General features: G+C 68.1%; 45 protein-coding genes, 3 tRNA genes and 1 pseudogene. 18 read left to right on the top strand and 31 right to left on the bottom strand.

Features of this window, described 5'->3' with window-relative positions; all coding sequences use genetic code 11:
- Positions 1–2 precede the first annotated feature (2 nt).
- A complete protein-coding gene (locus tag IAE41_RS05390) occupies positions 3–593 on the bottom strand; it encodes a class I SAM-dependent methyltransferase (protein ID WP_108760035.1) in 591 nt (196 codons plus the stop codon).
- Positions 594–968: 375 nt separating this feature from the next.
- On the opposite strand from IAE41_RS05390, the gene IAE41_RS05385 reads away from it, so the two are divergent.
- Complete coding sequence (locus tag IAE41_RS05385) at positions 969–1,424, top strand: CopD family protein (protein ID WP_079221242.1); 456 nt, start codon at positions 969–971, stop codon at positions 1,422–1,424.
- Between the two features lie 159 nt (positions 1,425–1,583).
- On the opposite strand, the gene IAE41_RS05380 is transcribed toward IAE41_RS05385, so the two are convergent.
- The 23 genes and pseudogenes from IAE41_RS05380 to IAE41_RS05270 form a co-directional block, all read right to left on the bottom strand.
- Positions 1,584–2,543 carry an acetyl-CoA carboxylase carboxyltransferase subunit alpha gene (locus tag IAE41_RS05380; RefSeq protein WP_200732353.1) on the bottom strand — a complete coding sequence of 320 codons (960 nt, stop codon included), beginning with the start codon at positions 2,541–2,543 and terminating at the stop codon, positions 1,584–1,586.
- Between the two features lie 131 nt (positions 2,544–2,674).
- Positions 2,675–6,274, bottom strand: a complete 3,600-nt coding sequence (gene dnaE, locus IAE41_RS05375) for a DNA polymerase III subunit alpha (protein ID WP_200732352.1) — start codon at positions 6,272–6,274, stop codon at positions 2,675–2,677.
- Between the two features lie 238 nt (positions 6,275–6,512).
- Positions 6,513–7,175 carry a ribonuclease HII gene (locus tag IAE41_RS05370; protein ID WP_200732351.1) on the bottom strand — a complete coding sequence of 221 codons (663 nt, stop codon included), beginning with the start codon at positions 7,173–7,175 and terminating at the stop codon, positions 6,513–6,515.
- Positions 7,172–8,335: pseudogene (lpxB, locus tag IAE41_RS05365) on the bottom strand (lipid-A-disaccharide synthase); the annotation flags it as partial. The pseudogene lpxB and the gene IAE41_RS05370, both read right to left, overlap by 4 nt.
- A gap of 92 nt (positions 8,336–8,427) precedes the next feature.
- Positions 8,428–9,219: an acyl-ACP--UDP-N-acetylglucosamine O-acyltransferase gene (lpxA, locus tag IAE41_RS05360; RefSeq protein WP_200732349.1), complete on the bottom strand. Its 792-nt coding sequence runs from the start codon at positions 9,217–9,219 to the stop codon at positions 8,428–8,430.
- Positions 9,220–9,238: 19 nt separating this feature from the next.
- Positions 9,239–9,694, bottom strand: a complete 456-nt coding sequence (gene fabZ, locus IAE41_RS05355) for a 3-hydroxyacyl-ACP dehydratase FabZ (RefSeq protein WP_200732348.1) — start codon at positions 9,692–9,694, stop codon at positions 9,239–9,241.
- Positions 9,691–10,713: a UDP-3-O-(3-hydroxymyristoyl)glucosamine N-acyltransferase gene (lpxD, locus tag IAE41_RS05350; protein WP_079221249.1), complete on the bottom strand. Its 1,023-nt coding sequence runs from the start codon at positions 10,711–10,713 to the stop codon at positions 9,691–9,693. The genes fabZ and lpxD overlap by 4 nt, the downstream gene beginning before the upstream one ends.
- Before the next feature lie 380 nt (positions 10,714–11,093).
- Positions 11,094–13,511, bottom strand: coding sequence for an outer membrane protein assembly factor BamA (bamA, locus tag IAE41_RS05345; RefSeq protein WP_200732347.1), 2,418 nt, complete (start codon positions 13,509–13,511; stop codon positions 11,094–11,096).
- 74 nt (positions 13,512–13,585) lie between these two features.
- A complete protein-coding gene (gene rseP, locus IAE41_RS05340) occupies positions 13,586–14,944 on the bottom strand; it encodes an RIP metalloprotease RseP (RefSeq protein WP_200732346.1) in 1,359 nt (452 codons plus the stop codon).
- A 55-nt stretch (positions 14,945–14,999) separates the two neighbouring features.
- Positions 15,000–16,190: a 1-deoxy-D-xylulose-5-phosphate reductoisomerase gene (locus IAE41_RS05335; protein WP_079221252.1), complete on the bottom strand. Its 1,191-nt coding sequence runs from the start codon at positions 16,188–16,190 to the stop codon at positions 15,000–15,002.
- Positions 16,191–16,192: 2 nt separating this feature from the next.
- Positions 16,193–17,029, bottom strand: coding sequence for a phosphatidate cytidylyltransferase (locus IAE41_RS05330; protein WP_079221253.1), 837 nt, complete (start codon positions 17,027–17,029; stop codon positions 16,193–16,195).
- Positions 17,026–17,793, bottom strand: coding sequence for a polyprenyl diphosphate synthase (uppS, locus tag IAE41_RS05325; RefSeq protein ID WP_079221254.1), 768 nt, complete (start codon positions 17,791–17,793; stop codon positions 17,026–17,028). Before uppS ends, IAE41_RS05330 begins: the two co-directional genes overlap by 4 nt.
- Before the next feature lie 5 nt (positions 17,794–17,798).
- Positions 17,799–18,353, bottom strand: coding sequence for a ribosome recycling factor (frr, locus tag IAE41_RS05320; protein ID WP_053449214.1), 555 nt, complete (start codon positions 18,351–18,353; stop codon positions 17,799–17,801).
- A 97-nt stretch (positions 18,354–18,450) separates the two neighbouring features.
- Positions 18,451–19,179, bottom strand: coding sequence for a UMP kinase (gene pyrH / locus IAE41_RS05315; RefSeq protein ID WP_079221256.1), 729 nt, complete (start codon positions 19,177–19,179; stop codon positions 18,451–18,453).
- A 119-nt stretch (positions 19,180–19,298) separates the two neighbouring features.
- Positions 19,299–20,837: a GGDEF domain-containing protein gene (locus IAE41_RS05310; RefSeq protein WP_079221257.1), complete on the bottom strand. Its 1,539-nt coding sequence runs from the start codon at positions 20,835–20,837 to the stop codon at positions 19,299–19,301.
- Positions 20,838–21,134: 297 nt separating this feature from the next.
- A complete protein-coding gene (tsf, locus tag IAE41_RS05305) occupies positions 21,135–22,010 on the bottom strand; it encodes a translation elongation factor Ts (RefSeq protein ID WP_200732345.1) in 876 nt (291 codons plus the stop codon).
- 126 nt (positions 22,011–22,136) lie between these two features.
- Positions 22,137–22,943 (bottom strand): 30S ribosomal protein S2, encoded by an 807-nt coding sequence (gene rpsB / locus IAE41_RS05300; protein WP_079221259.1) that lies wholly within the window; start codon positions 22,941–22,943, stop codon positions 22,137–22,139.
- Positions 22,944–23,162: 219 nt separating this feature from the next.
- Positions 23,163–23,879: a fimbria/pilus periplasmic chaperone gene (locus IAE41_RS05295; protein WP_234458317.1), complete on the bottom strand. Its 717-nt coding sequence runs from the start codon at positions 23,877–23,879 to the stop codon at positions 23,163–23,165.
- Entirely contained in the window at positions 23,879–24,154 is a 276-nt protein-coding gene (locus IAE41_RS05290) for a hypothetical protein (RefSeq protein WP_200732344.1), read from the bottom strand. The genes IAE41_RS05295 and IAE41_RS05290 overlap by 1 nt, the downstream gene beginning before the upstream one ends.
- 67 nt (positions 24,155–24,221) lie before the next feature.
- On the bottom strand, positions 24,222–25,241 hold the full coding sequence (locus IAE41_RS05285; protein WP_325166980.1) for a spore coat U domain-containing protein: 1,020 nt from the start codon (positions 25,239–25,241) through the stop codon (positions 24,222–24,224).
- On the bottom strand, positions 25,238–27,583 hold the full coding sequence (locus tag IAE41_RS05280; RefSeq protein ID WP_200732343.1) for a fimbria/pilus outer membrane usher protein: 2,346 nt from the start codon (positions 27,581–27,583) through the stop codon (positions 25,238–25,240). Before IAE41_RS05280 ends, IAE41_RS05285 begins: the two co-directional genes overlap by 4 nt.
- A 28-nt stretch (positions 27,584–27,611) precedes the next feature.
- Positions 27,612–28,346, bottom strand: coding sequence for a molecular chaperone (locus tag IAE41_RS05275; protein WP_200732342.1), 735 nt, complete (start codon positions 28,344–28,346; stop codon positions 27,612–27,614).
- A gap of 10 nt (positions 28,347–28,356) precedes the next feature.
- Positions 28,357–28,884: a spore coat U domain-containing protein gene (locus IAE41_RS05270; protein WP_108746297.1), complete on the bottom strand. Its 528-nt coding sequence runs from the start codon at positions 28,882–28,884 to the stop codon at positions 28,357–28,359.
- Positions 28,885–29,123: 239 nt separating this feature from the next.
- Between IAE41_RS05270 and map the strand changes: the two genes are divergently transcribed.
- From map to IAE41_RS05230, 8 genes are all read left to right on the top strand, one after another.
- The gene (map, locus tag IAE41_RS05265) at positions 29,124–29,900 is read left to right on the top strand and encodes a type I methionyl aminopeptidase (RefSeq protein WP_108747792.1); all 777 of its coding nucleotides are present in this window, start codon (positions 29,124–29,126) and stop codon (positions 29,898–29,900) included.
- A 2-nt stretch (positions 29,901–29,902) separates the two neighbouring features.
- Entirely contained in the window at positions 29,903–32,530 is a 2,628-nt protein-coding gene (locus IAE41_RS05260) for a [protein-PII] uridylyltransferase (protein ID WP_200732341.1), read from the top strand.
- Positions 32,530–33,579, top strand: a complete 1,050-nt coding sequence (gene dapD, locus IAE41_RS05255) for a 2,3,4,5-tetrahydropyridine-2,6-dicarboxylate N-succinyltransferase (RefSeq protein ID WP_200732340.1) — start codon at positions 32,530–32,532, stop codon at positions 33,577–33,579. The genes IAE41_RS05260 and dapD overlap by 1 nt, the downstream gene beginning before the upstream one ends.
- A gap of 2 nt (positions 33,580–33,581) precedes the next feature.
- Complete coding sequence (locus IAE41_RS05250; protein ID WP_200732339.1) at positions 33,582–34,448, top strand: hypothetical protein; 867 nt, start codon at positions 33,582–33,584, stop codon at positions 34,446–34,448.
- Between the two features lie 31 nt (positions 34,449–34,479).
- Positions 34,480–34,851 (top strand): arsenate reductase, encoded by a 372-nt coding sequence (locus IAE41_RS05245; protein WP_174214102.1) that lies wholly within the window; start codon positions 34,480–34,482, stop codon positions 34,849–34,851.
- Positions 34,848–35,975, top strand: a complete 1,128-nt coding sequence (dapE, locus tag IAE41_RS05240) for a succinyl-diaminopimelate desuccinylase (RefSeq protein ID WP_200732338.1) — start codon at positions 34,848–34,850, stop codon at positions 35,973–35,975. The genes IAE41_RS05245 and dapE overlap by 4 nt, the downstream gene beginning before the upstream one ends.
- A gap of 375 nt (positions 35,976–36,350) precedes the next feature.
- Entirely contained in the window at positions 36,351–38,042 is a 1,692-nt protein-coding gene (asnB, locus tag IAE41_RS05235; protein ID WP_200732337.1) for an asparagine synthase B, read from the top strand.
- 70 nt (positions 38,043–38,112) lie between these two features.
- Positions 38,113–39,501, top strand: a complete 1,389-nt coding sequence (locus IAE41_RS05230) for a cation:proton antiporter (protein WP_200732336.1) — start codon at positions 38,113–38,115, stop codon at positions 39,499–39,501.
- Positions 39,502–39,630: 129 nt separating this feature from the next.
- Here IAE41_RS05230 and IAE41_RS05225 read toward each other — a convergent pair whose 3' ends face one another.
- On the bottom strand, positions 39,631–41,961 hold the full coding sequence (locus IAE41_RS05225) for a penicillin acylase family protein (protein ID WP_200732335.1): 2,331 nt from the start codon (positions 41,959–41,961) through the stop codon (positions 39,631–39,633).
- A 123-nt stretch (positions 41,962–42,084) separates the two neighbouring features.
- Between IAE41_RS05225 and bfr the strand changes: the two genes are divergently transcribed.
- Positions 42,085–42,573, top strand: coding sequence for a bacterioferritin (bfr, locus tag IAE41_RS05220; protein ID WP_004151115.1), 489 nt, complete (start codon positions 42,085–42,087; stop codon positions 42,571–42,573).
- Between the two features lie 265 nt (positions 42,574–42,838).
- Here bfr and parC read toward each other — a convergent pair whose 3' ends face one another.
- Entirely contained in the window at positions 42,839–45,082 is a 2,244-nt protein-coding gene (parC, locus tag IAE41_RS05215; protein WP_200732334.1) for a DNA topoisomerase IV subunit A, read from the bottom strand.
- A gap of 59 nt (positions 45,083–45,141) precedes the next feature.
- A complete protein-coding gene (locus tag IAE41_RS05210; protein ID WP_164073423.1) occupies positions 45,142–45,969 on the bottom strand; it encodes a helix-turn-helix transcriptional regulator in 828 nt (275 codons plus the stop codon).
- 225 nt (positions 45,970–46,194) lie between these two features.
- Between IAE41_RS05210 and IAE41_RS05205 the strand changes: the two genes are divergently transcribed.
- The 4 genes from IAE41_RS05205 to emrB are packed head-to-tail and all read left to right on the top strand — an operon-like array spanning position 46,195 to position 50,912.
- A complete protein-coding gene (locus IAE41_RS05205; protein WP_108746304.1) occupies positions 46,195–46,638 on the top strand; it encodes a MarR family transcriptional regulator in 444 nt (147 codons plus the stop codon).
- A complete protein-coding gene (emrC, locus tag IAE41_RS05200; protein ID WP_200732333.1) occupies positions 46,635–48,128 on the top strand; it encodes a multidrug efflux transporter outer membrane subunit EmrC in 1,494 nt (497 codons plus the stop codon). The genes IAE41_RS05205 and emrC overlap by 4 nt, the downstream gene beginning before the upstream one ends.
- Before the next feature lie 11 nt (positions 48,129–48,139).
- Positions 48,140–49,318, top strand: coding sequence for a multidrug efflux MFS transporter periplasmic adaptor subunit EmrA (emrA, locus tag IAE41_RS05195; RefSeq protein ID WP_079221272.1), 1,179 nt, complete (start codon positions 48,140–48,142; stop codon positions 49,316–49,318).
- A gap of 7 nt (positions 49,319–49,325) precedes the next feature.
- Complete coding sequence (emrB, locus tag IAE41_RS05190) at positions 49,326–50,912, top strand: multidrug efflux MFS transporter permease subunit EmrB (RefSeq protein WP_079221273.1); 1,587 nt, start codon at positions 49,326–49,328, stop codon at positions 50,910–50,912.
- A 150-nt stretch (positions 50,913–51,062) separates the two neighbouring features.
- Here emrB and IAE41_RS05185 read toward each other — a convergent pair.
- Both IAE41_RS05185 and IAE41_RS05180 read right to left on the bottom strand, forming a co-directional pair.
- A tRNA-Leu gene (locus IAE41_RS05185) sits at positions 51,063–51,149 on the bottom strand.
- Between the two features lie 50 nt (positions 51,150–51,199).
- Entirely contained in the window at positions 51,200–52,099 is a 900-nt protein-coding gene (locus tag IAE41_RS05180) for a LysR family transcriptional regulator (protein ID WP_200732332.1), read from the bottom strand.
- A gap of 96 nt (positions 52,100–52,195) precedes the next feature.
- Between IAE41_RS05180 and IAE41_RS05175 the strand changes: the two genes are divergently transcribed.
- Positions 52,196–52,942, top strand: coding sequence for a sulfite exporter TauE/SafE family protein (locus tag IAE41_RS05175; protein ID WP_079225166.1), 747 nt, complete (start codon positions 52,196–52,198; stop codon positions 52,940–52,942).
- A 137-nt stretch (positions 52,943–53,079) separates the two neighbouring features.
- Here IAE41_RS05175 and IAE41_RS05170 read toward each other — a convergent pair.
- Positions 53,080–53,166, bottom strand: a tRNA-Leu gene (locus IAE41_RS05170).
- A gap of 215 nt (positions 53,167–53,381) precedes the next feature.
- Positions 53,382–53,466: transfer RNA gene (locus tag IAE41_RS05165), tRNA-Leu, on the bottom strand.
- A gap of 128 nt (positions 53,467–53,594) precedes the next feature.
- Between IAE41_RS05165 and rnr the strand changes: the two genes are divergently transcribed.
- The 3 genes from rnr (at position 53,595) to rlmB (ending at position 57,616) form a co-directional block, all read left to right on the top strand.
- The gene (gene rnr, locus IAE41_RS05160) at positions 53,595–56,060 is read left to right on the top strand and encodes a ribonuclease R (RefSeq protein WP_200732331.1); all 2,466 of its coding nucleotides are present in this window, start codon (positions 53,595–53,597) and stop codon (positions 56,058–56,060) included.
- A 234-nt stretch (positions 56,061–56,294) separates the two neighbouring features.
- Positions 56,295–56,777, top strand: a complete 483-nt coding sequence (locus IAE41_RS05155) for a GFA family protein (protein WP_200732330.1) — start codon at positions 56,295–56,297, stop codon at positions 56,775–56,777.
- Between the two features lie 95 nt (positions 56,778–56,872).
- On the top strand, positions 56,873–57,616 hold the full coding sequence (gene rlmB, locus IAE41_RS05150; protein WP_079221277.1) for a 23S rRNA (guanosine(2251)-2'-O)-methyltransferase RlmB: 744 nt from the start codon (positions 56,873–56,875) through the stop codon (positions 57,614–57,616).
- The last annotated feature ends 55 nt before the right edge of the window (positions 57,617–57,671 follow it).

Genomic DNA, 57,671 nt, shown 5'->3' with positions numbered 1-57,671 from the left:
ATTCACATCTTTTCCAGCGCGGCGGCCTCGCTGGCCAGACCCGGGCCCAGCCACAGGTGTGAACCAACGGCCTGCAGGCCCTGGCGGGCCAGCTCGCGGCGGTACCAGCGCGCCGGCCGGGCCTGGAAGCCCTCATGGTCGCCGTCGAACGCATCCTCGGCCGCGAAGGTCTCCAGGAAGGCCACCCCGGCGGTCAGCTCGCCCACGCCGGCCAGGCCAGCGCGCAGTTCGCGGTCGGGCACGTAGTGCATCACGTCCGAGCACACCAGCAGGTCGACCGGGGCACAGGGCCGCAGCCAGGCGAAATCGCCGAAGCTGGCCATGTGCAGGTTGCGGGTGCGGCCGTAACGGCGTACAGCGTACTCGCTGCTGTCGAAGCCGAGGTATTGGACCTTCGGACGCAGCTTCAGCAGCGGCGCGCGCCAGGCGCCTTCGCCGCAGCCGATGTCGAGCACGCTGCGCACCGGCCGCTCCAGGTAGTACTCGGCGGTGGCCACGGCCAGGGCGACCTTGCGCGCCAGGCGGGCGCTGCCGCCGATATCGGCCCGGCGGTACCAGCGTTGGAAGTAGGCGGCGTCGTAGGTCTTGTCCATGGGGCAGGGCACGTAGAGGGTGAAAACGGCGCCTATCGTACGGCGTCGCGGCCGTGGTGCGGCAATTGGCCGCGGCATCCACCCAGGGGGTGGCTCTACTGCGACCGGCGGGCGAACCGGCAGTAGAGCCACGCCATGCGTGGCTGCAATGGTGCGGTAGGCAGCCATCCATGGGATGGCTCTACTGTGGTGCGGCAATTGGCCGCGGCATCCACCCATGGGGTGGCTCTACTGCGACCGGCGGGCAAACCGGCAGTAGAGCCACGCCATGCGTGGCTGCGATGGTGAGTGCGTCGATTGGCCGCGGCATCCACCCATGGGGTGGCTCTACTGCGACAATGGGCGCCCATCACCGCCAGCCGCCGGAGCGAGCGCATGCAGAGCTATTACTGGGTCAAGACCTTCCACATCGTGTTCGTGGTGGCCTGGATGGCAACGGTGTTCTACCTGCCGCGCATCCTGGTGAACCTCGCCGAGACCGCGGGCCAGCCGGCGGTGGGCGAGCGCCTGCAGCTGATGGGTCTGCGCCTGTACCGTTTCGGCCATTCGATGTTCGGGCTGGCCTTCGTGCTGGGCCTGGTGCTGTGGCTGGGCTACAAGGTCATCCCGGATTTCCCGACCATGGTCGCGCCCGGTGGCGCCGGCTGGCTGCACGCCAAGCTGGGCCTGGTGGTGCTGCTGCTGGTGTATTTCATCTGGACCGGGCGCCTGCTGAAGGGCGTGGCCAAGGGCCGCACGCTGCCGTCCTCGCGCGCGCTGCGCTGGATCAACGAGATTCCGTTGCTGGCCTTCATTCCGATTGTCTGGCTGGTGCTGGCCAAGCCGTTCTGAGGCGTGGATGTCCTCAACGCGCAAACGAAGAGAGCCGGGCATCTGCCCGGCTCTTTCGTATCTGCAATCGCCTGCATGTTGCCGGCCAGCGGCCGGCACTACCGGGTTTGGCCACCGGCCGGCATTACCAGGTTTGGCCAGCGGCCGGCACTACCGGGCTTATGCGGCTTCGTAGGTGCCGTAGCTGCGCAGGCGCGCGTAGCGGCGCTCCAGCAGCTGCTCGGTGGACAGGCCGTCCAGCGCTTCCAGCTCGTTCAGCAGCACGGCCTTCAGGCGCTTGGCCATCTGGGTCGGGTTGCGGTGGGCGCCGCCGGTCGGCTCACGCACCACCTTGTCGACCAGGCCCAGGCTCTTCAGGCGCGGCGCGGTCAGGCCCAGCTGCTCGGCAGCGTCCTTGGCCTTGCCGGCATCCTTCCACAGGATCGAGGCGCAGCCTTCCGGGGTGATGGTCGAGTACACCGCGTATTCCAGCATCACGGTGCGGTCGCCCACGCCCAGCGCCAGCGCGCCGCCGGAGCCGCCTTCGCCGATCACCGTGCAGATCACCGGCACCTTCAGCTCGGCCATCTCCATCAGGTTGCGGGCGATGGCTTCGGACTGGCCGCGCGATTCGGCGTCGATGCCCGGCCAGGCGCCGGCGGTGTCGATCAGGGTCAGCACCGGCAGGCCAAAGCGTTCGGCCATCTTCATCAGGCGCAGGGCCTTGCGATAGCCCTCCGGCTTGGGCATGCCGAAGTTGCGCTTGATCTTTTCCTTGGTGTCGCGGCCCTTCTGGTGGCCGATCACCATCACCGAACGGCCGTTGATGCGGGCCAGGCCACCCATGATGGCCTTGTCGTCGGCGAAGGCGCGGTCACCGGCCAGCTCCTGGAATTCATCGAAGATGATGCGCAGGTAATCGGCGGTGTACGGGCGCGACGGATGGCGGGCCAGCTGCAGCACCTGCCAGGAGGTCAGGTTGCGGAAGATCTGCGCGGTGCGCAGGCGCAGCTTGTCCTGCAGGGCGTGAACCTCGGCCTCGACATTGACCGCCGGTCCGGCACTGGCGTTGCGCAGTTCCTGGATCTTGGCTTCCAGGTCGGCGATGGGTTGCTCGAAGTCGAGGTAGTTCGGATTCATCGGAAGCCGTCGTGTAAAGAAGAGGGGAATTCTAGCCGAATGCGCAGCAATGGCCCGTACGCCTTCGTCTGGAAGGCGACGGTACCCCAGCCGGGCAGGGGGCGCCAGTCAGCCCGGGGCGTGGGCCAGCCTCAGTTGGCCCACGGCGGGCTGTAGCGCACTTTCAGCGTGCGCACGGCCGGGTCGGCGCGCAGCGCCTCCATCAGCTTGGAATCGATGCGCACCGCGCTCTGCCCGGAGACATCGAGCATGCCGGCCACGCCGCCCTGCGGGCCCTTCAGCAGCAGGTCCAGGCGCAGCGGCGTGCGCCCGGGGCGGTGGCGGTCGAGCACGGCATTGACGCGTTCCCAGACCGGCCGCTGCTGGCGCAGGTCCAGGCGCAGCGACAGGCGCGTGGCGTAGTTGGCGCAGACCTCGTCGAAATCCCAGCACTGGCGGATGCGCAGCGCATAGCCGCCGTTGAACTCGTCCTCGCGCAGGCCGCCCTTGACCACCAGGATGCGGTCCTTGGTCATCAGGTGGCCGAACTCGGCCATGGCATCGGAGAACGCGCTGCACTCGACGCGGCCGCGACCGTCCTCGAGCTGGATGAAGATCTGGCTTTCGCCCTTGCGGCGCACGCCGACCACCTGGCCGGCCAGCACGGTCGGCACTTCCGGGCGCCAGCGCTTTTCACCGCCGTTGCCACCGCCGCCACCACTGTTGCTGGAACTCCAGATCTTCTCGACCGAGCCCAGGTCGTTGCCGACCAGGTCGCGCACATCGTCGCGCCATGGGTCGAACGGATGCCCGCTGAGGTAGAAGCCCAGCGTGTCGCGCTCGCCGTTCAGGCGCTGCAGCAGCGGCCATTCCTCGGCTTCGACCAGGTCCAGCTGGATGGTCACCGTGCTCGGGTCGGGGCCGCCGAACAGCGAGTTCTGGCCCGAGGCACGCTCGCGCGCCATCTGCTCGGTGGCCTTGATCACTTCCGGCAGCTGCAGCATCAGCGAGGCACGGTTATGGCCCAGCTCGTCCAGCGCACCGCAGTTGATCATCGCTTCCAGCGTGCGCCGGTTGAGCTTGGCCGAACCGACGCGGGTGCAGAAGTCGAGCAGGTCCTTGTAGTCGCCGCCCTTCAGGCGCTCGTCCACCACCGCTTCGCAGGCACCCTGGCCGACGCCCTTGATCGCGCCCAGGCCGTACTGGATGGTGTCCGGCGTGGCCGCTTCGAACATGAAGGCGGACTGGTTCACCTTCGGCGGCAGCACGGTCAGGCCGAGGTTGCGCACCTCGTCCAGGAAGCCGACCACCTTGTCGGTGTTGTCCATGTCCGAAGACAGCGTGGCTGCCATGAACTCGGCCGGGTAATGGCGCTTGAGCCAGGCGGTCTGGTAGCTGACCAGCGCGTAGGCGGCAGCGTGCGACTTGTTGAAGCCGTAGCCGGCGAACTTCTCCATCAGGTCGAAGATCGCGTCGGCCTTGGCCTCGTCGACGCCGTCCTTGGCCGCACCTTCGCGGAAGATTTCGCGGTGCTTGGCCATTTCGGCCGGCACCTTCTTGCCCATCGCACGGCGCAGCAGGTCGGCGCCGCCCAGCGAGTAGCCGCCGACGATCTGCGCCATCTGCATCACCTGCTCCTGGTACACCATGATGCCGTAGGTGTCCTTCAGGATCGCTTCGGTGCGCGGGTCGGGATAGATGATTTCTTCCTGGCCGTGCTTACGCGCGTTGAACGAGGGAATCAGGTCCATCGGGCCGGGTCGGTACAGCGACACCAGCGCGATGAGGTCTTCGAAGCGGTCGGGGCGTGCGTCCTTCAGCAGGCGGCGCATGCCCGAGGATTCGAACTGGAACACCGCACCGGTGTTGCCGTTGGCGAAGATGTCCTTGTAGGTGGGCGCATCGTCCAGCGGGATCGCAGCGATATCCACCGGCGGGATGCCGGCGCGCTCGTGGCGCTTGTTGATCGCCTTCACCGCCCAGTCGATGATCGTCAGCGTGCGCAGGCCGAGGAAGTCGAACTTCACCAGGCCGACTTCTTCCACGTCGTTCTTGTCGAACTGGGTGACCGGGTTCTTGCCCAGGCCGTTCTCGTCGTGTTCAGCGTACAGCGGGCAGAACTCGCTCAGCGGCTCGGGCCCGATCACCACGCCACCGGCGTGCTTGCCGGCGTTGCGGGTCAGGTCTTCCAGCTGCAGCGCCAGGTCGATCAGGTCGCGGACATCGTCCTCGGTCTCGTAGCGCTGGATCAGTTCGGCCGAGGCCATTTCCGAGCTGGGGCCTTCCTTGCCCTTGCCCAGCGCATCCTTCAGGTGGATGCCCAGGATGTTCGGGATCAGCTTGGAGACGCCGTCGACCAGGCCGTACGGGAAGCCCAGCACGCGGCCGGAGTCGCGCACCACGGCCTTGGCCGCCATGGTGCCGTAGGTGATGATCTGGCTGACGCGCTCGCGCCCGTACTTGCGCGCGACGTAGTCGATCACTTCATCGCGGCGGTCCATGCAGAAGTCGATGTCGAAGTCGGGCATCGACACGCGTTCCGGGTTCAGGAATCGCTCGAACAGCAGGTTGTACGGCAGCGGGTCCAGATCGGTGATCTTCAGCGCCCACGCCACCAGCGAACCGGCGCCCGAACCACGGCCGGGGCCGATCGGGATGCCCTGGTTCTTGCCCCACTGGATGAAGTCGGCAACGATCAGGAAGTAGCCCGGGAAGCCCATCTTGATGATGGTGTTGAGCTCGAACTCCAGGCGTTCGAAGTACTCCTCGCGGGTCTTGCCCGGCGCCAGCGGATTCTTCTCCAGGCGCTCTTCCAGGCCGTCGCGCGACATCTTCTGGATCCAGGTGTCCAGGGTCTCGTCGTCGGGTACGGGGTAGTTGGGCAGGAAGTAGGTGCCCAGCCGCATCTCGATGTTGCAGCGCTCGGCCAGCGCCAGCGTGTTGTCGATGGCATCGGGGATGTCGGCGAACAGCGCGCACATCTCCTCGGCTGACTTCAGGTACTGCTGGTCGCTGTACTCGCGCGGGCGCTTGGGGTCGTCCAGCACGCGGCCGGTGGAAATGCACACGCGCGCTTCGTGTGCGCTGAAATCGGTCGGCGCCAGGAAGCGCACGTCGTTGCTGGCCACCACCGGCAGGCCGCGCTGGCCGGCGGCCATCAGCGCGAAGCGGTTGAAGGTTTCCTCGCCTTCGCGGCCGGTGCGGGTCAGTTCCAGGTGCAGGCCGTCGCCGAACGCGCGCTGCCAGTCGGCCAGCTGCTGCTCGGCGAGATCGTGCTTGCCGTCCAGCGCCAGGCGGCCGGCCAGGCTGTCACGGCCGGCCAGCGCGAACAGGTTGGCATTGCCGGCCTTCAGCCAGTCCGGGTGGATCGCCACGCCGCCTTCGGGCCGGTGGCCTTCCATCCAGGCGCGGGTCAGCAGCCGCGACAGGCTCAGGTAGCCCTCGCGGTCGCGGCAGAGCAGGGTCATCCGCCACGGGTCCTGGCCTTCCTCGGCGATCATCACGTCGGCGCCGGCGATGGGCTTGATGCCCACGCCTTCGGCGGCCTTGTAGAACTTCACCAGGGCGAACAGGTTGTTGAGGTCGGTTACCGCCAGCGCGGGCAGGCCGAGTTCGACCGAGCGCGACAGCAGGTTGGCCTGCTTGGCCTTCTTCGGGTCGGCCTGGTCCGGCTTGGCCGGCACGCGGATGGTCGAGTCCGCCAGCGAGAACTCGGTGTGGACGTGGAGATGTACGAAGCGGGAGTTGGACATGCCGGACCAGGTTGGAGCGCGCGGGCCCCGGGTGCTGACGGGGAAATCGTCACCGGGGTCGGGAAGCGCTGGAGTGCCCGGTCAGGGTAACGAGGGCAGGGGGTGGCGACAAGCTCTTGACATGCCCGGGAACACAGCCGGGTTCAGCCGTGGCGGAGGCCGCTTCCTGTAGAGCCGAGCCCATGCTCGGCTGCTGCGGACAGCCGAGCATGGGCTCGGCTCTACAACGCCTGCAGGCTCAGGCGATCGCCGCCACAACCTGCGGCGCTTCCAGGCATTCACGCACCGGCGCGAAGCTGCGGCGGTGCTCGTCGCAGGGGCCGTGGCTGCGCAGCGCGGCCAGGTGGGCGGGGGTGCCATAGCCCTTGTGCTGGTCGAAGCCGTACTGCGGGTGCCGCACGTGCAGTTCCTGCATGTAGCGGTCGCGCGAGACCTTGGCCAGGATCGAGGCCGCCATGATCGCGCGGTCGATGCCATCACCGCCCACCAGCGCCTGTGCCGGCAGCACCAGGCCCTTGGGCACGACGTTGCCATCGATGCGGGCGAAGCCGGCCACGTGGGCCACGGCGGCCACCACGTCGCGCATGCCCTGCAGGGTGGCCTGGTAGATGTTCAGGCGGTCGATGGCGTTCACGTCCACCAGCACCACCTTCCAGGCCAGGGCCCGTTCGATGATGCGGTCGTGCAGCTGCTCGCGGCGCGCGGCGGTCAGCTGCTTGGAATCGTCCAGGCCGTTGATGCGCGGCCGTGACGGGTCGAACACCACCGCGGCCACGGCCACCGGGCCGGCCAGCGGGCCACGGCCGGCTTCGTCCACGCCGGCCACCAGGCGTTCGGGCTCGACCACGGCCGCGCCGTCGAACAGGGCCAGGCTGGCCGCAGCGGCCGCGCGACGGCTCATGCGGTTTCCTGCTTGCTGACCAGCAGCTCGCCCACCGCATCGGCGGCGCGCGCCGAGGCATTGCGGCGCAGGCGCTCGTGCAGGCGCTCGTAGGTGCCCTGCAGGTCGGCGCTGCGCTGCGGGTGGTCGAACCACTGCTGGATGGCCGCGGCCAGCTTGTCCGGCGTGCAGTCGTGCTGCATCAGTTCCGGGGCAAGATCCTGCGCAGCGAGGATGTTGGGCAGGGCGAAGCGGTCGACCTTGATCAGCCCCAGCGCCTTCACCAGGCGGTAGGTCAGTTCGTTGACCCGGTAGCCGACCACCATCGGCCGCTTCACCAGCATGGCTTCCAGCGTGGCCGTGCCGGAGGCCAGCACCACCACGTCGGCGGCGATCATCGCCGTGCGGGCCTGGCCATCGAGAACATGCGAGTACGCCACCGGCAGCGCCGAGCGTGACAGCTGTTCCTCGATCAGGCGGCGGCAGGCGGCGTTGGCCGCCGGCACCACCACGTGCAGGCCGGGGATGCGTTCGGAGACCTGCCAGGCGGCCTCGAAGAACGGTTCGCCCAGTCGTGAGATCTCGCCCAGGCGGCTGCCCGGCAGCACCGCCAGCACCTTGGCTGAGGCGGGCACGCCAAGCGCGGCACGGGCCGCATCGCGGTCACCGTGCAGCGGAATGTCATCGGCCATCGGGTGGCCGACAAACCGCGCATCGATGCCGTGCCTGGCATAGATGGGCGGTTCCATCGGGAACAGGCACAGCACCAGGTCGGCACTGCTGCCGATCTTCTCTGCGCGCTTCTCGCGCCAGGCCCAGACCGAGGGGCTGACGTAGTGCACGGTGGGGATGCCGCGCTGCTTCAGCCAGCGCTCGATGCCCAGGTTGAAATCCGGCGCATCGATGCCGATGAAGACATCCGGCTGCCACGCCAGCGCCCGCTCGCGGAACGCCGAGCGCAGCTTGAGCAGGCGCGGCAGGTGGCGCAGGACTTCGGTCAGGCCCATCACCGCCAGCTCGCTGGCATCGTGCCAGGTCTGGCAGCCCGCATTGCGCATGGCGTCGCCGCCGATGCCGGCGAACTCGGCATGCGGGAAGCGCGCCTTCAGCTCACGCACCAGGCCTGCACCGAGCAGGTCGCCGGAGGCTTCGCCCGCCACCAGCGCGATCCGCAACGGGCGCTCGCTGAGCACCCGCTGCGCAGGCACGCTGCCGGCCATCGAGGCCAGCGGGATGACGGCGGCGCCGGCCGGCGCCTGGCCGGTCGTGGCGCTCATCGCAGCAGGTGCCTCTCGGTGTGCTCGATGAAGTCCAGCATGGAGCGGACGTCATCGCTGGCCTGTGCCTGCTCGGCCAGCTGCTGCTTGGCTTCGGCCAGCGGCAGGCCTGCCACGTACAGGGTGCGGTAGGCGCGCTTGATGGCGGTGATGCGTTCGGCATCGAAGCCACGGCGCTTGAGGCCTTCGCTGTTGATGCCGCGCGGGCGGCCCAGCGAATCGGTGCCGACCATGGTGAACGGCGGCACATCGCCGTTGGTCAGCGCGCCCATGCCGAGGAAGGCGTGGGCACCGATGCGGCAGAACTGGTGGGCACCGGCGAAGCCGCTGATGATCACGTAGTCGCCGACGGTGACATGCCCGGCCAGGGTGGTGTTGTTGGAGAACACGCAGAAATTGCCGACGTGGCAGTCATGCGCCACGTGCGTGTAGGCCAGCATCCAGTTGTCGTTGCCGATGGTGGTGATGCCGCCGCCGCCGCCGGTACCGCGGTTGAGGGTGACGAATTCGCGGAACACGTTGCGGTCGCCAATCACCAGTTCGGTGCGTTCACCGGCGAACTTCTTGTCCTGCGGCTCGCCACCGACCGCGACGTGGCCGATGAAACGGTTGTCGCGGCCGATCCGGGTCGGGCCATGGATGCTGCAATGCGGACCGACCTCGGTGCCGGCGCCGATTTCGACGTCGGGCCCGATGATCGTGAACGCGCCCACGCGGACGTCGTCGGCCAGTCGTGCCGACGGATCGATCACGGCGGTGGGATGGATCAGGGGAGCGCTATCGGTCATCTCGGTCCTCCGTACAGGGTCAGTCGCGGGTGCCGGCGCACAGCACCTCGGCGCAGGCGACGACTTCGCCGTCGACCTTGGCCACGCAGTCATACACGGCCATGTTACGGATCACGCGCTTGATCTCCACGTGCATTTCCAGCACGTCGCCCGGCACCACCTGCTTGGTGAAGCGGGCCTTGTCGACCTTGACCATGTAGAACAGCTTGGACTGCGAATCGCGGCCCAGGGTGAGCTGGGTCAGCACGCCGCCGGCCTGGGCCATGGCTTCGATGATCAGCACGCCCGGCATGATCGGCTGGTTGGGGAAGTGGCCCTGGAAGAACGGCTCGTTGATGCTGACGTTCTTGGTGGCGACGATCTTGCGGGCCTCGTAGTCGATCGACAGAACCTTGTCGACCAGCAGGAACGGGTAGCGGTGCGGCAGCAGCGACTGGATCTGCGCCATGTCCGGCAGGGTCTGGGGCTGGCTCATTCTTTCTCCTTGCTCACAGACAGGATGCGACGGGCCAGTGCATCGAGCTGCTTGAAGCGCGCGGCGTTCTTGCGCCACGTGCGGTTGTCGGTCAGGGGCGTCCCGGACGAGTACTCGCCCGGTTCGGTGATGGAGTTGCGGACCACCGATTTGCCGGTGATCACGACCTTGTCGCAGATTTCCAGATGGCCGACGACGCCGACGGCGCCGCCGAGCAGGCAGTAACGGCCGATCTTGGCGCTGCCGGCGATGCCGGTGCAGCCGGCGATGGCCGAATGGGCGCCGATCTGCACGTTGTGCGCGATCTGCACCAGGTTGTCGAGGCGGACGTCTTCGGCCAGCACGGTGTCTTCCAGCGCACCGCGGTCGACGCAGGTATTGGCGCCGATCTCGCAGTCATCGCCGATGCGGACGCCGCCCAGCTGCGGCACCTTGATCCACTTGCCGGCATCCATTGCCAGGCCGAAGCCATCGGCGCCGAGCACGGCACCGGGATGGATGCGCACGCGCTTGCCGAGCTTCACGCGGGTGACCAGGGTGACGCGGGCAATCAGCTCGCAGCCGGTGTCCAGGGTGCAGTCTTCGCCGATGATGCTGCCGGCGCCGATGATGCAGTTCTCGCCGACCACGCTGCGCGCACCGATGGTGACGAACGGGCCGATGTGGGCGCTGGCGGCCACCTGGGCCTGCGGGTCGATGACCGCGCTGGGGTGGATGCCCGGCTCACGCACGGGTGCGACGTCGAACAGCGCGGCGATCTTGGCGAAGGTGGTGTAGGGATCCTTGGCGACGAGCGCGGCGCCGGGGGCGGCTTCGGCGTCCTCGGCACGCAGGACCACCAGCGAGGCCTGGCTGTCGGCCAGCTGGGCGCGGTAGCGCGGGTTGGCGAGGAAGGTCAGCTGGCCGGCACCGGCATGGGCGAGGGTAGCCACGCCACGGATGGCGGTGGCGGGGTCGCCATGGACCTGCAGGCCGAACTGATCGGCGAGTTGCTGGGCGGTGTAGGTAGGAGTATTCACGGCGGGAGTTTAACGTGTGACGCCAGTCCGGTCATGCGGGGGCTGAAGCGGCGCCTGCCTGCTATCGCGGGGCGATGGCGCAGGGGGCTGCCCAGGACACGCCGTAAACCCATCCCTGGGGGCTCGATGGCGCCATCCATGGCGCCAACGGTCCTGGTCAGCCCCCTGCGCCATCACCAGATGATTTCACGCGGTGGCGGGAAGAAGCAGCCAGCATCCGTCCTGCAAAACGAAAACGCCGGGCAGAGCCCGGCGCTTCGTAACCCGTCTGGTGGAGAGCCCCCCTTCTGTTAAGGGGGGCGCGCCAATGGCGCGGGGGATAGGGAGCAGGATAGGCCCCGCGGTTTGCATCGCAAACCGTGGGAACGTTTGGGGGCCAGTTAGAACTGGCCACCAAACGTAAACTGCAGGCGCTCGATTTCGTCGCCGTCCTTCTTCTTCAGCGGGAACGCGTAGCTGATCGAGATCGGGCCGACCGGGGCGCGCCACAGCAGGGCCACACCGGTGGACACGCGCAGTTCGTTGGCCTTGAAGTTATCCACGCCGTTGTAGACGTTGCCGAAGTCGACGAAGGCCGACACGCGCGCCGAGGGGCTGTCGAACAGGCGCGGGAAGTAGGCTTCCACCGAACCAACGGTCTTCACCGAGCCACCCAGCGGCTGGCCGTTCGGGTAACCCGGAGTTACCTCGCGCGGACCCAGCGTATTGTCCTCGAAGCCGCGCACCGAGTTGGTACCGCCGGCGTAGAAGTTCTCGTAGAAGGGCAGGCCGGAGGCCTTGACCGTCTTCTGGTAGTCCGAGGAGTTCGGGTTGCAGTCGACGGTCTGCGTCGGGTTCGGGTTGGCTTCGCTCGGGGCGGTGTAGCACAGGTCGCGGATGTAATCCTTGCCATAGCTGTCGCCGTAGCCGATTTCCGCGCGTGTGTTGATGACCAGCGACGGCATGATCGGCCAGTACTTGCTGATCTGGTAGTTCAGCTTGAAGTACTCGACGGTCGAGCCCGGCAGGGTGGTTTCCAGGCCGATGCGCTGGTAGGTACCGCGGGTCGGCATGAAATAGTCGTTGCGCGAGTCGCGGGCCCAGCCCAGTTCGGTGCGCCAGGCGTGGAACGTTCTGGTGCCCAGGGCATTGATGTAGTCGACGATCGACTGCGGGGTGGACGAATACGTCGAGATCTGGTTGCTGTCGATACCGAACATCAGCGAGACGCTGTCGGTCTCGGTCAGCGGCACGCCGAACACCACCTGCGCAGAACCATTGGTGCTGTTGTACTGCGCGGTGTTGAAGTCGGAGTAATCCAGCTCGCGCCAGGACAGGTTGTAGCCCAGCGACACGCCGTCATCGGTGAAGTACGGGTTGGTGTAGCTGAAGCCGTAACGCTGCAGGTAGCTGCTGCGCGAGGCTTCGACCGACACGCGGTTGCCGCCGCCGAGGAAGTTGTTCTGCGACAGCTGCACCGAGGTGGTCATGCCGTAGGACTGCGAGTAGCCCAGGCCGAACACGAAGCTGCCCGACGTGGTTTCCTTGACGTTGTACACCACGTCGACCTGGTCGTTGCTGCCACTGACCGGCGGGGTTTCAACGTCCACCGACTCGAAGTAGCCCAGGCGCTGCAGGCGGATCTTGGAACGATCGATCGCCGCCTGCGAGTACCAGGTGTTCTCGAACTGGCGCATTTCGCGACGCAGCACTTCGTCGGAGGTGCGGGTATTGCCCTTGAAGATGATGCGGCGCACCGACACGCGCGGGCCGGGGACGACCTGCATGTTCACCGCGACCGTCTGCTCGGCACGGTTGGTGGTCGGGATCGGGTTCACCTTGGCGAACGCGTAGCCGATGTTGGACAGCGAATTGGTGATCGCGTCGGAGCTGAATTCCAGCAGCGCACGCGAGAACGTGTCGCCGGCGCGCTGCACGACCATGCGCTCGACATCTTCCTGCGGGAGGATGGTGTCGCCGCTGACCTTGATGTCCGAGATCTTGTACTGGTTGCCTTCGGTCACGCCGGCCGTCACGAACATGTCGCGCTTGTCCGGGCTGATCGAGACCTGGGTCGAGTCGATGCTGAAATCGACGTAGCCGCGGTCCAGGTACCAGGAGTTGAGCTTTTCCAGGTCGCCGGACAGCTTTTCCTTGGAGTACTGGTCATCGCGGCGGTACCACGACGCCCAGTTGTGCTCCTTGGATTCCCAGATTTCCAGGATGTCCCTGCTGTCGTACTTTTCGGTACCGACCAGGTTGACGTGCTGGATCTTGGCAGCCTTGCCTTCCTTGATCGCGATGGCGATGTCCACACGGTTGCGGTCCAGCGGGCTCACCGTCGGGGTGATCTCGACGTTGTACTTGCCACGATCGTTGTACTGGCGGCGCAGTTCCTGCGTCACGCGGTCCAGGCTCAGGCGGTCGAAGGTGCCGCCTTCGGTCAGGCCGATGTCGGACAGGCCCTTCAGCAGCTGGTCGGACTTGATGTCCTTGTTGCCGGTGACGGTCAGCTTGTTGATCGCCGGCCGTTCCTTGACGGTCACGACCAGGATGTTGCCCTGGCGGTCCAGCTGCACGTCTTCGAAGAAGCCGGTCTTGTAGAGGGCGCGGATGGTCTCGCCGACCTTGCTGTCGGTGACCGTCTCGCCACGTTCCACCGGCAGGTAGGTGAACACCGTACCCGAGCTGATGCGCTGCAGGCCGTCGACGCGGATGTCGCTGACAGTGAAGGGCTCGGCTGCCTGGGCCAGGGCGGGAGCGCCGGTGACGGCGGCGAGGGCGAGGGCCAGCAGGCGGCGATTGGGGAGTCGCGTCATGTCACGTCCGGTAGGAAGGTCGATTTCATTGGTACGGGGTGCCGGCGCTGTAGACGCCAAAAACGTGGAAAAGTTCATCGCGTGGCCAGGCCGAGGATGTCGTTGTAGAACGCCAGCCCCATCAACCCGGCCAGCAACGCCAGGCCGATGTACTGACCCGCGGCGATGGCACGCTCGCTCAGCGGGCTGCCCTTGACCAACTCGATAAGGTAATACAGCAGGTGCCCGCCGTCCAAGATGGGAATCGGCAGCAGGTTGATGATGCACAGGCTCAGCGACAGCAGCGCGAGGAACTGCAGGAACCAGTCGAGGCCGCGCTTGGCCGAAACATTGGCCACGCGGGCGATGGTGACCGGGCCGGAAACGTTCTGCAGCGAGGCCTTGCCGGTGACGATGCGGGCCATCATGCCCAGCGAATCGGAGGCCAGGCGGCCCGTTTCGCGCACGGCCACGGTCACCGCATCGAGCGGGCCGTAGCGCATCAGGGTGTCATAGGCGGGGCTGAAGGCGCCCGAGAAGCCCACGCCGATCTGCCAGACCGGCTTGCCCTGGCCGTCCTTGCCCTGGCGCGGAGTCACTTCCAGCGCCAGGCGCTCGCCACCGCGCAGCACTTCGATCATGCCGGGCCCGCCACGGCGGCCCAGTTCCTGGATCTGCGGGCTGACCTGGTCGGCCCCGTCGATGCGCTGGCCGTCGATGGCCACGATCACGTCGCCCGCCTGCAGCAGGCCGGCCACGGCCGAATCGGCCGTCAGGCTGTCCACCTGCGCCGGCTGCAGCGCGGCCTGCCACTGCAGGCCCGCCAGGCTGGGCACGCGGCGTTCATCGAAGCCGGCCGGCAGTTGCGACAGCGGCAGGGTGCGGTTGCGCACCTGGTCACTGCTGTCCAGCACTTCGAGGGTGACGTCGCGCCGGTCCATCGCCGCGGCGGTCAGGGCCATGCTGGCATCGCCCAGGGTGACCACGTCGCGGTCGTCCACGCGCAGCACACGGTCGCCGCTGGACAGGCCGGCGCTGGCGGCAATGCCGGTGGTGCGGCCGATGGTGGCCGAATAGTCCTGCTTGCCGATCACGAACATCGCCCACAGCAGCAGGATGCACAGCAGCAGGTTGGCGATCGGCCCGGCAGCGACGATGGCGATGCGCTGCCAGACCGTCTTGTGGTTGAAGGCCTGCCCCCGCTCGTGCGGGTGTACCTCCACCTCGCGCTCGTCGAGGAACTTCACATAACCGCCCAGCGGCAGGGCGGCGATGGCGAACTCGGTGCCGTGCCTGTCGCGGCGCGACCACAGCGGGCGGCCGAAGCCGACCGAGAAGCGCAGCACCTTGACCCCGCAGAGGCGGCCCACGGCGTAGTGCCCGAACTCGTGGAAGGTGACCAGCAGCCCGAGGCTGACGATCATCCACCAGACCGATCCGATGAAGTCAGTCATGCAGGCTCACGGTGGCGGGCAATGGCAGCGGCGTCATGCGGTATGGGCGTGGCGTTCAGGCGGCGTCGATGGCGTTCAGGGTCAACTGGCGGGCCCGCTGGTCGGCGGACAACAGGCCGTCCAGTGTATCGGCTGCTTCGGTCGGCAGTGTTGAAAGAGCGTTAGCAACCAGCGCGGGAATGCTCAGGAAACCGATCCTGCCCTGAAGAAACGCTGAAACCGCCTCTTCATTGGCGGCATTCAGCACCGCCGGAGCAGTGCCGCCGGCCTGCATCGCCTGCCAGGCCAGGGCCAGGCAGGGGAAGGCCTCGGTATCGGGCGCTTCGAAATCGAGCCGGCCCTGGGCCAGCAGGTCCAGCCCGGATACGCCCGATTCGATGCGCTGCGGCCAGCCCAGGCCGACGGCCAGGGTGGTGCGCATGTCCGGCAGGCCCAGCTGGGCCAGGGTCGAGCCGTCGACGAACTCGACCAGCGAATGGACCAGGCTCTGCGGATGGACCAGCACCTCGATGCGCTCGCCGGGCACCTTGAACAGGTGGTGCGCCTCGATCACTTCCAGGCCCTTGTTCATCAACGTCGCCGAATCGACCGAGATCTTCGGGCCCATCGACCACTTCGGGTGGGCAACGGCCTGGGCCGGGGTCACCTGCTCCAGTTCGGCGCGGCTGCGGCCACGGAACGGGCCACCGGAGGCGGTCAGCAGGATCCGGCGGACGCCGGCCCCGTCCAGGCTGGCATCGCGCGAGCGCAGGCACTGGAAGATGGCGCTGTGCTCGCTGTCGATCGGGATGATCTCGGCGCCGCCGCGTTCGGCGGTGCGGGTCAGCAGCTCGCCGGCCAGCACCAGCGATTCCTTGTTGGCCAGCAGGATGCGCTTGCCGGCGGCGGCAGCGGCCAGGGTCGAGGACAGGCCGGCAGCACCGACGATGGCGGCAACCACGGTGTCACAGGCATCGCTGGCAGCGAGCTGGTCCAGCGCGGCAGCGCCGGCGTGGGCTTCGGTGGCCAGGCCGGCGTCGCGCAGGCCGTCGCGCAGTTCGGCGTACAGGCTGTCATCGGCGATGACGGCATGGGCGGGGCGATGCTGGCGGCACAGCGCCAGCAGCGCCTGCACCTGGCGGCCGGCGGCCAGCACAGTGGCCTGGTAGCGCTGCGGGTGGCGTGCGATCACGTCCAGCGTGGAGGCACCAATCGAGCCGGTGGCGCCGAATACGGCGACCCGGCGCAGGTCTGCAGCAGCATCCATGGTCAGAATCCGAAGATTTCCTTGCCCAGCGCAAACACCGGCAGGGCGGCCAGCACGCCGTCGACGCGGTCCAGCACGCCGCCGTGGCCAGGAATGAGGTGGCCCGAATCCTTGGCGCCGGCGTGGCGCTTGATCAGGCTTTCGTAGAGGTCGCCCAGCACCGAGGCGAACACAGCCACCACCGAGGTGACCAGCAGGCCCGGCAGGTGCGCGACATCCACGCCGGCGAGCAGGCCCAGGCCCACGGCCACGGCGACACCGGCCAGCAGGCCGCCGAACAGGCCTTCCCAGGTCTTGTTGGGGCTGATGCGCGGGGCCAGCTTGTGCTTGCCGAAGTGGCGGCCGGCGAAATAGGCGCCCGAATCGGCGGCCCAGACCAGCGCCAGCGCGGCCAGCAGCCACAGGTGGCCCTGGTGGCCCGGCGGATCGCCGCCAGCATGGATCAGCACCAGCGACGCCCACGCCGGCACGATGGCCAGGGTGCCGGCCAGCAGCTTGAGGATGCGTGCCGGGCTGCCCGGCTGCGCGCCGAAGGTGAAGAAGCGCAGCCAGACCAGGGCGGCCAGCCACCAGGCCACGCCGACCAGGGTGGCCAGCTGGAACAGCACCAGCGAGCTGCCATCGGCCCACACCATCAGCACCATCAGCAGCAGGTTCAGCACCAGCAGCACGGTACGGGCCAGGGTGTCTTCGATGCCGGCCAGCTTCAGCCATTCCCACAGGCCGATCAGGAACACGGCGGCGGCGGCCGCAGCCAGCCATTGGGTGGGCAGCAGCAGGATCGCGGCAATGGCCACCGGCGCCATGATCAGCGCGGCGAGGACTCGGGTCTTGGTCATGGGCTGGGCGTCTCGGTGGCCAGGGCGGCGATCTGGGCGCTGGTCAGGCCGAAGCGGCGTTCACGATTGGCATAGGCGTCCAGCGCCTGCTGCAGCTGCGCGGAATCGAAGTCCGGCCACAGTGCCTCGGTGAACCACAGCTCGGTATACGCCAGCTGCCACAGCAGAAAGTTGCTGATGCGGGTATCGCCACCGGTACGGATGAACAGGTCCGGCGGCGGCAGGTCGGCCAGGGCGACCTGGCGGCCCAGCAGCGATTCGTCGATCTGCTCGGGAAGCAGGCGCCCGGCGGCCACTTCCGCCGCCAGCGCACGGGCGGCGCGGGCGATGTCCTGGCGCCCGCCGTAGCTGGCGGCGATCGACAGGGTCAGGGTGGTGTTGTCGGCGGTGCGCTGTTCGGCCAGCTGCATGCGGCTGACCAGCCCTGCACCGAAGCGGTCGCGTTCGCCGATGAAGCGCACGCGCACGCCACGACGGTGCAGCTCGTCCACTTCACGGTCGAGCGCGCCGAGGAACAGCTTCATCAGGGCATCGACTTCTTCCTGCGGGCGGCCCCAGTTCTCGCTGGAGAACGCGAACAGGGTCAGCGCCGGAATGCCCAGTTCAAGGCAACGGTCGATGGTACGGTTGACCGCGCGCGCGCCGGCACGGTGGCCGATCACGCGCGGACGGCGGCGCTGCTGTGCCCAGCGCCCGTTGCCATCCATGATGATGGCAAGGTGGCGGGGCAGGGCGGCCGGCAAGGGAGGCGGGACTGAAGGCATCGACTTCAGACCGACAGCAGTTCTTTTTCCTTGTCGGCAACGACCTTGTCGACGTCCTTGATGTTGGCGTCGGTCAGCTTCTGGATGTCGTCTTCGCCGCGCTTCTTCTCGTCTTCGCTGATCGCCTTGTCCTTGACCAGCTTGGCGATTTCCTTGTTCGCGTCCTGACGGATGTTACGGATCGCGATCTTGGCGCCTTCGCCTTCCTTCTGCACCTGCTTGGCCAGCTCCTTGCGGCGCTCTTCGGTCGGCGGCGGCATGTTGATGCGGATGGCGGCGCCCAGCGTGTTCGGGGTGAACTCGTGGTTGTACAGGCCCTTCTCGATTTCCTTGATCATGCTCTTGTCGAAGGGCGTGACCAGCAGCGAGTGGGCATCGGCGTTGGAGATCGACGCGACCTGGTTCAGCGGGGTGCTGGCGTTGCCGTAGGCATTGACCGTAACGCGGTCCAGAAGGGCGGGAGTGGCACGCCCGGTGCGGATCGAGGTGAGGGTGTGCTTCAGAGCGTCGATGCTCTTGGCCATGCGCGTCTGCGCGTTGTTCTTGATGTCGTTGAGCATCGCCCGGGTCCTGGATGTAACTGGAATCGGGCGATTATAGGCGAATACGGGACGCTGCCGGGCCTGAATCGGCCCGGAGCACGCCTGGCGCTCAGGCTCAGGCCGGGTCGCGGCCCTGGACCAGGGTGCCGATGTTGGCGCCGCCGAGGATCTTCAGCAGCTCGCCCGGCTGGCCCATGTCGAACACGCGCATCGGCAGGTCGCTGTCGCGGGCCAGCGCGAAGGCGGCCGTATCCATCACTTCCAGGCCGCGGCGGATCACTTCGTCGTAGCTCAGGCTGTCGAAGCGGACCGCATCGCTGTGCTTGTTCGGGTCCTTGTCGTACACGCCATCGACCTTGGTGGCCTTCAGCAGCAGGTCCGCGCCGATCTCGATCGCACGCAGGGCCGCGCCCGAGTCGGTGGTGAAGAACGGGCTGCCGACGCCGGCGGCGAAGATCACCAGGCGGCCCTTTTCCAGGTGGCGGATGGCGCGGCGGCGGATGTAGTCCTCGCACACGTCGTTGATCTTGATGGCGCTCATCACGCGGGCCTTGGCGCCCAGCTTCTCCAGCGCGTCCTGCATGGCCAGGGCGTTGATGACCGTGGCCAGCATGCCCATCTGGTCGCCGGTGACGCGATCCATGCCGCCTGCGGCCAGGCCGGCACCGCGGAAGATGTTGCCGCCGCCGATCACCAGCGCCACTTCGGCGCCCGCCTGCTGGGCCTCGATCACTTCACGGGCCAGGCGGTTGATGATCTTCGGGTCGATGCCGTAGTCCTCATCTCCCATCAGCGCCTCCCCGGACAGTTTCAGAAGGATGCGGCGATAGGCGAGCTTGGACATATGGACCTCGTGAGCGTGGAAATCGCGGGGGATTCTACGCGCATGCGGCGCGCGGCCAAAGCATTTTGTGCACTGCGGCGCAGAAAGCTTCACCGCCCCGTTCAGCCGGGGCGGCGGGTTCAGCCCAGTTCGGCGCCCGCCGTGGCAGACAGCTCATCATGCCCCAGTTCGCCGGGAGAGCGTGCGATGACGCGGTTGCGGCCCAGGTTCTTGGAGCGGTACAGCACGTCATCGGCGGCGCGCAGCAGGTCCTGCACGCCGGCAAAGCGCTCGTAACCGCCCTGGGTGGCCACGCCGGCGGAGAAGGTCACGAACAGTGGCCCGCTCTCCAGTTCGACCATCGGGGTGGAGACGATGTTGGCCAGCACCCGGCGGATCACGTCCAGGGCGACCGCTTCGCTGGTGTTGGGCAGCAGTGCCACGAACTCCTCGCCGCCGAAGCGGGCGACGGTGTCGCTGTTGCGCAGCTGGCCCTGCAGCTTGTTGGCGAACACGCGCAGCACTTCGTCACCGGTCAGGTGGCCGTGGGCGTCGTTGATCTTCTTGAAATCGTCCAGGTCGATGAAGGCCACCGACAGCGGCCAGCCATGCCGGCCGGCGCGCTGGAACTCCTGGTCGAGCACGGTTTCCAGCTGGCGGCGGTTGAGCACGCCGGTCAGGGCGTCGCGGTGGGCCTGGTCGGCCAGGCGCTTGGCCCGTGCCTCGAATTCGTCGGCGCGGCGGCGCGCCTGTTCGGCATCCTGCATCTCGCGCAGGTTGCGCAGCGTGGTCAGCTCCTGTGCGTGGTCGATCAGCTCGCGCACGCGCGACGGCGAGCTCAGGCCGGTCTCGAACAGGCTGGCGATGTCCGGCAGCGCGTCGCTGATGCGGGCGAGCACCTGGTCGAAGCGGGCACTGTCCAGCTGCAGGCGCTCGTGGACCTCGTGCAGGGCGCGTTCGCGGGCGGCGTCGGCATCCGCGTCCAGCCAGATGTCGGCGACCGCGCCGGACAGCTGCACGCAGGCCTGGAACGCATTGTCGGTGGCAGGCTCGGACTCGCTCAGGCGGATGCTGTCCACCAGGTAGCGCGGCAGGCCCCATTGTTCGGCCACCCAGGCGCCGACGTCGGCGTGGGTGCAGCCCAGTTCCTCGCGCTCGCGGGCGATCAGGTCCAGGTTGTCACCGGCTTCGCGCAGCAGCGGCAGGTAACGCTCCGATTCGGCCTGGGCCAGGCACAGCACGCCCATGTCCTGCAGCAGGCCGGCCAGCATCAGTTCTTCCAGCCGGCGCAGGCCGCGGGCCTGGCCCAGCTGGCTGGCGGCCAGGGCGCTGAGGATGCTGCGCTTCCAGGCGCGCTGGCGCAGGTCGTGGTCGGCACCGCTGCCACCGGTCAGGCCCTGGGTCACGGTGAAGCCCAGGGCGAGGCTGATCGTGGCGTTGAGCCCGAGCATGGTCAGGGCCTGGCCGAGGTTCTCGATGCGGCGCCGGCTGGCGTACAGCGGCGAATTGGCGATGCGCAGCATGCGAGCGCTCAGCGCCATGTCGATGGCGATGATGTCGGCGGCGGTGGCGATGTCCGCTTCCGGGTCCTGGGCCAGTTCGATGATGCGCAGGGCAATACCGGGGGGCGAGGGCAGGTTGCGGCACAGCGCCAGGGCAGCAGTCAGCTCAGGAGGCATGTCGGATCGTTCAATTCCATTAGGACAAGAATACCTAGGAATGCATCACAGTCTGCGACTTCTGTTCCTGTTACGTGATTGCGTATTCCCCTATGCCGAGTATCGGCTTGAATGGGCGATAACGCAAAGATCCTTGTTTGGGATGTGCGCACCAACGGTGCGCACCCACAGGGGGAGAAGGTGTGCGCACCAACGGTGCGCACCCACGGGGGGAAGTGGTGCATGCCTGCAGGCACAAAAAAAGAGCCGCGGTTTCCCGCGGCTCCTTCTGGTCGTTTCGCAGCCGGTGGGCTGGAATCAGACCTGCATCGCCTTGGCAACTTCGGCGGCGTAGTCTTCAACCACCTTCTCGATGCCTTCGCCGACGACCAGCAGCTGGAAGCCAGCCACGTCGGCGCCGGCGGCCTTGACCACCTGCTCGACGGTGGTGTCGCCCAGCACGTAGGTCTGGCCGTACAGGGTCACTTCGCTGACGATCTTGTTGATCTTGCCGCTGATGATCTTTTCCAGGATGTCGGCCGGCTTGGACTTGTCCTTCTCGGACATCTTGGCCAGTTCGATTTCCTTTTCCTTTTCCACGAACTCGGCCGGCACATCGGCAGCCTTGTTGTGCGGCGGCTTCAGCGCAGCCACGTGCATGGCCAGGCCGCGGGCCAGCTCGGCGTCGCCGCCGATCAGGTCAACCAGCACGCCGACCTTGCCGTTGGTGTGGACGTAGGCACCGACGTTGCCGGTGGTGTCGACCTTGACCAGGCGGCGGATCTGGATGTTTTCACCCAGCTTCTGGATCGCGGTGGCACGGGCTTCTTCGACGGTCTCGCCGGAGGCCAGCTTGGCGGTCTTCAGGGCGTCGGCGTCAACGGCGCCCGATGCCAGGGCGGCAGCGGCGACGGAATCGACGAAGTTCTTGAAGTTGACGTCGTTGGCAACGAAGTCGGTTTCCGAGTTGATCTCGACCAGCACGGCCTTGCCGCCGTCCTGGGCCAGGCCCAGACGGCCTTCGGCGGCCACGCGGTCAGCCTTCTTGTCGGCCTTGGCGGCGCCCGACTTGCGCAGGGCTTCAGCAGCGGCGTTGATGTCGCCGCCGGCTTCGGTCAGCGCCTTCTTGCATTCCATCATGCCGGCGCCGGTGCGCTCGCGCAGTTCCTTGACCAGGGAAGCAGTGATTTCCACGGGATTACCTCACGAAAGAAAGGGGTAGGGCCGGCATGTTGGCCGGCCCGTGTGACAGTGTCCGGTCGCCGCGCCAGTGGCAGCGGTCAGGACAGGTGGGCGCTGGGCGCCCACCGGGGGCCTGGATCAGGCCTGGGCTTCGCCCTTGTCAGCAGCGGCCTTCTTGGCCGGTGCGCGGCGAGCCGGCTTGCCTTCTTCAGCAGCAGCGGCGTCGGCGAAGTCTTCTTCACGCACCGAAGCAGCATGCGGAGCAGCAGCCTTGCCTTCCAGCACGGCGTCGGCAGCGGCGCGGGCGTACAGCTGCACAGCGCGGATGGCGTCGTCGTTGCCCGGGATCGCGTAGTCGACCAGTTCCGGGTTGTAGTTGGTGTCGACCACGGCGATGACCGGGATGCCCAGCTTCTTGGCTTCCTTGATCGCGATGTCTTCGTGGCCGATGTCGATCACGAAGATGGCGTCCGGCAGGCGGTTCATGTCCTTGATGCCGCCCAGCGAGGCTTCCAGCTTGTCGCGCTCGCGACGCAGGCCCAGCACTTCGTGCTTGACCAGCTTCTCGAAGGTGCCGTCGGTTTCACCGGCTTCCAGTTCCTTCAGGCGGGCAACCGACTGCTTGACGGTACGGAAGTTGGTCAGGGTGCCGCCCAGCCAGCGCTGGTTCATGAACGGCATGCCGCAACGCTCGGCTTCTTCACGGATGGTTTCGCGGGCGCTGCGCTTGGTGCCCAGGAACAGGACGGTGCCGCGCTTCTGGGCAACCGACGAGATGAAGTTCATCGCGTCGTTGAACAGCGGGACGGTCTTTTCCAGGTTGATGATGTGGATCTTGCCGCGGGCGCCGAAGATGTACGGAGCCATCTTGGGGTTCCAGTAGCGGGTCTGGTGGCCGAAGTGGACGCCGGCTTCCAGCATCTGACGCATGGTGACCTGGGGCATTGCAAAACTCCTGATGGGGAACCGGCGATTCCGCCCGCGGGATAGGTATGCGGGACGCGTGGAAGCGCTGATGGTTCCGGGGTTGGGCTTCCCTGTTGCCTCCGTGGCCGAACTCCTTGCGGAGCACCCCGGCACGGATGGGGGCACCAGGTGTGGATTCGCCGATGACGTACGGCGTGGACGGCGTTCCGCGCACGGGGCGGCAGAACATCCGGCGGATTATAGTCCGGAGAGTGCCGGCGGTGCAATGGCAGGGGCGGGCGTGAGCACCGCTTCGCTGCCATCGGCCAGGCGGGCGCGGAACCCGCCGCCGGCATAGCCCCCGTCGCGGGGCGGCAGCGGCCAGCTGCGCCCGCTGCCGGCCAGCACGTAGCCGGCCAGCCCCGGCAGCACGGGGACGGTGTGCCCCTGGGCGTCGATGAACGTCAGGTCGGCCAGGCGCGCGTGCAGGCTGCCGCCATTGTAGAGCCACAGCCGCGGCTGCTGCCCGGGCCCTGCCAGCAGGGCGGCCTGCAGAGGCAGCGGGCGGGCCGATGCCGCCGGCTGCAGGAAGACCGGCAGGGAGTGGCGTTCGGCGCGGCCCGGGGCGGTTCCTGGCTGGGGCGCGATCAGCAGCCGGTACGCACGTTCGTCCCGTTCAGGTGCCGGCCCCAGCCGCACGATCCGCAGCCGTTGCCGCTGGCCGGGCAGGATGTGCAGCCGCGCGGGGCTGACCGCAAGATCGTCCGCCGGGTCCAGGGTGTCCCCCTGGCCAGGCTGGTTCCAGCGGTAGACGGTGGCCTGGCCTGTCCATTCAGTGGCCTCGTCGTTGGTCAGCCACAGCGCGTCGTGGCTGGTTCCGGCCGGGATCTCAACGCCGCTGCGCGACAGTTCCAGGGCCTGGGCAGGGGTGGCCAGCAGCCCGCACAGCAGCGCCCGCAGCACGACCTTCCCCATCAGTAGGTAATCGTCACCAGGCCAGGCGTTGCATCGCCTTCCTGTGCGGGTGGGCTGAGGGCCCGGATCTGCTCCGCATGGCCCCCGGCCGAGTCGCTGCGCTGCAGTGGTGCCTGCGCCGTGCCGGGTGCGCGGATCTGCAGGGTCACCCCGACACCGGCCTGCGCGGGAGCGGGGTCAGCCGCCGCAGCGTCGGGCAGGGGAGTGTCGCTGGCTGCCGCGGCAAAAACGGGCAGGGCGGCGCAGGCCAGGCAGATCAGGCGCAGGGAGGACATGGGCGGCACCAGGGCAATGCAGTCGATATCGGCGGCACTGCCCCGGTCTGAAGCCTGTCGCGCCGCCTCAGTAGGTGATGGTGACCGTGATGGTGTCCGAGTAGCTGCCTGGCGGCGTCGCGGTGCCTGGCGCGGGGGGCACCCGGCCATAGATGGTCAGGTTCTGCGCGGCGCCGGTGCCGGTGCCGCTGGCCGTGGAGGTGTTCAGCACATTGCCCCAGCGCTGGGTACGCGCCGGGTCGCGGTACAGCTCGTAGGGCAGCAGGGCGCCGTTGCTGCCGACCCGCATTCGCCGGTTGCCGGCGCCATCGGCGTGGGTGCCGTTGTCCAGCCCGATCTGGAACGGGCTGCGGTTGACGCAGGTCAGGCTGAAGACGGCCGTGCGGTCGATGTTGGTGGCGACCGTGCCGGTGTTCACGCCGAAATCCATCGGCGCGGTGACATAGGCGCCGCACGCCGGGTTGACCGTCGCCGTGGCGGTGAGGGTCATCGCCGCCGCCTGCAGGTTTGAATTGCCGGTGGCCGCCGGAGGCTGCAGCAGGCAGGTCGCGGGGTAGTTGGGCGTGCCCAGCAGCGGCTCGTTGTACGCGTACTGGAAGGTGGCGGCCAGGGCGCTGGTGAACGCGCCTGCTGACAGCACCTGGTTGGCCGGGTAGCGCCCGTACAGCGTGAATGATGCGGTGCCCGAGCCGCCCAGCAGTGGCACCGGATACTGCATCTGCCAGCTCACCCATGTCGGGCTGGTCGCCGCGCCGCTGCCGATCGCGATGGTTCGCGAGGGGTCGCTGTAGATCTGGTAGTTCAACCGGTCACCAAAGCTGTTGGCCAGGGTGCGCCAGGGGGCGATGCCGGTTCCACCGGTGCCGGCGGGCAGCCCCAGGCAGAACGTCACCCGCGCGTTGGCCAGCAATGCGACCGCGCCGGTGGTGCAGGTCACGCTGAAGGTCGTGCTGGTGTCGACCAGCCCATTGGAGACGGTGCCGAAGGCCAGCGTCGGGCTGGACAGCGTGCAGGTGGTGGCCGCACGCGCGGGCAGTGCCAGCATGGCCAGCCCGCACAACAGCAACAGCAGCAGCACCCGGTTCACGGCACAGGCTCCGGCAGGCAGCGCAGCGGCGGCGAGCGGCGCGAGGTGCTGGCCGGCATCTGCACATGGCAGCGCCCGCGCTCGCTTTCGATCAGCAGCCGCGGCGGCTCGCCGCTGAACTCGACCCAGGCCTGGCCATCGTGGCCGACCACCGTCGGGGTCACGCCCGCACCGCTGATCCGCGCGCCCAGCGGCAGCGGCTGGCCTGCTTCGTCGAGCAGGGTCAGCAGTGCGCCGCGGCTGTGCACCAGCTTGAAATCCACCCGCATGCCAGCGCCCTGGCGCGGCGTGGCGAAGGTCTCGACACGCTCGGCGCGCATGTCGGCAGGAAGATCGAGGGTATCGATGCCCAGCCGGTTGCGCTGCCAGGACAGCAGTGGCGTGACCAGCAGCAGCCCGTTCCGGTTGGTCACGCCAACCGGGCGGTTTTCCAGCATCACCGGAATGCCGGGGCGACCGGTGGACACCACCGCGAACGCATCGGGTACCTCGCGGGCGGCAAACACGCTGCCCGCCATCCACACCAGGCTGCCGCTGGCGTTGCCGTAGGCGAAGGTCTGGCCGGCATCGCGCGAAAGCCCGGCCGAGTAGCGACCGTGGCTGCCCAGCGCGCCGATTTCCGCCAGGCCGCCGTCGTCGCGGGCCTGCAGGCGCCAGCCCGGGCCGCTGCGGCTGCCATCGCCGGGTACCGGCCGCATCACTTCGGCACTGGCTCGATCGACGTCGCCATTGCGCTGCACCGCCAGGGTGGCCTGCCTGTCCTCGCCCAAGCGGGTGCCCAGCGACAGGTAGATGCTGCGGTTCTGCCGCTGGTCGATGTCCTGGGTGGCCGACAGGTAGGCATTCCAGCGGCCGAAGCTGCGCGACCAGAACAGGCTCAGGTAGCGGGTGCGGGTATAGGGCAGGCCGGGGCCGGGCGCCGGTTGCGGTGCATCCAGCATCGGCACGGCCTGGTCAAGCCGCAGGTAGCTCAGGCTCACCGTGCCCAGCCGCTGCAGGTCCACGCCGAAGCTGGCCTGCTCGCTGATGCGCGGCGGCAGGCTGTCCTGCAGGCTGCCCAGGTCGCGGTAGTCGCCGGATGTGCGGCGGCTGGCCAGGTTCACGTTGAACCGGCGGTTGTTCCAGTTGTAGCCCATCCCGTACTGCCGGCCCCGGCGCTGGTCATCCCGGCTCTCGCTCCAGTTCGCACTGAGCACCCCGGCCCGGCCCAGCAGCCATGCACCGCCAAGGCCAGCATTGAGGACGCCGCCACCGCCTTCGGCATGTGCTTCGAGGGTGAGCTGGTTGCTGATGCCGCGGCGCAGGGTGGCGCTGGCGACCGTGTCACTGTCGTAGCGGAACGAGTGGATGCCGAAATCACGCCGCAGCCGGCCGATGCCGGCGGACCAGTCGGACAGGCCGGCGGCCAGCAGCTGCTGCGTGCCGTAGAACGAAAAGTCCAGGGTCTGCATGCGGCCGAAGGCATCGGTGACCACCACCTGCGCGGTGCCGGTGCCACTGATGCCCGGCTGCGTGGCCAGCTGGAACGGCCCCACGGGAACCTGGCCGCCGTACTGGCGCAGGCCATCAACATACAGCTCGACGTTGGATGGGACGACAGCTTCGCCCAGGAACGACGGGGTGGGGGTGAGCACCCGGTACGGCTGCAGCCCGTAATTGCGCCCGATCTGGATGCCGGCCATGCGCGCAGGACGCGACCATTCCAGGAATCCGCTGTAGAAATCGCCCACGGTCAGGCTGAGTGCCTGGTCGGGAAGGTCCAGGCGCCAGCTTGTGTCCAGCCGCACCGACTGGTGCTGCCAGCCTTCGCCGGGCAGCTGGTAGGTGCGCATCAGGCCGGTGCTGCGCAGGCTGCCGCGGCCGACGCCGAACAGGCGCAGGTCGGTATTGAGGCTCAGGTTGCCCAGCCCGTCGCTGTGGCTGGCATACAGGTCGTAGTTCAACGCCATGCCGGGAGAGGACTGTGCGGCCGGGGTGCCCTGCGCGCTGCGCCCGAGCTGGGCGGTGGGCAGCTGCAGCAGCTGCAGCGGAACCTGCAGATCCAGGATCTGCAGGCCGGCGTCGTAGTGCACGACGACGCCAGCGAGCTGGTCCAGGTAGACCGGGCTGTCGCCCTGCACGGGGAAGCCGAGCTGGCGCAGGGTCGCGGCGGGGGCCTGCAGCCGTCCGCCCAGTTCATCGAAACGCAGCAGCCCGCGCGGGGCCTGGTTCAAGGTGGTCTCCAGGTACAGCGCCTGGCTGGCGGTCAGTGGCGTCGGGGGCGGCAGCAACGCGTCGGCAGCGACGTCCATCGCCTCGGCGCCCACCTCGCGCGCCAGGGCCTGCCCTGAAAGCGACGCCATGCCGCTGCAGCAGGCCAGCACGCAGGCCTCAGCGAGCCGGCGGCGTGGCGGGCAATGGAATCGGCTCCGAGCCACCGTTGATCCTCGCGCTGAAGGTGCCGCCCTGCAGTTGCGCAGGGGGCTGCTGCAGCGGCCAGCGCATGGTCTGGCCGGGCAGTACGTATCCCACCAGCCCATCCATCACCGGTGTCCTGTGGCCGCGCACGACCAGGCCGAGGTCGGCAATCTGGGCCTGCCCCTGCCCGCTGTTGCTGACCTCCAGCTGCGCCTGCGCGGCGCCGGCTTCCACCAGCCGCGCGGACAGCCGCGGTTCGGGCGGCTTGCCGGCCGGCTGCACCACGACGGGTATCGAATAGCGCAGGACGAACTGCATGCCTTGCCGGGTGGGGTCATACGCCGGTATTTCATCGACGATCACGCGGTATGCCTGCTGCGTGGCGGGCGCGCCTTCTTCGGCCCGCACGAGCCGGATCAGCTGGCGCTGGCCGGCGGCCAGGGCCTGCATCGGCGGGCTGGGCAGCAGCGCCTGCGTGGGCGTCAACTGGTCACGGCCGTCGGCCTGCTGCCACTGGAAGACGCGCACCTGCACCTGCACCGTTTCGGTGCCGCTGTTGCTGATCCACAGGGCCTCGGCCTTCTGCTCCGGCCGCAGCTCGAACTGGGTCGGGGATACCTGCAGGCTGGCGGCCAGGCAAGGGCTCGCGGGCAGGGCCAAAGCAACCCACGCCAGCGTTCGCAGCCAGCGGTCGGTACGCAGCACCATCAGCGCCACCTCAATAGGTGATCGTGGCGGTGATGGTGTCCTGGTAGGCGCCCGGCGCGGCGTTGTTGACGCTCGGGTTGGCCACCTGGCCGTAGACCTGGTAGACCTGGTTGGCGCCCGTGCCGGTGCCTGCCTGGGTGTTGGTGCCGGTGGTGGAGCCCCAGACCACGCTGTGCCCAGCATCCTGGTACAGCTGGTAGCCGACGAAGTTGTTGGCGGTCACGCCGGTATCGGTGTTGCGCATGCGCCGTGTGGTCACGTCGGCCGCGGTCCCCGCGTTGAGGCCGGCATTGAGCGCGATCGTGTAGGGGGTGGTCACGCTGCACTGGGCGGTCAGCGTGCCCTGGGCATTGAGCGGCGTGGTCGAACTGGCGTCAGCGTTGCCGAAGTTGACGTTGGTCGCGGCGGCAGCGGTGATGGTGCAGGCCTTGTTGATGGTCAGCAGGACATTGAATGTCGTGGTGTCGGCCGCCGATGCGGGGCCGGCCAGCAGCAGGGCCGCGGCCCAGGTGATGGGGGAACGCAGTGCAGATCGCATGTACAGCCTCCCTGACCCGAGGGTCTGTTGGACAGGTCGGAGCGGCACGTTCTGCACCGCGTTGACGACGGTCCTGTTCAGCCTAGAGCGGGTAAGTGTCTGTATTTAGTGATAATTACGTCTGACAAAGCGTGGGGCGGGTCACGTTTCCGGGCTCCTTGCCGGATCCGTGCATCGTCGATGCGCCCAGTTGGGTGGCGTTCGTTCAGATTGTGGCCGGATCGGCGATAATGGGTGCCATGAGCGTGAATCTGAAAACCCCGCAGGAAATCGAGGCGATGCGCATCGCCGGCCGCCTGGCCAGCGAAGTGCTCGACATCGTCACCCCCCACGTCAAGCCCGGTGTCACCACCGAGGAGCTGGACCGCATCTGCCACGACCACATCGTGAACGTGCAGGGCGCCACGCCGGCCAACGTCGGCTACCGCGGCTTCCCCAAGAGCGTGTGCACCTCGGTCAACAATGTCATCTGCCACGGCATCCCCAGCGAAGGGAAGGTGCTCAAGGATGGCGACATCATCAACATCGACGTCACCGTCATCAAGGACGGCTGGCACGGCGACACCAGCCGCATGTACTTCGTCGGCACGCCGTCGGTGATGGCCCGCCGCCTGGTGGAAGCCACCTACGAAGCCATGTGGCGCGGCATCCGCGCGGTGCGTCCGGGCGCCACCCTGGGCGACATCGGCCATGCCATCCAGAGCTATGCCGAAGGCGAGCGTTTCAGCGTGGTGCGCGAGTACTGCGGCCACGGCATCGGCAAGGTCTACCACGATGAGCCGCAGGTGGTGCATTACGGCCGCCCGGGCCAGGGCCTGGTGCTGCAGCCGGGCATGACCTTCACCATCGAGCCGATGATCAACGAGGGCACCCGCTACAACAAGGTGCTGCCGGATGGCTGGACCGTGGTGACCAAGGACCGCAAGCTGTCGGCGCAGTGGGAGCACATGATCGCGGTCACCGAGACCGGCGTGGACGTGCTGACCCTGTCGCCGGGCGAATCGCAGGTCTCCTGACGATGCTGCCGGCGGGTTCACTGCTGGACGCGCCGGCCGATTCGCTCGACGATCTCGAATGGGCGTCTGCCGCACGGCAGGCGCTGCAGCAGGCCGATGCGCGCCTGTACCGCCGCTTCGACCAGGGCGACAACATCGAGCGCTTGATCGCGCTGCGCGCACGCGCGGCCGACCACCTGATCCGGCTGGCCTGGCAGCGCTGCGTGCCGGCCGGCAGTGGCCTGTCGGTGTTCGCGGTGGGTGGCTACGGGCGTGGCGAACTGTTCCCGCGCTCGGACATCGACCTGCTGGTGTTCGGCGATCCGCCGGCGCAGCTGGCCCATGAAGCCGGGCTTTCGCGCCTGTTCGCGCTGCTGTGGGACTGTGGCCTGGCGGTCAGCCATGCCGTGCGTTCGGCGGCGCAGTGCCGCGAGGCGGCCGCCGACCAGACCGTGCTGACCGCACTGATCGAAGCGCGCCCGATCGTGGCCGACGAGGCCGCGCGGCGCGCGCTGCGCGGGGCCATCGATGACCGCGAGCTGTGGCCGGCGCGCACGTTTTTCCTGGCCAAGCTGGAAGAACTGCGCAACCGCCACCAGCGCTTCGGCGATACCGCCGACAACCTGGAGCCGGACCTGAAGGACGGCCCCGGTGGCCTGCGCGATCTCAACACCCTGGGCTGGATGGCGCTGCGCGCCTTCGGCGTGCGTGACCTGGAAGCACTGGTCGGGCTGGGCCACCTGGGCGCCGATGAAGCCGCCGCGCTGAAGCGCGAGCGCGCGGTGCTGGCACGCCTGCGTTTCGGCCTGCACCTGGTGGCGCGGCGCCCGGAAGAACGCCTGCGCTTTGATTACCAGAAGACCCTGGCCGCGCGCCTGGGCTTCGAAGACGACGCCGAGAACCTGGGCGTCGAGAAGATGATGCAGGGGTTCTACCGCGCCGCCCTGGTGGTGCGCCGGATCAGCGACCGCCTGCTGCAGCGGTTCGAGGAACAGTTCGACGGCGAGGCGCAGCCTGAACTCCTCACCGTGGGCTTTTCGCTGCGGCGTGGCTACCTGGCCGCCAACGATGCGGAGTGGCCGTGCGGTGATGTCGGCCAGGTTTTCGCCCTGTTCGCTGGCTGGGCCAACAACCCGCAGGTGCGCGGCCTGCATTCGCTCACCGCACGCGCGCTGGCCGAGGCGCTGCCGCTGCTGCCGGCCTACGACCGCGCCGACGCCAATGCACGCGAGCAGTTCATGGCCCTGCTGCGTGGCCAGCGCCCGGTCGACACGCTTTCGCGCATGGCGCGGCTGGGCGTGCTCGGGCAGTGGATTCCCGCCTTCGCCCAGGTCAGCGGGCGCATGCAGTTCGACCTGTTCCATGTCTATACGGTCGACCAGCACACGCTGATGGTCCTGCGCAACATCGGGCTGTTCGCCAGCAGCCGTGCCGATGAACGTTTCTCGATCGCCCACGAAGTCTGGCCGCGCCTGCGCAAGCCCGAGCTGTTGCTGCTGGCGGGCCTGTTCCACGACATCGCCAAGGGCCGCGGCGGCGACCATTCCGAGCTGGGCGCGGTGGACGCGCGCGCGTTCTGCCACGCCCATGCACTGAGCGGCACCGATACCGAGCTGGTGGCCTGGCTGGTGGAGCAGCACCTGCGCATGTCGGTGACTGCGCAGAAGCAGGACATCGCCGATCCGGTGGTGATCCATCGCTTCGCCACCCTGGTCGGCAGCCGTGATCGCCTCGACTACCTGTACCTGCTGACCTGCGCCGACATCGCCGGCACCAGCCCCAAGCTGTGGAACGCGTGGAAGGACCGGCTGCTGGCCGACCTGTACTTCGCCACCCGGCGCGCGCTGCGCGAGGGCCTGGAACACCCGGTGCCGCCCGCCGAGCGCGTGGCCGAGGCGCGCGACAGCGTGCGCGCGCTGGTGCGCGAGCAGGGCTACGACGATGCCACCATCGACCGCCAGTTCGCGGTGATGCCCGACGAAGGGTTCATGCGCCTGCGCCCGGAGCAGCTGGCCTGGCAGGCCTCGGCACTGGTGCCGATCAAGCAGGGCCACACCCTGGTGAAGGTGCGCCGGATCAGCGTGGACGACCCGGCACTGGAAGTGTTCGTGCACTCGCCGGACCGTGATGGCCTGTTCGCGGCGATCGTGATGACCCTGGACCGCAAGGGCTACGGCATCCATCGCGCACGCGTGCTGGACGGTCCGTCCGACACCATTTTCGATACCTTCGAAGTGAGCCCGGCCGATACCTTCGCCGATGGCAGCAGTGCCAACCTGGAAGCTGCGTTGCGCGAAGCGCTGAGTGGCGACCTGACCCGCCTGCGCCCGTCGCGGCGGGTGGTGCCACGGCAGCTGCGCCACTTCCGTTTCGCCCCGCGCATCGAGTTCCGCGATGAGCCCGGCGCAACCCGTTTTGCCCTGGTCGCGCCCGACCGCCCCGGCCTGCTGGCCGACGTGGCGTTCGTGCTGCGCAACCAGGGCCTGCGCGTGCATGACGCGCGCATTGCCACGTTCGGCGAACGCGCCGAAGACACCTTCGTGATCAGTGACGAACACGACCTCCCCCTGACCGAACCCGCCCGGCAGCAGCTGCATGACGCGATGCTGGCCTGCCTGGACCCTGATCGAAACGCCGGAGACCCCACCTGATGGCCACCAAGCCTGTGAAGAAGACTGCTGCGACCGCCAAGAGCGCAGCGGCGAAAAAGACTGCTGCACCGAAGAAGGCCGCCCCGGCCAAGGCGCCGGTGAAGAAGGCTGCCGCTGCGAAGAAGCCGGTCGCGAAGAAGGCCCCGGCCAAGAGCACCGAAGTCGCCCGCGCCGAAACCATCGCCCGCAAGTCGCTGCGCAAGCCGCCGGTGCCGGGCGTGGAAGAACTGAAGTTCGGCATCGAGAGCGCCTTCGAGCGCCGCGCCACGCTGACCCTGCATGAGCTGGAAGGTTCCACCCGGCCGCTGGTCAACCGCGTGATCGATGGCCTGGAAACCGGTGAATTCCGTGTCGCCGAGCCGGACGGCCACGGCGGCTGGAAGGTCAACGAGTGGTTGAAGAAGGCGGTGCTGCTGTATTTCCGCGTCAACGACATGGCCGTGGTCGACGCGCGCCCGGCGCCGTTCTGGGACAAGGTCGAATCGCGCTTTGCCGGCTATGACGAAGCGAAGTTCCGCCGTGGTGGCGTGCGCGTGGTGCCGGGTGCGATCGCCCGCCGCGGCACGTACTTCGGCAAGGACGTGGTGCTGATGCCGAGCTTCACCAACATCGGCGCTTACGTGGGCGAAGGCACCATGGTCGACACCTGGGCCACCGTCGGTTCCTGCGCGCAGATCGGCCAGCACTGCCACCTGTCCGGCGGCGCCGGCATCGGTGGCGTGCTCGAGCCGCTGCAGGCCAGCCCGACCATCATCGAAGACCACTGCTTCATCGGTGCGCGTTCGGAAGTGGTGGAAGGCGTGGTCGTCGGCCACCACAGCGTGATCGGCATGGGCGTGTTCCTCAGCCAGAGCACCCGCATCTACAACCGCGCCACCGGCGAGATCACCTACGGCTACATCCCGCCGTACAGCGTGGTGGTGTCCGGCTCGCTGCCGAGCAAGGACGGCACCCATTCGCTGTACTGCGCGGTGATCGTCAAGCAGGTCGATGCGAAGACCCGCAGCAAGACCAGCGTCAACGACCTGCTGCGCGGCCTGGCCGACTGAAGGTGACTGCGCTGGAAGACCTGGCGCAGTCCGCGATCTACCGGCATCCGTCCGACACTGCGTTCGGGCGGATGCTGCCGCGCCTGTTGCATGCCCCGCAGTGGACCCGGCTGCGCCGCGCGCTGTCGCGGCGCTGGCCCATGCCCGCGCTGGCCAGCGATGTGCGCGACGTGGTCTACGCCAGCTGGTGGGTGGACGTGCGGCACGCGCCGCTGCCACCCCCGGGCCACCATTACGTCGTGCATGAAGGGCGTACCCCGTACACCATCCTCAGCTATCGCCACGGCCACTTCGGCCCGCGTGCGGCCGGCCCGCTGCGTGCGTTGATGCCTTCGCCCCGGCAGAGCAACTGGCGCTGGTACCTGCGCCGCGACGACGACCCGCAGGGCACGCCGGTGGTGCTGTTCGACCGCAACGTGATGGACCAGCTGGCCTTCGTGGCCGGCGCGCGCGCGTTCAGCGATGCCATGCAGCCGCATCTGTCCACGCGCTTTGAGCATGGGGTGCGCGCCGATGGCGGTGGGCACACCCTGATCGAAGGCGGGCAGGGCAGTGCCCCGGCCCTGCACCTGCGGTGGTGCGCGGCCGACGGCTGGAATCATCCGGCGTGGGCGGCGGCCTGTGGTGGCCACGCGGCCCTGCTGCGCTTCCTGGTCTGCCAGGACGAAGCCATCGCCCGCACCTGCGACCAGCGCTGGGCCACTACCCGCATCGATCTGCCGGTGGATATCGCCCGGCTGCAACCGCTGCAGCTGCAGGGCGGGCAGCACTGCCCGCGGCTGCAGGCGATGGGCGTGGACCTGGCCGAAGGCCTGGCATTCCGCCTGCCGACGGTGCCGTTCCGGGTCGTGTCCGAGCGCCTCTTGTGAGATTCTGGCTGCCTGTTTTCCTGCATCACAGATGGCCATGAGCACCACTGTCTACGGTTTGAAGAACTGCGATACCTGCAAGAAGGCGACCAAGTGGCTGGACCGCTTCGGCGTGCCTTACACCTTCGTCGACTACCGCGACAACAAGCCCAGCCCGGAGACCCTGCTGGAGTGGGCCGCGCAGCTGGGCGGCCTGGGCGCGATGGTCAACAAGTCCTCCACCACGTGGCGGCAGCTGCCGGACAACCGCAAGGCTGCCGACTCGGATGCCGAGTGGAAGCTGCTGCTGCGCGAGTACCCGCAGCTGATCAAGCGCCCTGTGGTGGTGACCGCCGACGGTACGGTCAGCCAAGGCTTCAGTGACAACGGCTTCAAGGCCCGCTTCGGCGTGGGTGGCGCGTGAGCGCCGTCCTCGACCTGGCCTGCGAGCTGATCGCGCGGCCGTCGGTAACACCGGATGATGCGGGCTGCCAGGCGCTGCTGTCCGCGCGCCTGCAGCAGGCAGGCTTCCAGTGCGAGCACCTGCGCCTGGGCGAGGTCGACAACCTGTGGGCGACCCACGGCAGCGGTGCGCCGGTGCTGGTGCTGCTCGGCCACACCGACGTGGTGCCGCCGGGCCCGCGCGAGGCGTGGCAGAGCGATCCGTTCACCCCGGAGATCCGCGACGGCGTGCTGTACGGCCGCGGCGCCGCGGACATGAAAGGCAGCGTGGCAGCCTTCGTCATCGCGGCCGAGCAGTTTGTTGCCGCCCACCCGGACCATGCCGGCACGCTGGCCGTGCTGCTCACCAGCGACGAGGAAGGCGATGCCATCGACGGCGTGCGCCACGTCGCGCACCTGTTTGCCGAGCGCGGCCAGCGCATCGACTGGTGCATCACCGGCGAGCCCTCGTCGACGGCGACGCTGGGCGACCTGCTGCGCGTCGGCCGTCGTGGCAGCCTGTCGGCCAAGCTGCGCGTGCAGGGCGTGCAGGGCCACGTGGCCTACCCGGAGAAGGCGCGCAATCCCATCCACCAGGCGGCGCCCGCGCTGGCTGAGCTGAGTGCGCGGCGCTGGGACGAGGGCTATGAAAGCTTCCCGCCGACCAGCCTGCAGATTTCCAACATCCACGCCGGCACCGGCGCCAACAACGTGATCCCCGGGGAACTGGAGGTGGATTTCAACATCCGCTACAACCCGCACTGGGATGCACCGAAGCTGGAAGCGGAAATCACCGCGTTGCTGGACCGGCATGGCCTGCAGTACGCGCTGAAGTGGCACCGCAGCGGCGAGCCGTTCTACACCCCGGAAGGCCCGCTGCGTGCGGCCGCGCGTGCGGTGCTGGCCGAGCACATCGGCCGTGCGCCGGAAGAGAGCACCGGCGGTGGCACGTCCGATGCCCGCTTCATCGCACCGCTGGGTGCGCAGTGCATCGAAGTGGGGCCGGTCAACGCCAGCATCCACCAGGTGGACGAGAACGTGCGCGTGGACGAGCTGGACGCCCTGCCGGGGCTGTACCAGCGGCTGGTGGAGCGCCTGCTGGCGTAACCCCGCAATCCCGCCCAGGTGGGTGCCGGTGGCAACCCCGCAGTTGGTGGGTGCCGACCGTTGGTCGGCACGGCTCCTGTGGTTGCCAACGCAACTGTTGCACGCCCCCAAAAACCGCGTTACGGTCAGTGCCATGTCGATCCGCCTGGCCACCGCCGTCAACAATACCAACCGCAATAATCTGCGCACGAACAATCGTGCGCGGCCGATGCGGGACTGCGCCCTGGGTAGATAGACAGCAAAATACGCCCGGACACCAGAAAACCCGCATCGGCCGATGCGGGTTTTTTTGTGCCCGGGTGCAGCCCTCCCGGGCCTGGTTGGCCGGTCGAACACCTTCCCGCCGTGTAATCCCCCACAACAGGAGCGCCACCCATGTGTTCGATCTTCGGAATCTTCGGCCTGCAGGCCGGTGACGATCTTCCCGCCCTGCGCCGCCACGCGCTGGAACTGTCGCAGCGCCAGCGCCACCGCGGCCCGGACTGGAGCGGCGTGTACCTGGACGAAGGCGCGCTGCTGGTCCACGAGCGCCTGGCCATCGTCGACCCGGCCGGCGGCTCGCAGCCGCTGCTGTCGGCCGACGGCCAGCTGGCCCTGGCGGTCAACGGCGAGATCTACAACCACCAGGCCCTGAAGGCCGCGCTGACCACCGCGTATGACTTCCAGACCGGTTCGGACTGCGAGGTGATCAACGCGCTGTACCGCCAGGGCGGCTCGCCGGCGCAGTGGCTGGAACAGCTCAACGGCATCTTCGCCTTCGCCCTGTGGGATCGCGATGCCGGCCGCGTGCTGGTCGCTCGCGACCCGGTCGGCGTGGTGCCGCTGTACTGGGGCCACGATGCGCAGGGGCGCCTGCGCGTGGCCTCGGAAATGAAGGCACTGGTCGATTCCTGCGCCGACGTCGCGCAGTTCCCGCCGGGCCATTACTACGACAGCGCCAGCGGTGAACTGGTGCGCTACTACCAGCAGCCGTGGCGCGACTATGCCGACGTGGAAGGCCGCCAGGCCGACCTGGCCGAACTGCGCCAGGCGTTCGAACAGGCCGTCGAGCGCCAGTTGATGAGCGACGTGCCCTACGGCGTGCTGCTGTCCGGTGGCCTCGATTCCTCGCTGGTGGCCGCCGTGGCCGCGCGTTACGCACGCCGCCGCATCGAGGATGGCGGCCAGAGCGAGGCCTGGTGGCCGCGCCTGCATTCCTTCGCGATCGGGCTGAAGGGCTCTCCCGATCTGGCCGCTGCCGCCATCGCTGCCGAAGCGCTGGGCACCGTCCACCACGGTTTCGAATACAGCTTCGAGGAAGGCCTGGACGTGCTGCCGGAAGTGATCCGCCACATCGAGACCTACGACGTCACCACCATCCGTGCCTCCACGCCGATGTTCCTGCTGGCGCGCCGGATCAAGGCGATGGGCGTGAAGATGGTGCTGTCCGGCGAGGGCAGCGACGAGATCTTCGGTGGCTATCTGTACTTCCACAAGGCGCCGGATGCGCGCGAATTCCACCAGGAACTGGTGCGCAAGCTCGATGCCCTGCACAACTACGACTGCCTGCGCGCCAACAAGTCGATGATGGCCTGGGGCGTGGAGCCGCGCGTGCCGTTCCTCGACCGCGAGTTCCTCGATGTGGCGATGCGCTTCGACGCCGCGCACAAGATGGTCGGCGCCGGTTTCGGTGGCCGCCGCATCGAAAAGGCGGTGCTGCGCGAAGCCTTCGATGGCTACCTGCCTGACAGCATCCTGTGGCGGCAGAAAGAGCAGTTCAGTGATGGCGTCGGCTACGGCTGGATCGATGGCCTGAAGGCGCACGCCGAGGCGCAGGTGAGCGACCGCGTGCTGGCGGCGGCTGACAAGCGCTTCCCGCACAACCCGCCGCAGACCAAGGAGGCGTACTACTACCGCCACCTGTTCGAGCAGTTCTTCCCGAGCCGTGCCGCGGCGGAAACCGTGCCGGGCGGCAAGTCGATCGCCTGTTCATCGCCGGCCGCCATCGCCTGGGATGCCAGCTTCGCCGCCGCCGCCGACCCGTCCGGCCGCGCCATCGCCGGCGTCCACGAGCAGGCCCTGGCCTGATGATTCCGCCGGGCACGGCCCGGCGGGCGCGCGAAGAAGGACGTATCATCGGGCCCCTGCGCATTGGGGAATGTTCATGGACGTACAGACCGGGGGCAGCGTGCCGCCGACGAAGTGGGGGTGGCGTTACTTGGCCTGGGCCGGTGTTCCGCTGGCGATCGGCCTGGCGCTTGCGCGTTATGCCGGGCCGGGCGTGCCGTCGGTTGCGGCCAAGGCCGAAGCCGTGGTCGGCAGTGACTGGGCCCACCACCTGTCCTCGCCGCTGGGCCTGTTCCTGCTGCAGCTGCTGGTGCTGCTGCTGGTGGCCAAGGGCGCGGGCGCCCTGTTGAAGCATTTCGGCCAGCCGGCGGTGATCGGCGAAATGGCGGCCGGCCTGATGATGGGCCCGTTGGTGCTGGGCAGCCTGCTGCCACAGCTGCACGGCGCCTTGTTCCCGGCTGCATCGCTGGGGCCGCTGGGCATGCTCAGCCAGCTGGGCGTGCTGATGTTCCTGCTGGTGGCCGGTGCCGAACTCGACCTCGGCGCACTGCGCGGCCGTCGCAGATTCGCCTTCACTGTCAGCCATGCAGGCATCGCCCTGCCGTTCGTGCTGGGCGTGGGGCTGGCCATCTGGCTCTATCCCGAACATGGGCCGCAGGGCGTCGGCTTCACTGCATTCGCGCTGTTCGTCGGCATTTCCATGAGCATCACCGCCTTCCCGGTGCTGCTGCGCATCCTTGCCGACCGCGGCATCACGCAGACGCCGCTGGGGCAGACGTCCATCGCCTGTGCGGCGCTGGGCGATGCCACGGCGTGGTGCATGCTGGCGCTGATCGTCGCCGCTGCACAGGCCACCGGCTGGCTGTCGGCCAGCATCAACCTGGTCTGCGTGGTGCTGTTCATCGCGCTGATGCTGGGCGCGGTCAAGCCGTGGTTTGCCCGCCAGCAGATCGCGCCGGGCCGTGAGGGCCGCTGGTTGCTGGGCATCCTGCTGCTGTCGCTGGCCAGTGCGCTGGTCACCGAGGTGCTGGGCATCCACGCGCTGTTCGGCGCGTTCGCTGCCGGCGTGGCGGTGTCCTCCAACACGCAGCTGCGCGACCTGCTGGTGGCCAGGGTCGAACCCTTCGCCGCGACCCTGCTGCTGCCGCTGTTCTTCGCCATGACCGGCCTGCGCATGCGCGCCGATGCGTTGCAGACCAGCGATCTGCTGCTGTGCGCGGTGGTGATCGTGGTGGCAACCGCTGGCAAGCTGCTGGGCACCTGGAGTGCCGCGCGCAGCACCGGCATGGAGAATCGCGAGGCCTGGCGCCTGGGGGCGTTGATGAACACCCGTGGCCTGATGGAGCTGATCGTGCTCAACCTGGGCTATGAGCTGGGCCTGCTCGGCGACCGCCTGTTCGCGGTGCTGGTGATCATGGCCCTGGTGACCACGGCGATGACCGGCCCGCTGTTGAACCTGATCGAGCGCCGCAAGGCGTGATCCGGTAGCGCCGGGCCATGCCCGGCGAGCGCGCAGCGCGGCGGGATTGTGCGTCGCCGGGCATGGCCCGGCGCTACCCTCTGAGCCTATGCTCGGCTTCGCGCCAGGGTTGCCGGCCAGCGGCCGGCACTACCTTGCTGGGACGAGCTTCAGCACATGCTCCGCCTGGCCCGGCAGGAACGGGGTGGGGCGGCCATGCACCCAGTCTTCGTGGCCGGCGCCCCAATAGGGCGACAGCGGGTGGCCACTCTGGCCGCCGGGCATGTGCACGATGCCGTCGGCTTCGTGGCCCGGCGAGACCACCATGCGCTGCGAAGCGCCGAAGCTCGGCCCCTGCACGCGCGGCATGTCGCGGTCACCGGGCAGCTGATCGGCGGGCATGCACAGCCAGCGGCGGGTGAAGGCGGGCAGGGCACGCGAGACCGGGTGGCAGATGTCGGCGACGTTGCGCTCGCCCCAGGTGCGCTGCTGCAGCGGCCCCTGCTTTTCAAGGTCGGCTTCGAGGGTGTGCGCGGCCTTGGCCAGCAGCGCATCCCAGCTGTCCACGCCCGGCGGCAGCAGGTTGGCCGGGCGCTGTTCCAGCATCGGCCAGACCACGCCTTCCAGCTGCGCAAGCCGCGGCGGCAGGTAGTCGTCGCCCAGCCGGGCTTTGGCAGGTGCCAGCAGCGCGCTCTCGATGGCATCCAGCACGTCGCCGCGGAAACCGCGCACGATGCGGTAGCTGGTTGAATGGGTCGAGGCGCGCACGTCCCAGTGTTCGCTGGCGGCAGCCAGGCGCTTCAATGACGGGTCGTCGCTGTGCTCGGCGGTGTGCTGCAGCAGCACCCACCAGCGCTGCAGGAACACTGCACGGTCGTCCAGCTGGATCGCCAGCAGATCGTGCTCGTCGAAGCGGTCCTGGGTGGCCAGCAGGTTGCGGATCTGCTGGCCGCGCGCGCCCAGGTCATAGCCGGCATTGCCGACCACGGCCAGGGTGGCATCGTCGACCACGCGGCTGTTGGCGGTCCACAGGCGTTGCCCCGGTGGATCGACCAGGGCCGGTGCGGCATCGCTGCGGATCGGCCACGGCGCGCAGTCCGCGCTGTTCTGCGCGGTGTTGAAGCCCTGCGGCACGCAGCCGGGGCCACGGTCGGGGCGCGCACCGACCAGCCGCCAGGCGATGCGCCCGCTGCGGTCGCCGATCACCAGGTTCTGCGCGGGAATGCCCGCGTGATCGGCCGTTGCCAGTGCCTGGTCGAGATCGCCGGCGCGGGCCATGTCCGCGAAATCCATGCGCACCGCGCCGGGCAGGTGGGCGACCCAGCGCAGGGCGTCGCCGCTACCGTCGGCACGGGTGTGCAGGATCGGCCCCCAGGCGGTTTCGCGCACCGGCAACACGACGTCGCCCTGGCCTGCTACCGCAATGCGTTCTTCGTGCACCGTCACCGCCGCATTGGCCGGTTCGCGGCGGAAGTCGGCGGTGTCGATGTAGCTGTTGGTGAAGCCCCAGGCGACATGCCCGTTGCTGCCCACGATGACCGCCGGTACGCCGGGCAGCGAGAAGCCACTGACGTCGACCTGGCCGCCGGGTGCCTTCGGGTCCGGGTAGCGCAGGCGTACGCGGAACCATAGGCTGGGTGCGCGCAGGGCCAGGTGCATGTCGTCGGCAATGATGGCGCGGCCATCGGCGGTGAGCGCACCGGCCACGGCGAAGTTGTTGCTGCCGACCGCATCGGCCTCGGCGGCAGGCGCCGCGGGTGCGGCGGCCAGCGAGCGCAGGTCCAGCTGCGCGGCATCGGGCAGCTGTGCATCGCCGCGCGGCTCGCCCTGCAGCGGCGCGTCCCAGCTGCTGCCATCATGGGCCAGCAGTGCGTGCAGGGCCGGCGGCACCACGTCGCGGATGCGCGCCAGCGCCAGTTCGTTCTGGTTGTCCGGGTCCTGCAGGTCGGCATACATGGCCAGCCCGGCCAGCACGCTGTCGCTGGCCTGCCAGGGCGCGGGCGACTGCCGCAGCAGCAGGTAAGCCCAGGGCCGCACCGACAGATCGGCCAGGCCTGCGTTGACACCGTCCACGTAGGCGCGCACGGCCTGCGGGTTGTCGCCCAGTGCCTCGTCCAGGTGCGCCTCGGTGCGCGCGCGCAGCCGGTGCACGCGCATGCGCTTGTCGGCGTCGATGGCTACAGGCCCGAACAGCGCCGACAGTTCACCTGCGGCACTGCGGCGCATCAGGTCCATTTCGAAATAGCGTTCCTGCGCATGCACGTGGCCCAGCGCGCGCATGGCATCGGCCTGGCTGCCGGCGGTGATGGTGACCACGCCCAGCGCGTCACGCTCGACGCTGACCGGTGCGGCCAGCCCGGGCAGGGCCTGTTCGCCTTCCAGCTCGGCCAGGCTGCCGCGCAGCAGCAGCCACAGGACCAGTGCGGTGACCAGCACGATGGCGATGAGCACTGCCAATATCCAACGCCAGGTACGTCGCATTGCAGGTCCTTCCGGCACTCGAGGGGGATTGTAGCCGCAGGCGCAACTGCGACTGATTCCGATTAGATCACCGTATTTTGAAATGCGGCACCCTATGCCGCATCGATCCACAGGAGCACCCCCATGAAAGGCAACCCGGACGTCATCGCCTGCCTGAAGGAACTGCTGCGCGGCGAGCTTGCTGCCCGTGACCAGTACTTCATCCATTCCCGCCGCTACGAGGACCAGGGCCTGTTCGCGCTGTACGAACGCCTGAACCACGAGATGGAAGAAGAAACCCAGCACGCCGACGCGCTGCTGCGCCGCATCCTGTTCCTGGGCGGCGACCCGGACATGCGCCCGCATGCCACCGAGCCGGGCAAGACCGTGGAAGAGATGCTGCAGAAGGATCTCGATACTGAATACGCCGTTCGGAACAATCTCGCCGCCGGCATGAAGCTGTGCGAGGAGAAGGGCGACTACGTGAGCCGCGACATGCTGCTGGCGCAGTTGAAGGACACCGAGGAAGACCACGCCTGGTGGCTGGAGCAGCAGCTGGGCCTGATCAAGCGCATCGGCCTGGAGCTGTACCAGCTGAGCAAGATCGACGGCAACGGCGCCCCGGCGCACTGAGCCGGCGCCCACACCGACCCGGTAGGGCCGACTGTTAGTCGGCCGCTTTTCGGAGAGCAGCCGACTAACAGTCGGCTCTACCAAGGGCGGAATACCAGGCGCACAAAGCAACGTCGCCCGCCAGCACCGGAGCACCGCCAGCCAGCCTTCGCCCGCCAGCTGCTCCACCGCCCGCCAGCCGACAAACGAAAAAGCCGGGGAATCCCCGGCTTTTTCGTGTCTGGATTTCCGGCAGCAGTTGCCGGCCAGCGGCCGGCACTACCGGTCATTCCACCGACAATCCTTCCACCTTCTGCCAGCCGCGCGGCAGCAGGTGGCCACGGGTGGCGCGGGCGCCGAGGTAGGCGTCGAGCTCGTTGAACTTCAGGCCCATCGTGCGCTGGCCGCTGCGCACCTGCAGGGTCTGGCCCGGGCTGATCGCCACGATCGCCACCACCCGCTCGGTGGCGAGCTTGGCCTTGGGGATCTCGATGATCTTGTTGCCCTTGCCCTTGTCCAGTTCTGGCAGGTCGTTGGCGGCGATCGCCAGCAGGTTGCCCGAGCTGGTCACCGCCACGATGCGGTCGGTGGCCACGTTGGCCACGGCCGACGGGGTCAGCACCGAGGAACCGGACGACAGGTTCAGCATCGCCTTGCCGGCCTTGTTGCGGCCGATCAGGTTCTCGAAGCGGGTGACGAAGCCGTAGCCGTGGCTGGAGGCCAGCACGAAGCGGGCATCCGGCTCGGCGCTGGCCAGGGTGACGAAACTGGTGCCCGGTGCCGGCGAGAAGCGGCCGGTCAGCGGTTCACCATTGCCACGTGCCGAGGGCAGGGTGTGCACCGGCGTCGAGTAGGCGCGGCCTTCGCTGTCCAGGAAGGCGACCTGCTGGGTGCTGCGCGCGCGCACCGAACCCTGCAGGGCATCGCCATCGCGGTAGGACAGGGTGGACGCATCGATGTCGTGGCCCTTGGCCGCGCGGATCCAGCCCTTCTCCGACAGCACGACGGTCATCGGCTCGCTGGGCACCAGCTCGGTCTCGTCGATGGCCTGCGCGGCCTGGCGCTGCACCAGCGGCGAACGGCGTGCGTCGCCGAACTTCTTGGCGTCGGCGGTCAGTTCGTCGCGGATCAGCTTCTTCAGCTTGGCCTTGCTGTCGAGGATGCCGAGGATCTTCTCGCGCTCCTTGGCCAGCTCGTCCTGCTCGCCGCGGATCTTCATCTCTTCCAGGCGGGCCAGCTGCTTCAGCTTGGTTTCCAGGATGTACTCGGCCTGGTCTTCGGACAGGCCGAAGCGCGCGATCAGCGCCGCCTTCGGTTCGTCCTCGGTACGGATGATGTGGATCACCTCGTCCAGGTTGAGGAAGGCCACCAGCAGGCCTTCCAACAGGTGCAGGCGGCGCTCGACCTTCTGCAGGCGGTGCTGCAGGCGGCGGGTGACGGTGGTGCTGCGGAACGCCAGCCATTCGCTGAGCAGCATCTTCAGGTTCTTCACCTGCGGACGGCCGTCCAGCCCGATCACGTTGAGGTTGACGCGGTAGCTGCGTTCCAGGTCCGTGGTCGCGAACAGGTGGCCCATCAGCTGCTCGGCATCGACGCGGTTGGAGCGCGGCACCAGCACCACGCGCACCGGGTTGGCATGGTCGGATTCATCGCGGATGTCTTCCAGCCACGGCAGCTTCTTGGCGCGCATCTGCGCGGCGATCTGCTCGATCACCTTCGACGGCGACACCTGGAACGGCAGCGCGGTGACCACCACGTTGTTCGCTTCCTTGGTGAAGGTCGCACGCGCACGCACGCTGCCGTTGCCGGTCTCGTACATCGTGCGCAGGTCGTTGGCCGGCGTGATGATCTCGGCGGTCGACGGGTAGTCCGGGCCCTTCACGTGCTCGCACAGGTCGCGCACGCTGGCATCGGGATCGTCCAGCAGGTGCAGCAGCGCGCTGACGATCTCGTTGAGGTTGTGCGGCGGCACGTCGGTGGCCATGCCCACGGCGATGCCGGTGGTGCCGTTCAGCAGCAGGTGCGGCAGGCGCGCCGGCATCCAGGTCGGTTCCTGCAGGGTGCCGTCGAAGTTCGGCGCCCAGTCGGTGGTGCCCTGGGCCAGTTCGCCCAGCAGCACTTCGGCGATCGGGGTCAGCTTGGATTCGGTGTAGCGCATTGCCGCGAACGACTTCGGGTCGTCGCTGGAGCCGAAGTTGCCCTGGCCCTCGATCAGCGGGTAGCGGTAGGAGAACGGCTGTGCCATCAGCACCAGCGCCTCGTAGCACGCGCTGTCGCCATGCGGGTGGTATTTACCGATCACGTCACCGACGGTGCGCGCGGACTTCTTCGGCTTGGACGCGGCATTCAGGCCCAGCTCGCTCATCGAATAGATGATGCGGCGCTGCACCGGCTTCAGGCCGTCGCCGATGAACGGCAGGGCACGGTCGAGCACCACGTACATCGAATAGTCGAGGTAGGCGCGTTCGGCGTACTCGCGCAGCGGCAGTTGTTCGAAACCGTGGAATACGGGGCGGGCAGGTTCGGTCATGCGGCGTTGTTACCTATGTCGGGAGGCGAAGACGGCGGTCGGCGCTCTCAATGCACTGATTATCCGGATGCGGCGGGGGATGCCAAGCCACGCGCCGGATCCAGCCCCGGTTCGAGGCCATGGCCGACCCGCGCCAGGTAGCGCCCGGGCGGCAGGCCGAAGTGGCGGCGGAACACGGTGACGAAGGCGCTGGCGCTGCTGAAGCCCAGCGCGTGGGCGATGTCGGCCACGCTGCGGCCCTCGCTGAGCTGGCGCAGCGCCTCGGCCAGCCGGGCCTGCTGCCGCCACTGGGCGAAGCTGAGGGTGGTCTCGTCGCGGAAGTGGCGGGTCAGGCTGCGCGGCGACAGTCCGGCCCAGTGCGCCCATTCGGCCAGGCTGCGCTCGTCGGACGGCTCGGCCAGCAGTTGCGAGGCGATCTTCAGCAGGCGGCGGTCGCGCGGCATCGGCAGGTGCATGCGCTGGCGCGGCGCGGTGCGGATCTCATCGCGCATGACGCTGAGGATGTGCTCGCGGTCGTCGCTGAGGACGTAGTCCAGCGGCCATTCGCAGATGCGTTCGGCCACCGCCTGGGCCAGCTTGGACAGGCCCAGTACGCAGGGATCGGAGGGCAACCCGGCGCAGGCCGGCGCCGCCAGGGCCATGCCCCAGCCGCGCATCGGCCCGTCCAGGCTGACCGTATGCGGTTCCAGCGGCGGCATCCAGCCGGCCGAACCCGGTGCCAGCGACCAGGTGCCGTGCGAGGTGCGGGTGGTCAGCAGGCCGCGTTCGACGTAGATCAGCTGGGCGCGGGCGTGGTGGTGCCAGTCCACTTCACGGGCCAGGCCCTGTGGGCTGTCGAACCGGAAACCGATGACCGGCGGGCCATCGTTGCGCTCGAACCAGTCCATCGCCACCTCGCGGAGAAGGGTGGGAGGGCCCGGTTCACCTGCCGTCACGACCGGCGGGGGTGGCTGGAATGTGACATTCATTGGCTGGATTGTACTACCGGGCCAGTTCCGGGCGCCATTAAGGTAGCGCCTTCACTGATCGAGCCCGTTGCTGCAACACAGCATTCGATGCCAGATCGAATATTTCCATTGAGAAATATTTTTTTTGGAAGAAAATGCTCCCCCATGATCTGTCCGTCCTCCAACCCCCCCAGCTTCGGCCTGCTGCTGCGCCAGGTGCGCGACGGCCTGGTCCGCCAGCTCGATGCCTCCATGGCCGAAGAAGACCTCGGCATCGGCTTCACCCATTACATCGGCCTGAAGCTGCTGGCCCGCATGGCCCCGTGCACCGCCAACGAACTGGCCCAGGCCATCGACCAGGTGCCCAGCGCGGTGACCCGCCTGCTGGACAAGCTGGAAGCCTTGGGATGCGTGCGCCGCGAGCCGCACAGCCAGGACCGGCGGGCCCTGCAGATCGTTCTGACCGATGAAGGCCGTGCCCTGTGGGCGCGGCTGCAGAAGCGCGGCGACGCGGTGATGGATTTCGCCCTGCGCGACCTGTCCGCCGACGAACGCACGCTGCTGTTGTCCCTCCTGACCCGAATCCGCGATTCCCTGACGACCCCATGAACCCGATCCCGCATTCCACTCTCCGCCGGTCCGGGCGCGCGCTGCTGGTTTCAGCGCTGGCCCTGGCCCTGGCCGCCTGCGCCAGCAGCCGCGGCCTGAACCCGCAGGGCCACGTGCTCGACGTGGACAGCCTGCACAGCGAGCGCACCCTGGCCGACAGCGACCTGAGCGCCACCGGCTTCCCGGCCCAGGACTGGTGGAAGGCACTGGGCGACGCCCAGCTCGACGCCCTCATCAGCGAAGGCCTGGCCGGCCACCCCAGCCTGGACGCGGCCGATGCGCGCCTGCGCCAGGCGCAGTCGCAGGTGGGTACGGCGCGTGCCGACCGCCTGCCCAGCCTGTCCGTGTCCGGCGGCTACACCGGCCTGCGCCTGCCCGAATCCATGCTGGGTGACGAACTGGGCGGCCGCTATGGCGGCAGCAGCCAGGTCGCCTTCGATTTCAGCTACGGCATCGACCTGTGGGGCGGCAAGCGCGCCGCCTGGGAAGCTGCCGTCGATGGCGCCCATGCCGCCACCGTGGACGCCCAGGCCGCGCGCCTGAACCTGTCCACCGGCATTGCCCAGGCCTACGCCGAGCTGGCCTATGCCTGGCAGCTCAACGACGTGGCCGAGGAAGAACTGGCGCGTTCGCAGAAGTCGCTGGAACTGACCCGCCAGCGCCGCAGCGCCGGCATCGACAGCGACCTGCAGGTGCGCCAGGCCGAAGCCCGCGTGCCGGCCGCGCAGCAGCAGCTGCTGGCCGCGCAGCAGCGCATCGACGCCGCCCGCACCGCGCTGGCCGCGCTGGTCGGCAAGGGCCCGGACCGCGGCCTGTCGATCGAACGCCCGCAGGCGCTGAACCCGCTGGCCCTGCAGCTGCCGGGCGTGCTGCCCAGCGAACTGCTGGGCCGTCGCCCGGACATCGTCGCCGCGCGCTGGCGCGTGGAAGCTGCCGAGAAGCAGATCAAGGTCGCCAAGACGAAGTTCTACCCGAGCTTCAACCTGACCGCGCTGGCCGGCGTGGTCGCCCCGAACGTGGGCGACCTGCTGAAGAGCAGCTCCACCTTCGCCTACATCGGCCCGGCCCTGAGCCTGCCGATCTTCGAAGGCGGCAAGCTGCGCGCCAACCTGGACAACACCGACGCGCAGTACGACCTGGCGGTGGCCAACTACAACCAGGCCGTGCTGGACGCGCTGCGCGACGTGGCCGACCAGGTCAACGCGGTGCGTTCGCTGGCCCAGCAGGCGCAGGCACAGCAGCAGGCGGTGGATACCTCCCGCGCCGCCTTCGGCCTGGCCCAGCAGCGCTACCGTGCCGGCATCGGCAGCTACCTGGACGTGCTCAGCGCGCAGTCCATCCTGCTGCAGTCGCAGCAGCAGCTGGCCGGCCTGCAGTCGCAGCAGGTGCAGACCTCGGTGCGCCTGAGCAAGGCATTGGGCGGTGGTTTCCAGCCCAGTGACGCCGACGCCGCACCGATCGCCTCCCATTCCGATTCCTCGCATTCCTGAAGACCCACGCCATGAGCCAGACCCAAGACACCGCGGCCCCGGCCGCCTCCAACCGCCGCGGCAACCTGCTGCGCGGCCTGTTCGTCATCGTCGTGCTGCTGCTTGCCGCACTGGCGCTGTGGTACTTCATGTTCGGCCGTTGGTTCGAAGAAACCGACGATGCCTACGTGCAGGGCAACCAGGTGCAGATCACCCCGCTGGTGGCCGGCACCGTGGTTGCCATCAACGTTGATGACGGCATGCGCGTCGAGCGCGGCCAGCTGCTGGTGCAGCTGGACCCGGCCGACACCTCCGTCGCCCTGCAGCAGGCCGAAGCCAACCTGGCCAAGACCGTGCGCCAGACCCGCGGCCTTTACCGCAGCGTGGAGGGCGCGCAGGCGGACCTGAACGCCCGCCAGGTCAGCCTGAAGCGCGTGCGCGAAGATTTCGCCCGCCGCAAGGACCTGGCCGCCACCGGCGCCATTTCCAACGAAGAACTGGCCCACGCCCGCGACGAGCTGGCCGCAGCCGAAGCCGCCGTGGCCGGTTCGCGCGAGACCGTCGAGCGCAACCGCGCGCTGGTCGATGACACCGTCATCGCCACCCAGCCGGACGTGCTGGCCGCTGCTGCGCAGCTGCGCCAGGCCTTCCTGAACAATGCCCGCGCCGGCATCGTCGCGCCGGTCACCGGTTTTGTCGCCCGTCGTTCGGTGCAGGTCGGCCAGCGCGTGCAGCCGGGCAATGCCCTGATGGCCGTGGTGCCGACCGAGCAGATGTGGGTGGAAGCCAACTTCAAGGAAACCCAGCTGCGCCACATGCGCCTGGGCCAGGAAGTGGAGCTGAAGTCGGACCTGTACGCCGGTGACGTGAAGTACAAGGGCCGCATCGAAAGCCTGGGCCTGGGCACCGGTTCGGCGTTCTCGCTGCTGCCGGCGCAGAACGCCAGCGGCAACTGGATCAAGATCGTGCAGCGCGTGCCGGTGCGCATCGCCATCGATGCCAAGCAGCTGGCCGAACACCCGCTGCGCATCGGCCTGTCGATGAAGGCTGAAGTGAGCCTGCGCGACCAGAAGGGCGAAGTGCTGCCGACCGCCGCCGCCAAGGGCACGGTGTTCGACACCGATGTGTATGCCAAGCAGCTGCATGATGCCGATGAGGTGATCCACACGATCATCGAAGGCAACCTGCCGCAGCAGGCCAACGCGGGCTGAGGTCGACATGTCCGCACAAGCTCCAGCGGCGCCCGGCACTCCGGGCGCACCGGCGGCGCCGGGTGCGGCCTCCGGGTTCCTGCCGCCCAGCGTGGCCCTGTGCACCGTCGGCCTGGCGATGGCCTCGTTCATGCAGGTGCTCGACACCACCATCGCCAACGTCTCGCTGCCGACCATCGCCGGCAACCTCGGCGCCAGTTCGCAGCAGGCGACCTGGGTCATCACCTCGTTCGCGGTCAGCACGGCCATCGCGCTGCCGCTGACCGGCTGGCTCAGCCGTCGCTTCGGCGAGCGCAAGCTGTTCATCTGGGCCACCCTGGCCTTCGTCATCACCTCGCTGCTGTGTGGCCTGGCCCAGAGCATGGGCATGCTGGTGCTGTCGCGTGCACTGCAGGGCTTCGTGGCCGGGCCGATGTACCCGATCACCCAGTCGCTGCTGGTGTCGATCTACCCACGCGAGAAACGTGGGCAGGCGCTGGCGCTGCTGGCGATGATCACCGTGGTGGCGCCGATCTGCGGGCCCATCCTCGGTGGTTGGATCACCGACAACTACAGCTGGGAATGGATCTTCCTGATCAACGTGCCGCTGGGCATCTTCGCCGCGCTGGTGGTGGGCAACCAGCTGAAGGGGCGCCCGGAGCAGATTGAAAAGCCGAAGATGGACTACGTCGGCCTGATCACCCTGGTGATCGGCGTGGGCGCGCTGCAGCTGGTGCTCGACCTGGGCAACGACGAAGACTGGTTCTCCTCGATGAAGATCGTGGTGCTGGCCTGCGTGGCGGTGGTGGCGCTGACGGTGTTCCTGATCTGGGAACTGACCGACAAGGATCCCATCGTCGACCTGAAGCTGTTCCGCCACCGCAACTTCCGCGCCGGTACGCTGGCGATGGTGGTGGCCTATGCGGCGTTCTTCAGCGTGTCGCTGCTGATCCCGCAGTGGCTGCAGCGTGACATGGGCTACACCGCCATCTGGGCGGGCCTGGCGACGGCGCCGATCGGCATCCTGCCGGTGATCATGACGCCGTTCGTGGGCAAGTATGCCTCGCGCTTCGACATGCGCATGATCGCCTCGTTCGCCTTCGTGTTCCTGTCCTTCACCAGCTTCATGCGCTCGGACTTCAACCTGCAGGTGGACTACGCGCACGTGGCCGGCGTGCAGCTGATCATGGGTATTGGCGTGGCGCTGTTCTTCATGCCGGTGCTGCAGATCCTGCTGTCGGATCTGGACGGCCGCGAGATCGCCGCAGGTTCGGGCCTGGCCACGTTCCTGCGTACGCTGGGCGGCAGTTTCGCGGCATCGCTGACCACCTGGCTGTGGGCACGTCGTACCCAGGTGCATCACGCCGACCTGACCGAACACATCTCGGCCTACCAGCCGGGCATGCAGGACCAGGTGGCCGCGATGGGGCAGGGTGACCTGCAGCATGGCGCGGCGGTGCTCAACAACATGATCAACCACCAGGCATCGCAGATGGCGTTCAACGACATCTTCTACCTGCTGGGCTGGACGTTCCTGGCGATCATCGCGTTCCTGTGGCTGGCCAAGCCGCCGTTCGGTGCAGGCGCAGGCGCGGCCTCCGCCGGCGGGCATTGATCGATCGGTGTAGATGAAAAACAAAACCCCGCCGGAAGGCGGGGTTTTTGTTTGTGGCGCCATCGCGATACATGCACGCGTTGCGTGGGTATGCCCGAACGCCGGACATGAAAAAACCCGCTTTCGCGGGTTTGATCATTTGCTGAGTCATGGTGCCCAGGAGAGGACTCGAACCTCCACGAAGTTGCCCCCGCTAGCACCTGAAGCTAGTGCGTCTACCAATTCCGCCACCTGGGCGACTCAGGAGACGAATTATGGGGAACGACTGAGGATGTGTCAACAACATTTCACGCTTTTTTCTGCGGCGGTACGCCGAGGTGTTGCAGCAGGCTGCGCATCGCCGGCGACAGGCGCGTCCAATCCGCGAAGCAGGCGCACAGGCGGCGCTGCGCCCACGCATCTGCAAGTGGCACGCACACCGTCTGCGTGCTGCGCCGATGCAGCCGCGCGATCGTGCGCGGCACGATGCCGACGCCGATGCCGTGGCCCACCATCGTGCACAGGCCTTCGAAGGTCTTCATGCGGATGCGCACGTCCAGGCGTCGGCCTGCCTCGCCCGCGAGTTCTTCCACATAGGTCTGCAGCGCGTTGCCATCGGCGAGTGCGACGAAGGTTTCGCCCAGCACGTCGACGAAGTCGAGCGAGCGCCGGGCAGCGAAGCGGTGGTCGGCAGGCAGCAGCATCACCAGCGGATCTTCGGACACGACGTGCCGTTGCAGGCCCTCGGCAGGTACCGCGTCGCTGATGATGCCCGCTTCGGCCTGGCCGGCGCTGAGCGCGCGCACGACCTCGGTGCTGGTGCGTTCGTGCAGCTCCACGTGCAGGCGCGGGCGCTGTGCCAGCCAGGGCGCAAGCCGTGAGGGCAGGTAGTTGGTCAGTGCCGCGGTGTTGGCATACAGGTGCAGGGTGCCGCGCGCACCCTGGGCGAAGGCTTCCATCTCGCCGCGCAGCTGCGCCTGCTGCTGCAGGATCAGCCGCGCGTGGTGGGCGAGGGCCGCGCCGGCCTCGGTCAGGCTGACGCCGCGTGGATGCCGGTTGAGCAGTGCGGTACCGGCGTCCGCCTCGATCGCGCGCAGGCGCTCGCTGGCCGAGCCCAGTGCAAGATTGGCCTGGGCGGCGCCGGCGGTGATGCTGCCGGCGTCAGCCACGGCCAGGAACAGGCGCAGATCGGCGATGTCCATCCGCATGGGGGGTGCTCCGGTCGGGGCTGCCTTCGGCTGGTCCGAAGGCAGGGGCGGGAAGACCGCATTGTGCGCCCGCACGGCGCCCGCTCCAATGGCGGCATGAACGAGACTTTGTACTTCTATGGGTTGCTGGTGGTGGTGTTCGTGCTGGCCGGCGTCGTCAAGGGCGTGACCGGCATGGGCCTGCCGACGGTGGCGATGGGGTTGCTCGGTGGCGCGCTGTCACCGGTGGCGGCGGCGTCGATGCTGTTCATTCCCACCTTCGTCACCAATGCCTGGCAGCTGCTGTCCGGTCCTTCGCTGGGGCATACCGTGCGGCGGCTGTGGCCGATGATGCTGGCGGTGGTGGTGGTGACGCTGGGTTCGGCCGCGCTGCTGGTGCGGGTGGATCGCACCTGGTCGCGCGTTGCACTGGGCGTGGCGCTGGTGGTGTACGCGCTGTACGCGCTGCTGGCACCGGTGTTCCGCGTACCGCAGCGGCGCGAGCGCTGGCTGGGGCCGCTGGTGGGTGCAATATCCGGCGTGGTGACCGGCGCCACCGGTGTGTTCGTGATGCCGGCGGTGCCGTACCTGCAGTCGCTGGGCATGCAGCGCGAGGAGCTGGTGCAGGCGCTGGGCCTGGCGTTCACCGTGTCGACCATTTCGTTGACCACCGGCTTGGTGATCCACGGTGCCTTTGGCGTGCAGCAGCTGGGGCTGAGTGCGTTGGCGGTGCTGCCGGCATTGCTGGGGATGTGGCTGGGGCAGGTGATCCGGCAGCGCATCAGTGCACGGGTATTCCGCGCGTGCTTCCTTGGGTTCCTGCTGCTGCTCGGGCTGGAGCTGGTGCTGCGGCCGTTGTTCTGAGGGCGTCCGCGCCCGGCGTTTGTAGAGTCGAGCTTGCTCGACTGCTGTGAGGATCAGTCGAGCAAGCTCGACGCTACAAAGGCTCAAATCGCAGGCAAGAAAAAACCCGCTTGCGCGGGTTGTTTTCTTTCTCGACATGGTGCCCAGGAGAGGACTCGAACCTCCACGAAGTTGCCCCCGCTAGCACCTGAAGCTAGTGCGTCTACCAATTCCGCCACCTGGGCGTCGAGGAGCGAGATTATGGGGTGTTGTTACCGGGGTGTCAACACTTCTCGAAAACAATCTTGGATCCGGGGTCGGATCCCGTTTCGCGTGCGGAACGGGCTCTGACCCCATCCCACTCGCTTGGGGTCAGAGCCCTTTCCTGTGGAAAGGGATCCGACCCTGTTGCCGGATGACAGGCAAAAAAAATCCCCGCCGAAGCGAGGAGTTTTTTCGTTGGTGCCCAGGAGAGGACTCGAACCTCCACGGTTTTACCCGCTAGTACCTGAAACTAGTGCGTCTACCAATTCCGCCACCTGGGCGTTCCAGAGGCGCAATTGTGAAGATGAATCCGCAGGCTGTCAACGACTTCCAACAAATATTTCACGCGGTGCTTCCAAAGCCGCCTCTGACCCGCTCTGCACGCCCGCAACGGCTACCATGTAGGGCGATGACTACCAAAAAACCAAGCAAGGGCGGGAGCAAGTCCCGCAGCCAGGCCCCGACCAAGGGCGCCAAGGCGGGCGCAGCCCGCACCACCAAGCCGGGCAAGCCGTTGCCGGGCTGGTTCCCCGAATTGAATGAAGGCGGTGCACCGCCGCGCGGCCGCAAGGGCCGCGGCACGGATGCCGCCGCACCGGGCCCGGCCCCGGGCCGCAAGCTGCCGCCCACCGGCAAGGTGATCGACGATCCCTATGCCGCGCGCGAAGCCGAGAAGTACGAACAGCCCATCGCCAGCCGCGAGGCCATTCTGGCCCTGCTGGAACGCTGCGAAGGGCCGCAGACCGCCGAGGAACTGGGCGCGCGCCTGGGCCTGACCGCGGCCGACCGTGCCGAGGCGCTGTCGCGCCGGCTGGGCGCGATGGTCCGTGACGGCCAGTTGGTGCAGAACCGCCGCGGCGGCTTCGCGCCGATCCAGACCTTGAACCTCGTCACCGGCGTGGTGATCGCCAACCCGGAAGGGTTCGGCTTCCTGCGCCCGGTCGAGGGTGGCGACGATCTGTTCCTGCCGCCTTATGAAATGCGCAAGGTGATGCACGGCGACAAGGTGCTGGCCCGCGTGACCGGCATCGACCACCGTGGCCGCCGCGAAGGCAGCATCGCCCGCGTGCTCGAGCGCGGCATGACCCGCCTGATCGGTCGCTTCAGCATTGAAATGGGCATCAATTACGTGGTGCCCGATGACAAGCGCATCCAGCGCAACGTGCAGGTGCCGCCGGACCAGACCGGTGGCGCGCGCGATGGCCAGCTGGTGGTCTGCGAACTGACCCAGGCACCGGACAGCCGCCGCCCGCCGATCGGCCGCATCATCGCCGTGCTTGGCGACAAGCTGACGGCGTCGCTGGTGGTGGAGACCGCCATCCACGGCCACGAACTGCCGTTCGAGTTCCCGCAGGAGGTGCTGGACGAGGCCGCCTCGGTGCCGATGGTGGTCGAGCCGGCGATGATCGGCGACCGCGTCGACCTGCGCAGCACGCCGCTGGTGACCATCGACGGCGAGGATGCCAAGGACTTCGATGACGCGGTGTACTGCGAACCGAATGCCGATGGCTTCCGCCTGGTGGTGGCCATTGCCGATGTCTCCAACTACGTGCGCCCGGGCACGCCGCTGGACGAGGAAGCGCAGAAGCGCGCCACGTCGGTGTACTTCCCGGGCTTCGTGGTGCCGATGCTGCCGGAGACCCTGTCCAACGGCATCTGCTCGCTGATGCCCAAGGTCGACCGCATGTGCTTTGTCTGTGACATGCAGATCGACCGTGATGGCGTGGTCACCCATTCGCGCTTCTACGAAGCAGTGATGAACTCGCACGCGCGCCTGACCTACACCCAGGTGTGGAAGGCGGTGGGCGAGGACGATGCCGATACCAAGGCGTGGATGGGCGGGCTGCTGCCGCAGGTGCAGCGCCTGCACCAGCTGTACAAGGTGCTGTCCAAGGCGCGTGCCAAGCGCGGCGCCATCGAGTTTGAAAGCAGCGAAGTACGCTTCGTGCTGGACAACCGTGGTGAAGTGACCCAGGCCGGCATGCTGGTGCGCAACGATGCGCACAAGCTGATCGAGGAATGCATGATCGCGGCCAACGTGGAGGCGGCCAAGTACCTGCTGTCGCGCCACGTGCCGGCCCCGTACCGCGTACACGAGAAGCCGCCGGAGACCAAGTTCGCCGACCTGCTGGAATTCCTCAAGGAATTCAAGCTGAGCCTGCCGCCGTGGTCGAAGGTGCGCCCGGGCGACTACACCAAGCTGCTGAAGAAGATCCGCGACCGTCCCGACGCCACGCTGCTGGAATCGGTGCTGCTGCGCAGCCAGAGCCTGGCGGTCTACAGCCCGGACAACCACGGTCACTTCGGCCTGGCGCTGGAGGCGTACGCGCACTTCACCTCGCCGATCCGTCGTTATCCCGACCTGCTGGTACACCGTGCGATCAAGCACGCGCTGTCCGGCAAGCCGCTGGACAAGTTCACCTACAACGCCCGCGAGATGGCTGCGCTGGCGCTGCAGTGTTCCGAGCGCGAGCGTCGTGCCGACGAGGCCGAGCGCGAGGTCGACGAGCGCTACCGCGCGGCATGGATGGAGAAGCATGTCGGTGGCCAGTTCGACGGCGTGATCAGCGGCGTGACCAGCTTCGGCCTGTTCGTGGAGCTGGATGATTCCAAGGTGCAGGGCCTGGTCCACGTGACCCAGTTGCCGCAGGACTATTACAAGTTCGACGCCACCCGGAAGACGCTGACCGGCGAACGCCGCGGCGGCAGCTACCGGCTGGGCGACCGCGTGCGCATCCTGGTGCTGAAGGCCAGCATGGAAGAGCGCAAGATCGACTTCCGCCTGGTCGAGCACAAGGGCGAGGACGAGGGCGATGGCCTGCCGCCGCTGTCGGAACGGGGCAAGCCGGCCAAGCGTGAAAAGAAGCAGTATTGAAAGGCGTGCCGACCAACGGTCGGCACCCACCTCATCCGGTAGGTAGGTGCCAACCGCTGGTTGGCAGATTCCTCATCCGGTAGGTGCCAACCTTGGTTGGCAGATTCCTCACCCGGTAGGTGCCAACCGTTGGTTGGCAGATTCCTCACCCGGTAGGTGCCAACCGTTGGTTGGCAGATTCTCACCCGGTAGGTGCCAACCGTTGGTTGGCACGACGTTTCGGAGGAAAGCACTATGCAAGGCCAACCCGAATACCACGGCGGCTGCCAGTGCGGCGCCATCCGCTTCGAGGCGCGTGGCGCCCTCACCGACAGCTCGATCTGCCACTGCCGGATGTGCCAGAAGGCCTTCGGCGGGTATTACGCGCCCCTGGTTTCGGTGCGCGGCGTGCAGTTCAGCTGGACCCGTGGCCAGCCGCGCTATTTCCAGTCCTCCAACGTGGTCAGGCGCGGTTTCTGCGGCGACTGCGGTACCCCGCTGACCTACGAGGCCCCGGACGGCATGGCCGTGGCTGCGGGTGCCTTCGACGAACCCGAGCGCCTGCCGCCCACCCGGCAGTACGGCCTGGAGCGCAAGCTGCCGTTCGTGGACGGCCTGGGCCAGCTGCCTGGCAGCCGTACCGAGGAGGATGTGGAGGCCCTGGAGTTCCTGGCCACGGTCGTGTCCCACCAGCACCCCGACCACGACACCCCGCATTGGCCGGCGCGCAGCCGTTGAGGTTTTTGTAGAGCCGAGCCCATGCTCGGCTGCCTTGAAGCGCGGCCGCCGCCGATGCTCTACCATAGCCACCCCCTTTCCGGTTCGGCCCCCGCATGAGCAAGAACAGCCAGTGGATCGTCGGCGTCAACGCCGTCGCCTCCTCCATCGAGAACGACGCTGACAACGTGCGCGAAGTGCTGGTCGAGGCCGGTGCGAAGAACCCGCGCCTGGTCGAAATCGAGGAAAACGCCCGCCGCAAGGGCATCGACGTGCGCAAGGTCAACAGCCAGGCGCTGGACGGTGTCGGCGGCTCGGTGCGCCACCAGGGCGTGGCCGCGCGCTATGCCGCCGCCCGCACCTACAGCGAGAACGAGCTGGAAGGCCTGGTCACCGCCGCCGAGGGCAAGGCCCTGCTGCTGGTGCTGGACGAGGTGCAGGACCCGCACAATTTGGGCGCCTGCCTGCGCTCGGCCGCCGCGGCCGGTGCCACCGCCGTGATCATTCCCAAGGACAAGTCGGCCACGGTCAATGCGACTGTGCGCAAGACCTCGGCCGGCGCCGCCGACCTCATCCCGGTGGTCGCGGTGACCAACCTGTCGCGCTGCCTGAAGGACCTGCAGAAGCAGGGCGTCTGGATCTACGGCCTGGCCGGTGAGGCCACCGCTTCGCTGTACCAGCTGGACCTGAAGGGCAACATCGCGCTGGTGCTGGGCGGTGAAGCCGATGGCCTGCGCCGCCTGACCCGCGAGAACTGCGATGGCCTGGTCAAGATCCCGATGCCGGGCGAGATCGAGAGCCTGAACGTCTCCGTCGCCGCGGGCGTCAGCCTGTTCGAGGCCGTGCGCCAGCGCGGTTGATTGGCCGGCAGCTTCTGTAGAGCCGAGCCCACGCTCGGCTGTCGTGATCGGGGTC

The sequence above is a fragment of the Stenotrophomonas sp. S39 genome (assembly GCF_016624665.1).
Taxonomy (GTDB): Bacteria; Pseudomonadota; Gammaproteobacteria; order Xanthomonadales; family Xanthomonadaceae; genus Stenotrophomonas.
The sequence above is the reverse complement of the archived record's forward strand: the minus strand, read 5'-3'. Positions and strand labels throughout refer to the sequence as shown.

Coding starts and splice junctions, on each gene's coding strand:
- IAE41_RS05390 (WP_108760035.1), bottom strand. CDS start 593: ATGGACAAGACCTACGACGCCGCCTACTTCCAACGCTGGTACCGCCGG.
- IAE41_RS05385 (WP_079221242.1), top strand. CDS start 969: ATGCAGAGCTATTACTGGGTCAAGACCTTCCACATCGTGTTCGTGGTG.
- IAE41_RS05380 (WP_200732353.1), bottom strand. CDS start 2,543: ATGAATCCGAACTACCTCGACTTCGAGCAACCCATCGCCGACCTGGAA.
- dnaE (WP_200732352.1), bottom strand. CDS start 6,274: ATGTCCAACTCCCGCTTCGTACATCTCCACGTCCACACCGAGTTCTCG.
- IAE41_RS05370 (WP_200732351.1), bottom strand. CDS start 7,175: ATGAGCCGTCGCGCGGCCGCTGCGGCCAGCCTGGCCCTGTTCGACGGC.
- lpxA (WP_200732349.1), bottom strand. CDS start 9,219: ATGACCGATAGCGCTCCCCTGATCCATCCCACCGCCGTGATCGATCCG.
- fabZ (WP_200732348.1), bottom strand. CDS start 9,694: ATGAGCCAGCCCCAGACCCTGCCGGACATGGCGCAGATCCAGTCGCTG.
- bamA (WP_200732347.1), bottom strand. CDS start 13,511: ATGACGCGACTCCCCAATCGCCGCCTGCTGGCCCTCGCCCTCGCCGCC.
- rseP (WP_200732346.1), bottom strand. CDS start 14,944: ATGACTGACTTCATCGGATCGGTCTGGTGGATGATCGTCAGCCTCGGG.
- IAE41_RS05335 (WP_079221252.1), bottom strand. CDS start 16,190: ATGGATGCTGCTGCAGACCTGCGCCGGGTCGCCGTATTCGGCGCCACC.
- IAE41_RS05330 (WP_079221253.1), bottom strand. CDS start 17,029: ATGACCAAGACCCGAGTCCTCGCCGCGCTGATCATGGCGCCGGTGGCC.
- uppS (WP_079221254.1), bottom strand. CDS start 17,793: ATGCCTTCAGTCCCGCCTCCCTTGCCGGCCGCCCTGCCCCGCCACCTT.
- frr (WP_053449214.1), bottom strand. CDS start 18,353: ATGCTCAACGACATCAAGAACAACGCGCAGACGCGCATGGCCAAGAGC.
- pyrH (WP_079221256.1), bottom strand. CDS start 19,179: ATGTCCAAGCTCGCCTATCGCCGCATCCTTCTGAAACTGTCCGGGGAG.
- IAE41_RS05310 (WP_079221257.1), bottom strand. CDS start 20,837: ATGCCTCCTGAGCTGACTGCTGCCCTGGCGCTGTGCCGCAACCTGCCC.
- rpsB (WP_079221259.1), bottom strand. CDS start 22,943: ATGCCCCAGGTCACCATGCGTCAGATGCTGGAAGCCGGCGTCCACTTC.
- IAE41_RS05295 (WP_234458317.1), bottom strand. CDS start 23,879: ATGGGGAAGGTCGTGCTGCGGGCGCTGCTGTGCGGGCTGCTGGCCACC.
- IAE41_RS05290 (WP_200732344.1), bottom strand. CDS start 24,154: ATGTCCTCCCTGCGCCTGATCTGCCTGGCCTGCGCCGCCCTGCCCGTT.
- IAE41_RS05280 (WP_200732343.1), bottom strand. CDS start 27,583: ATGGCGTCGCTTTCAGGGCAGGCCCTGGCGCGCGAGGTGGGCGCCGAG.
- IAE41_RS05275 (WP_200732342.1), bottom strand. CDS start 28,346: ATGGTGCTGCGTACCGACCGCTGGCTGCGAACGCTGGCGTGGGTTGCT.
- IAE41_RS05270 (WP_108746297.1), bottom strand. CDS start 28,884: ATGCGATCTGCACTGCGTTCCCCCATCACCTGGGCCGCGGCCCTGCTG.
- map (WP_108747792.1), top strand. CDS start 29,124: ATGAGCGTGAATCTGAAAACCCCGCAGGAAATCGAGGCGATGCGCATC.
- IAE41_RS05260 (WP_200732341.1), top strand. CDS start 29,903: ATGCTGCCGGCGGGTTCACTGCTGGACGCGCCGGCCGATTCGCTCGAC.
- dapD (WP_200732340.1), top strand. CDS start 32,530: ATGGCCACCAAGCCTGTGAAGAAGACTGCTGCGACCGCCAAGAGCGCA.
- IAE41_RS05245 (WP_174214102.1), top strand. CDS start 34,480: ATGGCCATGAGCACCACTGTCTACGGTTTGAAGAACTGCGATACCTGC.
- asnB (WP_200732337.1), top strand. CDS start 36,351: ATGTGTTCGATCTTCGGAATCTTCGGCCTGCAGGCCGGTGACGATCTT.
- IAE41_RS05230 (WP_200732336.1), top strand. CDS start 38,113: ATGTTCATGGACGTACAGACCGGGGGCAGCGTGCCGCCGACGAAGTGG.
- IAE41_RS05225 (WP_200732335.1), bottom strand. CDS start 41,961: ATGCGACGTACCTGGCGTTGGATATTGGCAGTGCTCATCGCCATCGTG.
- bfr (WP_004151115.1), top strand. CDS start 42,085: ATGAAAGGCAACCCGGACGTCATCGCCTGCCTGAAGGAACTGCTGCGC.
- parC (WP_200732334.1), bottom strand. CDS start 45,082: ATGACCGAACCTGCCCGCCCCGTATTCCACGGTTTCGAACAACTGCCG.
- IAE41_RS05210 (WP_164073423.1), bottom strand. CDS start 45,969: ATGGACTGGTTCGAGCGCAACGATGGCCCGCCGGTCATCGGTTTCCGG.
- IAE41_RS05205 (WP_108746304.1), top strand. CDS start 46,195: ATGATCTGTCCGTCCTCCAACCCCCCCAGCTTCGGCCTGCTGCTGCGC.
- emrC (WP_200732333.1), top strand. CDS start 46,635: ATGAACCCGATCCCGCATTCCACTCTCCGCCGGTCCGGGCGCGCGCTG.
- emrA (WP_079221272.1), top strand. CDS start 48,140: ATGAGCCAGACCCAAGACACCGCGGCCCCGGCCGCCTCCAACCGCCGC.
- emrB (WP_079221273.1), top strand. CDS start 49,326: ATGTCCGCACAAGCTCCAGCGGCGCCCGGCACTCCGGGCGCACCGGCG.
- IAE41_RS05180 (WP_200732332.1), bottom strand. CDS start 52,099: ATGCGGATGGACATCGCCGATCTGCGCCTGTTCCTGGCCGTGGCTGAC.
- IAE41_RS05175 (WP_079225166.1), top strand. CDS start 52,196: ATGAACGAGACTTTGTACTTCTATGGGTTGCTGGTGGTGGTGTTCGTG.
- rnr (WP_200732331.1), top strand. CDS start 53,595: ATGACTACCAAAAAACCAAGCAAGGGCGGGAGCAAGTCCCGCAGCCAG.
- IAE41_RS05155 (WP_200732330.1), top strand. CDS start 56,295: ATGCAAGGCCAACCCGAATACCACGGCGGCTGCCAGTGCGGCGCCATC.
- rlmB (WP_079221277.1), top strand. CDS start 56,873: ATGAGCAAGAACAGCCAGTGGATCGTCGGCGTCAACGCCGTCGCCTCC.